Origin of the sequence: Pectobacterium punjabense, assembly GCF_012427845.1 — a bacterium.
Classification (GTDB): Bacteria; Pseudomonadota; Gammaproteobacteria; order Enterobacterales; family Enterobacteriaceae; genus Pectobacterium; species Pectobacterium punjabense.
Map to the genome: position 1 here is coordinate 2,419,800 of NZ_CP038498.1, position 57,671 is coordinate 2,477,470.

50 protein-coding genes (2 of these 50 cut by a window edge) are annotated in these 57,671 nt (G+C 50.1%); 25 read left to right on the forward strand and 25 right to left on the reverse strand.

Annotated features, from left to right (window positions below):
* A protein-coding gene (locus E2566_RS10915; RefSeq protein ID WP_107169524.1) for an OsmC family protein crosses the window boundary here: on the reverse strand, window positions 1-126 show its start. It extends 303 nt beyond the left edge of the window; 126 of the gene's 429 nt are visible here — the first part of the coding sequence; it begins with the start codon at window positions 124-126; the stop codon falls past the left edge of the window.
* Between the two features lie 330 nt (window positions 127-456).
* Between E2566_RS10915 and E2566_RS10920 the strand changes: the two genes are divergently transcribed.
* From E2566_RS10920 to E2566_RS10960, 9 genes are all read left to right on the forward strand, one after another.
* Complete coding sequence (locus E2566_RS10920) at window positions 457-1,146, forward strand: expansin EXLX1 family cellulose-binding protein (protein WP_107169525.1); 690 nt, start codon at window positions 457-459, stop codon at window positions 1,144-1,146.
* 287 nt (window positions 1,147-1,433) lie between these two features.
* Window positions 1,434-2,819, forward strand: a complete 1,386-nt coding sequence (locus E2566_RS10925) for an SrfA family protein (RefSeq protein WP_107169526.1) — start codon at window positions 1,434-1,436, stop codon at window positions 2,817-2,819.
* A gap of 2 nt (window positions 2,820-2,821) precedes the next feature.
* Window positions 2,822-5,809: a virulence factor SrfB gene (locus tag E2566_RS10930; protein WP_107169527.1), complete on the forward strand. Its 2,988-nt coding sequence runs from the start codon at window positions 2,822-2,824 to the stop codon at window positions 5,807-5,809.
* Complete coding sequence (locus tag E2566_RS10935) at window positions 5,806-8,268, forward strand: putative virulence factor (RefSeq protein WP_107169528.1); 2,463 nt, start codon at window positions 5,806-5,808, stop codon at window positions 8,266-8,268. Before E2566_RS10930 ends, E2566_RS10935 begins: the two co-directional genes overlap by 4 nt.
* A 257-nt stretch (window positions 8,269-8,525) precedes the next feature.
* Entirely contained in the window at window positions 8,526-9,005 is a 480-nt protein-coding gene (locus tag E2566_RS10940) for a nuclear transport factor 2 family protein (RefSeq protein ID WP_107169529.1), read from the forward strand.
* Window positions 9,002-9,718, forward strand: a complete 717-nt coding sequence (locus E2566_RS10945) for an SDR family NAD(P)-dependent oxidoreductase (RefSeq protein ID WP_107169530.1) — start codon at window positions 9,002-9,004, stop codon at window positions 9,716-9,718. Before E2566_RS10940 ends, E2566_RS10945 begins: the two co-directional genes overlap by 4 nt.
* Before the next feature lie 4 nt (window positions 9,719-9,722).
* Complete coding sequence (locus E2566_RS10950) at window positions 9,723-10,997, forward strand: NAD(P)/FAD-dependent oxidoreductase (protein WP_107169531.1); 1,275 nt, start codon at window positions 9,723-9,725, stop codon at window positions 10,995-10,997.
* Window positions 10,990-11,715, forward strand: a complete 726-nt coding sequence (locus tag E2566_RS10955; protein ID WP_107169532.1) for a DUF1365 domain-containing protein — start codon at window positions 10,990-10,992, stop codon at window positions 11,713-11,715. The genes E2566_RS10950 and E2566_RS10955 overlap by 8 nt, the downstream gene beginning before the upstream one ends.
* Window positions 11,712-12,941, forward strand: coding sequence for an SAM-dependent methyltransferase (locus E2566_RS10960; protein ID WP_107169533.1), 1,230 nt, complete (start codon window positions 11,712-11,714; stop codon window positions 12,939-12,941). Before E2566_RS10955 ends, E2566_RS10960 begins: the two co-directional genes overlap by 4 nt.
* Window positions 12,942-13,019: 78 nt before the next feature.
* On the opposite strand, the gene E2566_RS10965 is transcribed toward E2566_RS10960, so the two are convergent.
* Window positions 13,020-14,339: an ABC transporter substrate-binding protein gene (locus E2566_RS10965; RefSeq protein ID WP_107169683.1), complete on the reverse strand. Its 1,320-nt coding sequence runs from the start codon at window positions 14,337-14,339 to the stop codon at window positions 13,020-13,022.
* Between the two features lie 108 nt (window positions 14,340-14,447).
* Entirely contained in the window at window positions 14,448-15,743 is a 1,296-nt protein-coding gene (locus E2566_RS10970) for a Gfo/Idh/MocA family oxidoreductase (protein WP_107169534.1), read from the reverse strand.
* Between the two features lie 486 nt (window positions 15,744-16,229).
* On the opposite strand from E2566_RS10970, the gene ogt reads away from it, so the two are divergent.
* The 3 genes from ogt to uspE all read left to right on the forward strand — a co-directional run bounded on the left by ogt (window position 16,230) and on the right by uspE (window position 18,917).
* A complete protein-coding gene (gene ogt / locus E2566_RS10975) occupies window positions 16,230-16,763 on the forward strand; it encodes a methylated-DNA--[protein]-cysteine S-methyltransferase (RefSeq protein ID WP_107169535.1) in 534 nt (177 codons plus the stop codon).
* Between the two features lie 267 nt (window positions 16,764-17,030).
* The gene (fnr, locus tag E2566_RS10980; protein WP_005968491.1) at window positions 17,031-17,777 is read left to right on the forward strand and encodes a fumarate/nitrate reduction transcriptional regulator Fnr; all 747 of its coding nucleotides are present in this window, start codon (window positions 17,031-17,033) and stop codon (window positions 17,775-17,777) included.
* A gap of 189 nt (window positions 17,778-17,966) precedes the next feature.
* A complete protein-coding gene (gene uspE, locus E2566_RS10985) occupies window positions 17,967-18,917 on the forward strand; it encodes a universal stress protein UspE (protein WP_107169536.1) in 951 nt (316 codons plus the stop codon).
* A 134-nt stretch (window positions 18,918-19,051) separates the two neighbouring features.
* On the opposite strand, the gene pntB is transcribed toward uspE, so the two are convergent.
* On the reverse strand, window positions 19,052-20,440 hold the full coding sequence (gene pntB / locus E2566_RS10990) for a Re/Si-specific NAD(P)(+) transhydrogenase subunit beta (RefSeq protein ID WP_103860658.1): 1,389 nt from the start codon (window positions 20,438-20,440) through the stop codon (window positions 19,052-19,054).
* Between the two features lie 10 nt (window positions 20,441-20,450).
* Window positions 20,451-21,980 (reverse strand): Re/Si-specific NAD(P)(+) transhydrogenase subunit alpha, encoded by a 1,530-nt coding sequence (pntA, locus tag E2566_RS10995; RefSeq protein ID WP_107169537.1) that lies wholly within the window; start codon window positions 21,978-21,980, stop codon window positions 20,451-20,453.
* A 581-nt stretch (window positions 21,981-22,561) separates the two neighbouring features.
* Here pntA and ydgH point away from each other — a divergent pair.
* Window positions 22,562-23,515, forward strand: a complete 954-nt coding sequence (gene ydgH, locus E2566_RS11000) for a DUF1471 family protein YdgH (protein ID WP_107169538.1) — start codon at window positions 22,562-22,564, stop codon at window positions 23,513-23,515.
* An 80-nt stretch (window positions 23,516-23,595) separates the two neighbouring features.
* On the opposite strand, the gene kdsA is transcribed toward ydgH, so the two are convergent.
* From kdsA to hemA, 6 genes are all read right to left on the reverse strand, one after another.
* On the reverse strand, window positions 23,596-24,450 hold the full coding sequence (kdsA, locus tag E2566_RS11005) for a 3-deoxy-8-phosphooctulonate synthase (RefSeq protein WP_107169539.1): 855 nt from the start codon (window positions 24,448-24,450) through the stop codon (window positions 23,596-23,598).
* Between the two features lie 75 nt (window positions 24,451-24,525).
* Entirely contained in the window at window positions 24,526-25,335 is an 810-nt protein-coding gene (gene sirB1 / locus E2566_RS11010) for an invasion regulator SirB1 (RefSeq protein ID WP_005968481.1), read from the reverse strand.
* 2 nt (window positions 25,336-25,337) lie between these two features.
* Window positions 25,338-25,739, reverse strand: a complete 402-nt coding sequence (locus E2566_RS11015) for a SirB2 family protein (protein WP_107169540.1) — start codon at window positions 25,737-25,739, stop codon at window positions 25,338-25,340.
* A gap of 5 nt (window positions 25,740-25,744) precedes the next feature.
* Window positions 25,745-26,590 carry a peptide chain release factor N(5)-glutamine methyltransferase gene (prmC, locus tag E2566_RS11020; protein WP_107169541.1) on the reverse strand — a complete coding sequence of 282 codons (846 nt, stop codon included), beginning with the start codon at window positions 26,588-26,590 and terminating at the stop codon, window positions 25,745-25,747.
* Window positions 26,590-27,672, reverse strand: coding sequence for a peptide chain release factor 1 (gene prfA / locus E2566_RS11025; protein WP_107169542.1), 1,083 nt, complete (start codon window positions 27,670-27,672; stop codon window positions 26,590-26,592). The genes prmC and prfA overlap by 1 nt, the downstream gene beginning before the upstream one ends.
* Window positions 27,673-27,705: 33 nt before the next feature.
* Window positions 27,706-28,962, reverse strand: coding sequence for a glutamyl-tRNA reductase (gene hemA, locus E2566_RS11030; protein ID WP_107169543.1), 1,257 nt, complete (start codon window positions 28,960-28,962; stop codon window positions 27,706-27,708).
* Between the two features lie 232 nt (window positions 28,963-29,194).
* Between hemA and lolB the strand changes: the two genes are divergently transcribed.
* From lolB to prs, 3 genes are all read left to right on the forward strand, one after another.
* On the forward strand, window positions 29,195-29,818 hold the full coding sequence (lolB, locus tag E2566_RS11035) for a lipoprotein insertase outer membrane protein LolB (RefSeq protein WP_107169544.1): 624 nt from the start codon (window positions 29,195-29,197) through the stop codon (window positions 29,816-29,818).
* A gap of 3 nt (window positions 29,819-29,821) precedes the next feature.
* The gene (gene ispE / locus E2566_RS11040; RefSeq protein ID WP_107169545.1) at window positions 29,822-30,694 is read left to right on the forward strand and encodes a 4-(cytidine 5'-diphospho)-2-C-methyl-D-erythritol kinase; all 873 of its coding nucleotides are present in this window, start codon (window positions 29,822-29,824) and stop codon (window positions 30,692-30,694) included.
* 137 nt (window positions 30,695-30,831) lie between these two features.
* Complete coding sequence (gene prs, locus E2566_RS11045) at window positions 30,832-31,779, forward strand: ribose-phosphate diphosphokinase (protein WP_005968468.1); 948 nt, start codon at window positions 30,832-30,834, stop codon at window positions 31,777-31,779.
* A gap of 170 nt (window positions 31,780-31,949) precedes the next feature.
* On the opposite strand, the gene ychH is transcribed toward prs, so the two are convergent.
* Complete coding sequence (gene ychH / locus E2566_RS11050) at window positions 31,950-32,219, reverse strand: stress-induced protein YchH (protein WP_107169546.1); 270 nt, start codon at window positions 32,217-32,219, stop codon at window positions 31,950-31,952.
* A gap of 313 nt (window positions 32,220-32,532) precedes the next feature.
* On the opposite strand from ychH, the gene pth reads away from it, so the two are divergent.
* Together pth and ychF are read left to right on the forward strand one after the other, a co-directional pair.
* Window positions 32,533-33,120: an aminoacyl-tRNA hydrolase gene (pth, locus tag E2566_RS11055; RefSeq protein WP_107169547.1), complete on the forward strand. Its 588-nt coding sequence runs from the start codon at window positions 32,533-32,535 to the stop codon at window positions 33,118-33,120.
* Window positions 33,121-33,249: 129 nt separating this feature from the next.
* Window positions 33,250-34,341, forward strand: a complete 1,092-nt coding sequence (gene ychF / locus E2566_RS11060; RefSeq protein WP_005968457.1) for a redox-regulated ATPase YchF — start codon at window positions 33,250-33,252, stop codon at window positions 34,339-34,341.
* A 121-nt stretch (window positions 34,342-34,462) separates the two neighbouring features.
* On the opposite strand, the gene E2566_RS11065 is transcribed toward ychF, so the two are convergent.
* From E2566_RS11065 to E2566_RS11080, 4 genes are all read right to left on the reverse strand, one after another.
* On the reverse strand, window positions 34,463-34,963 hold the full coding sequence (locus E2566_RS11065) for a surface-adhesin E family protein (RefSeq protein ID WP_107169548.1): 501 nt from the start codon (window positions 34,961-34,963) through the stop codon (window positions 34,463-34,465).
* Window positions 34,960-35,568, reverse strand: coding sequence for a hypothetical protein (locus tag E2566_RS11070; RefSeq protein ID WP_107169549.1), 609 nt, complete (start codon window positions 35,566-35,568; stop codon window positions 34,960-34,962). The genes E2566_RS11065 and E2566_RS11070 overlap by 4 nt, the downstream gene beginning before the upstream one ends.
* Window positions 35,569-35,946: 378 nt before the next feature.
* The gene (locus E2566_RS11075) at window positions 35,947-37,011 is read right to left on the reverse strand and encodes an MBL fold metallo-hydrolase (protein WP_107169550.1); all 1,065 of its coding nucleotides are present in this window, start codon (window positions 37,009-37,011) and stop codon (window positions 35,947-35,949) included.
* A gap of 239 nt (window positions 37,012-37,250) precedes the next feature.
* A complete protein-coding gene (locus tag E2566_RS11080) occupies window positions 37,251-37,844 on the reverse strand; it encodes a hypothetical protein (protein WP_107169551.1) in 594 nt (197 codons plus the stop codon).
* A gap of 410 nt (window positions 37,845-38,254) precedes the next feature.
* Here E2566_RS11080 and aztA point away from each other — a divergent pair, with 410 nt between their 5' ends.
* Genes aztA through aztD form a run of 4 tightly spaced genes read left to right on the forward strand, consistent with a single transcriptional unit; the run spans window position 38,255 to window position 42,114 of the window.
* The gene (aztA, locus tag E2566_RS11085; protein WP_107169684.1) at window positions 38,255-38,980 is read left to right on the forward strand and encodes a zinc ABC transporter ATP-binding protein AztA; all 726 of its coding nucleotides are present in this window, start codon (window positions 38,255-38,257) and stop codon (window positions 38,978-38,980) included.
* Window positions 38,980-39,870: a zinc ABC transporter permease AztB gene (aztB, locus tag E2566_RS11090; RefSeq protein WP_107169552.1), complete on the forward strand. Its 891-nt coding sequence runs from the start codon at window positions 38,980-38,982 to the stop codon at window positions 39,868-39,870. Before aztA ends, aztB begins: the two co-directional genes overlap by 1 nt.
* Window positions 39,871-39,876: 6 nt before the next feature.
* Complete coding sequence (aztC, locus tag E2566_RS11095) at window positions 39,877-40,812, forward strand: zinc ABC transporter substrate-binding protein AztC (protein WP_107169553.1); 936 nt, start codon at window positions 39,877-39,879, stop codon at window positions 40,810-40,812.
* A 39-nt stretch (window positions 40,813-40,851) separates the two neighbouring features.
* Complete coding sequence (gene aztD / locus E2566_RS11100; protein ID WP_107169554.1) at window positions 40,852-42,114, forward strand: zinc metallochaperone AztD; 1,263 nt, start codon at window positions 40,852-40,854, stop codon at window positions 42,112-42,114.
* Between the two features lie 132 nt (window positions 42,115-42,246).
* Here aztD and E2566_RS11105 read toward each other — a convergent pair whose 3' ends face one another.
* Both E2566_RS11105 and zigA read right to left on the reverse strand, forming a co-directional pair.
* Window positions 42,247-44,103, reverse strand: coding sequence for a rhamnogalacturonan acetylesterase (locus E2566_RS11105; protein ID WP_240618635.1), 1,857 nt, complete (start codon window positions 44,101-44,103; stop codon window positions 42,247-42,249).
* A 629-nt stretch (window positions 44,104-44,732) separates the two neighbouring features.
* On the reverse strand, window positions 44,733-45,956 hold the full coding sequence (zigA, locus tag E2566_RS11110; RefSeq protein ID WP_107169556.1) for a zinc metallochaperone GTPase ZigA: 1,224 nt from the start codon (window positions 45,954-45,956) through the stop codon (window positions 44,733-44,735).
* 155 nt (window positions 45,957-46,111) lie between these two features.
* Here zigA and zinT point away from each other — a divergent pair, with 155 nt between their 5' ends.
* Together zinT and E2566_RS11120 are read left to right on the forward strand one after the other, a co-directional pair.
* Window positions 46,112-46,822: a metal-binding protein ZinT gene (zinT, locus tag E2566_RS11115; RefSeq protein ID WP_107169557.1), complete on the forward strand. Its 711-nt coding sequence runs from the start codon at window positions 46,112-46,114 to the stop codon at window positions 46,820-46,822.
* Between the two features lie 221 nt (window positions 46,823-47,043).
* Window positions 47,044-47,661, forward strand: coding sequence for a hypothetical protein (locus E2566_RS11120; protein ID WP_107169558.1), 618 nt, complete (start codon window positions 47,044-47,046; stop codon window positions 47,659-47,661).
* 101 nt (window positions 47,662-47,762) lie between these two features.
* Here E2566_RS11120 and E2566_RS11125 read toward each other — a convergent pair whose 3' ends face one another.
* The 4 genes from E2566_RS11125 to ascF all read right to left on the reverse strand — a co-directional run bounded on the left by E2566_RS11125 (window position 47,763) and on the right by ascF (window position 52,165).
* Window positions 47,763-48,149, reverse strand: a complete 387-nt coding sequence (locus E2566_RS11125; RefSeq protein ID WP_014915486.1) for a VOC family protein — start codon at window positions 48,147-48,149, stop codon at window positions 47,763-47,765.
* Window positions 48,150-48,198: 49 nt separating this feature from the next.
* The gene (gene hisN, locus E2566_RS11130; RefSeq protein ID WP_107169559.1) at window positions 48,199-48,999 is read right to left on the reverse strand and encodes a histidinol-phosphatase; all 801 of its coding nucleotides are present in this window, start codon (window positions 48,997-48,999) and stop codon (window positions 48,199-48,201) included.
* A gap of 234 nt (window positions 49,000-49,233) precedes the next feature.
* On the reverse strand, window positions 49,234-50,664 hold the full coding sequence (locus tag E2566_RS11135) for a 6-phospho-beta-glucosidase (RefSeq protein WP_107169560.1): 1,431 nt from the start codon (window positions 50,662-50,664) through the stop codon (window positions 49,234-49,236).
* A 40-nt stretch (window positions 50,665-50,704) separates the two neighbouring features.
* Window positions 50,705-52,165 (reverse strand): PTS cellobiose/arbutin/salicin transporter subunit IIBC, encoded by a 1,461-nt coding sequence (gene ascF, locus E2566_RS11140; protein WP_107169561.1) that lies wholly within the window; start codon window positions 52,163-52,165, stop codon window positions 50,705-50,707.
* A 485-nt stretch (window positions 52,166-52,650) separates the two neighbouring features.
* Here ascF and E2566_RS11145 point away from each other — a divergent pair, with 485 nt between their 5' ends.
* Complete coding sequence (locus E2566_RS11145) at window positions 52,651-53,676, forward strand: LacI family DNA-binding transcriptional regulator (protein ID WP_107169562.1); 1,026 nt, start codon at window positions 52,651-52,653, stop codon at window positions 53,674-53,676.
* A 46-nt stretch (window positions 53,677-53,722) separates the two neighbouring features.
* Here the strand turns inward: E2566_RS11145 and E2566_RS11150 are convergent, their stop codons facing one another.
* The 3 genes from E2566_RS11150 to E2566_RS11160 all read right to left on the reverse strand — a co-directional run.
* Window positions 53,723-55,675 carry an autotransporter domain-containing protein gene (locus E2566_RS11150; protein ID WP_107169563.1) on the reverse strand — a complete coding sequence of 651 codons (1,953 nt, stop codon included), beginning with the start codon at window positions 55,673-55,675 and terminating at the stop codon, window positions 53,723-53,725.
* An 803-nt stretch (window positions 55,676-56,478) separates the two neighbouring features.
* The gene (locus E2566_RS11155) at window positions 56,479-56,985 is read right to left on the reverse strand and encodes a ClbS/DfsB family four-helix bundle protein (protein ID WP_107169565.1); all 507 of its coding nucleotides are present in this window, start codon (window positions 56,983-56,985) and stop codon (window positions 56,479-56,481) included.
* An 81-nt stretch (window positions 56,986-57,066) separates the two neighbouring features.
* A protein-coding gene (locus E2566_RS11160) for an LLM class flavin-dependent oxidoreductase (RefSeq protein ID WP_107169566.1) crosses the window boundary here: on the reverse strand, window positions 57,067-57,671 show its 3' portion. Its footprint extends 376 nt past the window's final position; the window shows 605 of its 981 coding nt (coding positions 377-981); the start codon falls outside the window, past its right edge; its stop codon occupies window positions 57,067-57,069.

Genomic DNA, 57,671 nt, shown 5'->3' on the forward strand with positions numbered 1-57,671 from the left:
ACCCTCAAAGCGGGTATTGAAACCATAAGGTTGCTGCCGCAATGCCCCGCTTTCTGTTGAAACCGAGCCCTTTCCCTGCTTGATATCACCTTCCCAATGCGCTTGCCCTTTCTTATGAATAGTCATGCAATCTCCTCGTTATAGATTAGCCATTGGCAGCTATCCGAGTTGGAACGTAGCCATGTAATCATCACGCCCTTTAAACCGTAGAACATATTTGGCATAACCCCAAATCAATTATTCTATGCACATAATTATTTCACTATATATAAATAAACTCAGAGATATATTCACTGCTTTATTATTTTAAGATAAAACCGATTTACCTATTTATACAAACTCTGGATTATCGATGTGTCAGAACAATGGGTTTTAAGAAAATGGAATTCTGTTTTGGCGCATTTATTTTTACGACTCACCTATGTTATTACTCTTGAATCATATTGGATGTGAAACATGAATAAAATAACCTCATTAGCGTTGTCCGCATTATGCGTTATCCCCCTGATTAATACCGCTCACGCCCAGTGGGAACTGGACGATATCTGTTACGGTTACGCTACCGCAACGGGCTCTGGGTATCAGGGTGGCGCACTCTTATTGGACCCTATTCCACAAAATATGGAGATCACCGCGCTAAACCGGAGCCAACTGGATTATCGCGGTATTAAAGCATCGCTGGCTGGAGCATACCTGAAAGTGAATGGTCCAAAAGGCAGCACGGTGGTTTATGTCACGGATCTTTATCCAGAAGGTGGAGATTGCGCATTAGATTTATCGTTTAATGCATTCGAGAAAATAGGCGACCTGCGAGATGGGAAAATTAATATCGACTGGACGCTGATCGAAGCGCCAGTCAATGGCAACGTTATTTATCGTATAAAGGAAGGTTCAAACCCTTACTGGGCAGCGGTGCAATTTAGGAATGTGAAATATCCGGTTATTGAAATGAAATATATGCGCAATAACCAATGGATTGCTGCACAAAAAACCGATTACAACCACTTTATTGTGGAGCACGTCGGAATGAACGACATTCCGATTGAATTTACCGATGTAAAAGGCAACGTCCTCAGTGATACGCTGCCGCCGATGTCACAAAGCACGTCATCTGCGTATCTGATCACAGGCAACATCCAACTGTAATCACTCAAAACCTTGAGGGAAGCTGACACTACGCAGCATCCCTCATTTCTGCCAGATTGCGATTGAAGCAGTAGACACTTTTTTAAGAATTTTCATTGTATTATCTGGATATTGTCCGTTCTTCGTGAGTACGCATCTCGCTTCCCACTTTTTCTATTGCCCAAATATTTGTTAGTTTTATCACTTCTTTAAGCGTTTGATTCGCCATCATTCGCACTACAGTATACCCTGTCGCAGATTACATTCTATTTTCTGCTTTAGGCATCATTACAAAAGGTCTCTTTTGCGTGGCAAAATTATTTTTACGTAGTGGAAGTTTGGATGATTTTCTGGCGCTGGGTGAGAACGGGCAGCCAGTTTACGCATCAGCACTTCAATTGCGGGAAACGTTACGTCTCAGAAAACAGCAGCAAATTGCCGATTGTCTGGCGATTCCCCAACCCAACGAGCATGGCGACCGTATTGACTGGTATGCGCCAATTGACGGTAAAGTCACCTCCTGGATTGCTGCCAGTGAAGAAGAACGGGAAAAAGCGCTGTCATTACTGGAAACCTATCAAACCGCGGTTGCCGACATCAGCCTGCGTGCGCAAAATGCAGAAAAAGCGGGGCAGAAACTTTTCGGTGTCCTGCTGGCAAAAGCGATACAGTTCCCTGGAGCAAACCACGTCTATCTGGTTGATGGTAAACCTGTTTTAACGTTCTGGGGTTTCGTCAACCTTGATAAGAAGTCCCGTCTTGATGCATTGGATTGCCTGCGCCCTGTCATCAGAGAAGCTGAACCGCTTGTGGTCGCCTCCACGCCCGTAGCAAGCGTACCAACGCTTCCATTGGTTGACCCTGAACCCGAGCCAGAACCACAGCCTATTGCTCAGCCCGAGCCCGTTGAGCCGACACCAGCGCCTACCGCTGCGGCAACATTACCTGCTCGCCCGCCATTCTTCCGCCTGTGGTGGCTGTTACCTGCCGCCGCGCTATTCGCTATTTTGGCATTACAAATACGTGGCTGCGTGTCAGGACAAGACAACAAACCGACATCCGAACAGGCTGCAACGGTCAAGCAGGAAAAACGCGCACTGCCTGCCTCGACGCCGGCTGAACCCACACCGCCACCCGCTCCGCCTGTCGTAGAAAAAGAGATCGTAAAAGCCGTTGAGCCACCCGTTTCAGCACCGCCGATTGTAGAGGCAGTCAAACCAGAAGCCCCTGCGGTTGTTGAACCCAAAGAGCCTGTTACACCACCGGTTGAACCGGTTATTGAACAAGTACCGGCACTTCCTGCGGGCCGGGATGACTTAGTCATGCCGGCAGATGCGGTGAAAATCGGATCTATCAAATTCCTGAACGGCAACTGGCGCGTCATTGTTGATGGAAAAGCCCCAATTACCGGAAGGCCACCGAGCCTGCGCTACCAAATCCAAAATGGCAAAGGGACTGCGCGTATCACTCATGGTGACGGTGTCACGTGTCGTGCCAATGTTGAGGCGGGATTAATGGGCTCTGGCAATCTGATCATCAATAGTCGTTCTGGTGCACGCTGTTCCGATAATTCTCGTTTCCAAATGCCGGAACTGGTTTGTAAACAAGGTGCATCTGGCACCGCTGCGGAGTGTATTGGTCGTTATGACGCAGACACCGTTTTCCCGATGACGATAAAGCGCGAGAGTAAATAATCATGCTGGCGACGATTACCGATTATAAACAACGCATTACGTTGATTCAGGACAGCGGGATTCAGTTTTTGGATTTTGCGTTAAAGCCGCAGTTTTTAGCTGAACAGCCTAACTGTTATGTGCGTAAAAGTGCCAACGGCCCCTTACTGCACCTGCTTTACGATGAACACTCGGACAAATACCTGCTGCCTTCAGCAACCGGTATGCCACCGGAAGTCGTGAAACCTGAGTTGAGTATCTCGCTTGAGCAATCGCTTAAGCTGTTGGAAAAAGTCTGGCTGCCACTGCCCTTCTTCCGTTTCAATCCGCCGCGTACTTTTATGGGCGGTCCAGACAACTGGGCGCGGATGCAGATTCTCACTTTAGATACGCCCGATCAGGACGGCAACACGCACCGCATTTGTTTAGCGTTCGATACCAAAACCTATCCCGAAGGCCACGAGTACGAGTCTCTGGCACCGAATGCCAATGACATCAAAACGGGGGGGAATTTCGCGCTGGCTTATCACAGCGATGAATTGGGTGAATTCCTCGATGAAACCTGGGTCGACGGGTGGCTGCGTGAAGTCTTTACTCAGCAGGTTAAAGTGCAGGAAAACCGCGATAGCCATGATGTGAAAGTGGCGCTCAGAGGATTTGAATATCAGGCACATTATTTGAATGTGTTGGATATGTTGGGCAACCAGCTTGAAGTGCCGGAAATTCGCATCAATACCGGCACATTGCAGGAACCCGCGGTCAACGTTGACCTGATTTTGGACGTTGGCAACTCGCACACCTGCGGCATTCTGGTTGAAGATCATGCAGACGAAAGCAACGGCCTGAAGCAGACCTATGAGCTGCAACTGCGCGATCTGAGTGAGCCACATTATCTGTATAACGAACTGTTTGAGAGCCGCGTTGAATTTTCACAGGCAAAATTCGGCAAGGAAAACTTCTCTGTAGAAAGCGGCCGTGATGATGCCTTCATCTGGCCGTCGATCACTCGCGTCGGGCGTGAGGCTAGCCACATGGCGCTGCTGCGTCAGGGAACGGAAGGATCGAGCGGGATTTCCAGCCCGCGCCGTTACTTGTGGGACGAAGAAAGCTATGCACCAGGCTGGCGCTTCAGCCAAACGGACGCCCACTCGCAGACCGAACCATTAGCGACGGCCATGCCGTTGACCATCATGCTAAATGATGAAGGTCAACCTCTCTACAATCAGCCGCTGGATGAGCGTTTACCGGTATTTTCACCGCACTACAGCCGCAGCTCGATCATGACATTCATGCTCTCCGAACTGCTGGCACAGGCGCTCATGCAGATGAATAGCGCCGCTCAACGGTTGAAGATGATTCACAGCAGCGCGCCGCGCCAGTTGCGTAATATCATTCTGACGTTGCCTTCCGCAATGCCGAAGCCTGAACGTGAAATTTTCCGTCGCCGCATGCATGAGGCTATTGCGCTGGTCTGGAAAGCGATGGACTGGCATCCGATGGATGACGATTTCACCACGCCAGCCGACAAGCAACAGAGTCGGGTTCCGGTGCCGGAGGTGCAAATCGAATGGGACGAAGCGACGTGCGGACAGATGGTTTACCTGTATAACGAAGCGCAGGTGAATTTTGGTGGCCGAGCGGAAGATTTCTTCGCCAGCATGGCGCGACCGGATAAAGAACTTGACGAAGGCGAACCCGTAGGGAAAACGCTGCGCATTGCCTCAATCGACATCGGCGGCGGCACCACCGACCTCGCCATTACGCAGTATCTGCTCGATGACGGTGTGGGCAACAACGTTAAAATCATTCCACGCCTGCTGTTCCGCGAAGGCTTTAAGGTCGCCGGTGACGATATCCTGCTGGACGTGATTCAGCTTTACATCCTTCCCGCGCTACAGAGCGCGCTGAAAACCGCAGGATTGGCCAGCCCGGATGCGTTGATGGCAAAACTGTTCGGCAATGAAGGCCGTATGGACGCGCAGCTTACGCTACGCCAGCAGGTGACGTTGCAGGTCTTTATCCCGATCGGTCGCGCGATTCTGGAAGCCTATGAGCGCTTTGATCCACTGGACACCAGCGCCGAGATCGAATCCACCTTCGGCGAATTGTTGGAACAGGCACCGACAGGTAAAGTGCTGGAATACATCAATACAGAAGTGCAGCGCGAGCTGCCGGTTAGCGATGTCGTATTCGATATTTTGCAGGTGCCGCTCATCCTCAAACTGAACAAGCTGCACGGCGAATTCCTGTCCAACAAAATGAATATCACGCAGAATCTGCGCCTGATGTCTGAGGTTGTGTCGCTGTATTCGTGCGACGTGCTGCTGCTCACCGGCCGTCCTTCGCGTTTCCCTGGGATTCAGGCACTGTTCCGCCACCTGCAACCGCTGCCGATTAACCGGATGCTGTCACTGGATGGATATCACACCAACGACTGGTATCCGTTTAACAAACGTGGGCGTATCGATAACCCAAAATCCACTGCGGCCGTCGGTGCGATGTTGTGCCTGCTGGCGCTCGATCTGCGTCTACCGGGCTTTTACTTTAAGGTCGGTGATTTTCAGCCATACTCGACGGTGCGCTACCTCGGCATGATGGACAGCAATAACGCCCTGACGCTGGATAACGTGTATTACAGCGATATCGATCTGGATGCCCCGGATTTCGTACTTGATCCGAAACATAGCTTCCAGGTACGCGGTTCACTCTGCCTCGGATTCCGCCAGTTAGACAACGAGCGCTGGCCCGCGTCCTCGCTTTATATGCTATCAATCGTCGATCAGGATTTAGCCCGTAAGGTTGTTGGCGACAGTAAACTGCGCGTCCGGTTGGCCGTGACAAAAAGCGACGATCAGGACAGCCCCGAGCGCTTTGAGATTGCCGATGCTGTGTTGGAAGATGGCACCCGCGTGCCGCCCCATCATTTACGACTCAAATTGAACACATTATCCGCTAACGGTTCAGGAGCGACCCATTATTGGATCGATAGTGGGAGTGTATTTAAAAAATGAAACGATTAACGCCTAAACAGCTTTCCACCCGACTTCACGGCCAGCTACAGGCCGTTACACAAGGTGTTGAACAAGCCATCGACTGGGTTGAAAACACGCGCCAGAACGCCCCACGCCTGGATATTGAAGCAGACCGACTGATCGTCAAATTGCGCCGTAATCATAATAAAGCGCAGCATCTGTCCGATGTTGCACAGAAAGAGATTGCCATCGGCTTTTTTGGCCTATCTCAGGCGGGAAAAAACTATCTGATCGCGTCACTGGCCGGGGGAGAAAACGGTAAGCTGGAAACCTCGTTTGAAGGGCAACAGCTGGATTATATCGATCATATTAACCCGTCTGACCGTGCCGCTGCGCTCGTCACGCGTTTTAGCCGACAGTCTGGCGTGAAGAACAAATCGTTTCCCGTTCAGTTGCAACTCCTCAGCGAGTTGGATATCGGCAAGATCATGGCCAACGCATTTTTGAACGATCTCAACCAAGAGACAACGTTCGAGGAACTCGATGAACGCCATATCGCCGAGCACATCAAAACGCTGTTGATGCACCGTCAGCCAGAACCCGTCGAAGGGATGAGCCGCGATGAAGTGGTCGAACTCTGGGACTATCTCGCACGTCACGATGTCAAACGGCAGAAACAGTTGGAGGCACACTTCTGGCCAGTTGCGATTGAATTAGCGCCCTATCTCACCGTTGATGACCGCGCCCAACTTTTCTCTGTGTTATGGGGAGAATTGAATTCGCTGACCGCTGCGTATCGCCATTTCAGTCACACACTGCAACACCTGTCCGGTACAAGCAAGCTGTTAGCCCCGTTACGAACGCTAGTAGATGATGATTTGAATCCAGCGGACAGTCTGATCGACGGTTCCGCGCTGGAGTGTTTGCACAGCGCCGACGATCCCGGCGTGTTGGTGCGCCCGGTTCAGAATGGGCGCGCAGGGAAAACAACCGAGCTCTCGCTGGCTGAATTAACGATGCTGACCGCAGAGTTGCTTGTCCCGCTGCACTTGCCTCCCAAAGAAGCGCTGTTCGAGCAGGTCGATGTGTTGGATTTTCCCGGCTTTGGTGAAATCCGCGAAACGCGGGACGAGCCACCAGCAAAACGCCAACATATACCGTATCCGCTGGCTCATACATTATTGCGTGCAAAACGCGCCTATCTGCTAGAGCGCTATACCGATAATCAGGAAATGAACGTACTGATGGTATGCAGCGCCGCTGGCGATCGTGGTGATGTTAAAGTGGTCGGTAAGGCCTTGGATCACTGGGTGAAACAAACGCAGGGCGAAAACGCGCAGGTTCGTAGCCACCGTAAACCGGGGCTAATTTGGGCGGTCACTCGCCACGATCGGCGTATTACCCACGGGCAAAACTACGATGCAGCAGTACAGCGTTATGTGGGTAACCCAGGCGATGCCTGGGGAACGATGCTAGCGATGGATAAGCGCGGCGTGGCGCGTATGGCCACGTGGTTGGGTGCTGAAGTCCACCGGGAAGTGAAACTCGGTCGCATCGGTGAACAGCTTAACGAACTCCAGCGTGAACTCAGCGATAACCTGCTGGGGAACTGGTATTTGCCCGTCGATGTTGACGATCCGGCGGAAAAACAGCGCATCGCAGAAACCTTGCTTAAATCGCTCCAGACCCGAACCGGCGTACACGGCGAGTTACTGGAACGTCTTCTGCCTTCGCGTGATGAACTGCGCCGTTTGTATCTGCAACAGCAAGGCGCAAGCTATGGCAATTTTCTCACCGATGCTGAAGACCCTTCAGCCCCCTTGGCCAATAGCGATCCGTTTGGTGTCGGGATCGAAATCGATCTCTTTGCCGATGAACCGATCGCGCTCGACCAACCCGCTGCACCCGTCATTACCGTCGATCATGGCTATGAGGCGGACTATGCGCATGGCGTTTATCGTTACTGGATTAACTACCTACGCGGCCTGCCGGAAAATGCTCCACTCCTCGATCTGCTGAATGTGCCGAAATCAACGATCGAAATGCTGGTTGAAGAATTGATTACCGGTAGTATCCGTTTGCGGATCGAAGAAGCGTTGGTCGATATGCTGGTCGATGGTGAGTCGTTGGGCATCAACCGCGAGAATAAAGCTGACCGCCAGGTTTCGCGCGTGCTCACTATTCTCGGGGACTTTGTTGCCTGGCTTGGCTTCCAGCAGCTTGATGAATCTCTGCGCCCTGCCAGCCGGATTAATCGCGGCCATAAAATTTTCGCCAAGCCGCAAAAACAGGCAGTCAGCTTTGGTGCTTCGCAGCGCCTAACTAAGCTATCGCTAACGCCCACCAACAATACGGCGTTTTATATCTATGACTGGCTAGTTGGCCTGAATGAGATGATTATCCAGAATGCTGGTTATTCCGCTGCGCGAGAAGTCAGTGCTGAACAGCGCGAACAGTTAGGCACGATTCTGGCGTTAATTAAACCCGCAGAGAAATAATTTCCAGACTATCACGATTGATATAGGAAACATGGCGTGACGTTGTCACTATTATTCATGTCATGTTTCCTTTTTCTGCCACATTTTCCCCTCCTAATGTACTTATCGCGCCCTTGTCATTCCTAAAAATCTTATTTGACGAATGGTGGATTCAATCTATACCTAAGCTGATGACTTTCAATTAATAAGCGTTGACGTTCCTCTATCTGTTAGCCATTTCCACGACGTGGATGTGGGTGACCTTAACAGGAGTGGTTATGACGATAGAAAAAGCGCGCGAGGAAGACGGTATCTCGCTAGAAAACGGCGACTATGAGCCCATTCTGCTGAAAATAAAGGCATTTTATCGAGAACTGACAACCGAGGGATTAACGGAACTCGGTGATATTTATCATCAGGATATTCACTTTATCGATCCTATTTCCAACCATCATGGGCTGAGTGCCTTACAGCGTTACTTTTCCAATTCACTCAACAATCTGAGCTATTGTCAGTTCAATATCAGCGATATCCATACCTTTCGCGGTGGCGCAACGATGTTCTGGACGATGCACTATGCCTATCCGTCGCTAAAGCATAATGCGCCGCTGACGCTCGCGGGTTGTAGCCACCTACTCTTTGCTGACGACAAAGTTATCTACCACCGCGATTACTACGACATGGGTGCGATGCTTTATCAGCATGTTCCCCTGCTGGGCTCGTCAATCCGTTACCTAAAATCGAGACTTCAGGCATGAAACGCGTGTTGATTACCGGAGCCAGTTCTGGAATCGGTCAACAACTGGCGCTGGATTATGCCAGAGACGGCTGGGACGTCCTCGCCTGCGGGCGCGATGAGCAGCGGCTTCACGCATTAACTGCCGCCTTCCCAGCCCTCCGCACCACAGCATTTGATATGACGAACATAGCCGATACGCGGCAGGCATTAGACGGCGTCACAGCCGATTTGGTGATTCTCTGCGCGGGAACCTGTGAATATCTGGATAACGGCGTCGTTGATGCGGAAAAAATCAGCCGGGTACTAACAACCAACGTGATAGGACCCGTGAATTGTCTGTCGGTGCTCTTACCGCAGCTTGCTAGCCACAGTCATCTGGCGTTTGTCGGCTCAACCGCCAGCCTCGTTCCCCTGCCGCGAGCAGAAGCCTATGGGGCTTCAAAGGCTGCACTGGCGTATTTCGCACGTAGCCTGTCGCTGGATTTGCAAGCTCACAATATCACCGTGTCGCTGATCCTACCCGGTTTTGTGGATACCCCGCTAACCGCGCGTAATGATTTCCCCATGCCGATGTTGATCTCTGCGTCACACGCCTCTGATGCTATTCGGCGCGGGCTGGAAAAGAAGAAACGCGAAATCGCCTTCCCTTTGGGCTTTGCGCTATTACTCAAATTGATTTCTGTGCTCCCACAGTCATGGCAACGTCTGCTGGCCAGCCGGTTAGTAAGGTAAAGGTATGAAGATTGCCATTATTGGTAGCGGTATTTCTGGTTTAACCTGCGCACTCAGGTTATCCGAACGCTTTCAGGTATCGATATTTGAAGCGAACAATTATCTGGGGGGACACACGGCAACAGTCGATGTGGTTCAGGATGGCATCCCTTATGCCATCGATACAGGTTTTATTGTTTATAACGAGCGAACCTATCCAAACTTCATTGCCCTGCTGGATGAACTGGGCTTAATCGGCCAACCCACGGAAATGAGTTTCTCGGTCAGTAACCCAGTTTCTGGCCTGGAATATAACGGACATACGCTAAATACGCTGTTTGCCCAGCGTGCTAACCTGTTCCGCCCTGCGTTCTATCGCTTTGTTGCGGAAATCGTGCGCTTCAATCGTGTGTGCAAGCGATATCTTGCCAGTGGAGAACACCAAAGGTGTGGGTTGACGCTAAGCCACTTGTTACAGCAGGAAAAATTTTCGCCGTTCTTTGCACAACACTATCTTTTGCCAATGGGAGCAGCAATTTGGTCATCGTCGCTTGAGGATATGCGGCATTTTCCTCTATCGCTTTTCCTCACCTTCTTCAACCACCATGGGTTGTTGGATTTGGTCAATCGTCCGCAGTGGATGGTCGTGCCTGGCGGTTCACGGGAGTATGTGCGACGCATTGCCGAGCGTATCCGCGATCGAGCAACGATCCATCTCCATACGCCAGTCAGTCAGGTTATACGTGATGACTCAGGGATTACGCTGCATACTGCCGAACAGGCGTATCGGTTTGATCAGGTCATTTTCGCCTGCCATTCCGATCAGGCGCTGGCGCTGCTGGAAACAAGTACGTCCGATGAACGACGCATTCTCGGAGGCATACGCTACCAACCTAATCATGTGATTCTGCATACCGATACCCAACTCTTACCCCATAACCACCGAGCATGGGCAAGTTGGAATTATCGTCTGCCGGTCGATCAAGCGCTTAGCCATTCGCGTGCGTCCGTCACGTATAATATGAATATCCTGCAAGGTTTTCGTTCATCCACCACCTTCTGTGTCTCACTGAACCCTCAGCAGGATATTGACCCGGATAAAACATTGCACCACGCGGTTTATCATCACCCGGTGTTTACTCAACAGACAACGGAGTACCAACAGCAGCGTGAACGTATTAATGGACACCACCGTAGCTGGTTTTGTGGTGCCTATTGGTACAACGGGTTTCATGAAGATGGTGTAAAAAGCGCGCTGGATGTCATTAGCCAATTCGACCAAGGCATGCCGTATGAATAGCGCCCTGTATGTGGGTAAAGTTCGTCATCGGCGCTTCACGCCCGTCACGCATCGTTTTGACTATGCGCTATTCATGACGCTCATTGATTTAGATGAAATTCCCGCCTTGCCGCACGCGGGTATCGCTTTAGAACGCTTTGCCCCAGCGTCATTCTATCGCGGTGATTACCTCAGTGGCGGCGATATCAAAACCAAAGCACAGGATCGGATTGCGGAATTAACCGGGGAACGTCTCACAGGGAAGGTTTTCCTCCTGTGCCAACTACGCTATCTCGGCTGCTATTTCAATCCGGTTAATTTCTATTATTTATACGATGAGCACAATGAACTGCGCTGGTTACTGGCAGAGGTACGTAATACGCCCTGGAATGAACGCCATACTTATGCCGTCGTCCCCGATGGTTCTAAGCCCGTATCCAAGGCGTTTCATGTATCGCCGTTTAACCCGATGGAGATGGTCTACCACTGGCGACTCACGCCGCCCGTTGCTCGGCTGAGAATTCACATCGAGAATCACAGACAGGGGCGCGAGTTTGATGCAACGCTGCTGCTACACCGTCAGCCGCTCACTCGCGCCGCCCTACGCAGCCAGCTTTGGTCCCTGCCGTTAATGACGATAAAGATCGCCTGCACCATATATTGGCAAGCTTTGAAACTGTGGATTAAACGTTCCCCCGTTTATCCTCATCCGCAGTCTGGAAAGAAGGACAACCCATGAGTTCAACGGAAACACAGCTGGTACGTCGCCCGAACAATAGCGCTCGCTATCTCCGAGCCCGAAAAGTGGTCTTTGCCCTGCTTGGGCGAATAGACGGCGGATATTTGCGCCTCCGCGAACCGGAAGGTCATGAAATACTCTTCGGAGACCAGCATGCAGCATTGCAAGGTGACATCACGATACATCATCCTCGCGTCTATCGCCGAATCTTGCTGGGTGGAAGCATCGCCGCTGGAGAGAGCTACATTGATGGTGACTGGAGTTCAACAAACCTCACGCTCGTTCTTCAGCTCTTGGCGCAGAATCAGGCGTTAGTTGATACGCTTGAAGCACGTTTTGGCTGGCTGACGGCGCCATTCCATCGGTTTATACACTGGTGTCGTCGTAATCGTCCGCAGCAGGCACAGAAAAACATCGCCGCCCATTACGATCTGGGCAATCATTTTTATCGCAGCTTTCTCGATAGCGAAATGCTCTATTCCAGCGCCTGGTATCAGCACCCCGACATGACGCTAGAAGACGCACAGCGCGCCAAACTGTGCCGTCTCTGTGAACAATTAGCGCTGTGTGAAACGGACCATTTACTGGAAATTGGCACCGGCTGGGGCGGGTTAGCCGAACTGGCCGCACGTGAGTACGGTTGTTACGTCACCACGACCACGCTGTCACAGCAGCAATATGACTACGCAGTTGAACGTATCCAGCAAGCAGGGTTGAGCCATAAAGTCACGGTGCTGCTACAGGATTATCGCACCCTGAGCGGCCAATATGACAAATTGGTCTCGGTCGAAATGATCGAGGCAGTCGGGAAAGCCTATTTACCCATCTTCTTCAAATGCTGTCAGCAATTATTGAAGCCACAAGGCCGCATGGTGCTTCAGGCCATCACCATCGCCGACCAACGCTACCATCATTACTCCCGCCATGTGGACTTTATTCAACGCTATGTTTTCCCCGGCGGTTTTCTTCCCTCGGTCACCGCGATGACCGCAACTATGACGCGGCATACCGACTTTATCACCCGTGACCTGTTCGATATCGGTCAGGACTATGCCCGCACCCTGAGCGAATGGCGTCAGCGTTTTTATCAGCAGTGGCATACGTTGAATGCGCAGGGCTTTGATGAATCTTTCCAACGCCTGTGGATATTTTACCTTTGCTATTGTGAAGCGGGCTTTCGCGCCCGAACCATTAGCACGGTACAGCTCACGGCGGAGAGGCCATGAGTAAAATGAGTAACGCGAGAAAGAAAAATCACGATGCCGTATCATGAAGGATACGGCATCGCACACTAACAGCGGTGGTTATCGGATAGCGCGCTTTAAAATGCGATTAGCGCTATTCAGGAAATCATCGGCAACTTTATTCACCTCACCATTGCCGTAGTCCAGTTTTTGCAGGCTCGTGGTCCACAGCTGTACTAGCTCCTGATTTTCCATAAACGGTGAAACGGGCACCTTCGATGCAGGTTGCTCAGCGGCTGCTCGATAAGCATTTGCTAACAGATTACCGGCGTTGATCACACCAATATCCTCCAGCAGTTTTTGTGCTTTCGGATTAGCCGGCATCCCGTTTTGCAGCCCAACCGCCTTCACGCCTTCTGGGTTACTCAGCATAAAACTCATCAACATCGCCGCTTCCTTCGGATGTTTACTGTTTTTACTGATCGCAAACAGCGAAGACGGTTTACTTGTCAGCCCGGAATCTTTCGCATCCGGCATCGTGATAAATGGCCCGGTTTCTAAGACCGTCTCTTTCGGCATGTTGCTGGAATAGGTATAGATGGCAGAATCCCACAGATACATACCCGCCAATTCACCGTTAATCCACGGACGGATTTCATAAACGTTAGTCCGCCCGAACGAGGAGAAATAGCGCTGATCGGGTATCACATGAGAATCAACCAGCTTTTTATAAAAGCCGAAGAGCTCTCTTACCTGATCGCGGCTATAGGCAATGCTTTGCTTCTTCTCATCGATGAGATCAATGCCGTATTTCTGTGCCATGTAGCTACGGCCGAGCGTCAGAATATCCAGCACATCGCTTGCCCCTTGGGCAACGCCAAGTGGGTAAAAATTGTCACCCAGTTTTTGTTTAAACACCGGGCCTGCGGCAAACAGTTCATCCCAGGTTTTCGGGTAAGCAACACCCGCATTATCCCAGGTGGTTTTGTTGTAAATCATGCTACGGGACGTCATCGAAATCGGGAGACCTTGCAGCTTCCCTTTTACGTCGGACGTTTTCAGGTAGTTAGGTGGAAAATCCCCCAACCCTAAAACGTCTTTTTGCTTATTCAAATCATAAAAACCGTCGCCGTTGCGGGAAAACTGCGGTAACCAGTTCCAGTCAATACGCATAACATCGGGTTCTTGCCCCCCAGCCATCTGCGTAGATAGTCGGGAAAGATAGCCATCCCAGCCAGCATATTCCGCTTTGACGGTAATCGTCGGGTTGGCTTTTTGAAACGCATTAATAGCAGCCAGTGTGGCTTCGTGCCGTTGATTTCCTCCCCACCAGGAGATACGGATCTCCGTGGCGTCAGCAGAGTGAGAGAAAGCAGCCCCGACGGGAAGAGCAGCACAGAGTAAGAGCAGGTGAGGTAATGTGTTCCGTGTTTTCGCCATAATAAAACCCTTATAATAGTATTTGGAGGTTTCCACCCTTCTCCTTATTACAGGCAGACGGGTACTACGGATGCGGACGCGCTTGCTGCGAAATAGCAGGTACGTTGATTAATTCCCTCTTTTCAGGTTAACGGCCAGCTCGCTTATTTTCACTGGCAGTTCGGTGCGTAGCGACCGATTAGCGGCAATACCCGTTAAAATAGACATCGCCCCATCACGATAATCTGCGGCACGATGTAATGGATCGGGTTCCGGTGTACCAAACAGATCGTTTAACATGACTTGATCGCCGCCGCCGTGCCCACCCGATTTAAATTCAACCGGTACGGCATAAGGCGCGTCAAACATCGGATAGATCTTTATTTCACATTCATCCAGCGCACCTTCATCTTCTTTTTGTCCGCCTCCGTTTACATAAGATTTTTCTACCAGTTTCATTTCTAACCGGCCCTTGCTGCCATTAAACACCACATTCAACCCTTCCCACGGTAAATAGGCATTTAATGAGTACGTCATAATGGCTTTGTTCTTATAACGCACCATGACACCCAGCACATCTTCAATATTAATACCGTCATCGAACACGCTTTTATCGCGGTAATAACCATCTTCATGTTCGGCATCTAAATATAAAGCCGTCAATTGTTCGCTTTGATTCATATGCAGTGCAAACGGGTCATTCTCTGCTGCAACACTATTATGTGAACGTGCATAGAATGCGGTGACACCACGCGCTTCGGCATTCGCTTTACCATAAAAGCGCAAATCACCTTGTGCGTAAACGGTTTCCGGTTCGCTATCCAGCCAGAAATTCACCAGGTCGAAATGGTGAGTGGATTTATGCACCAGCAGCCCGCCGCTATTGCGTTTGTCACGGTGCCAGCGACGGAAATAATCTGCCCCATGTTCGGTATTCAACAGCCATTCAAAATGGACAGAATAGACTTCACCAATAACGCCTGCGGCAATTAATTCACGGACTTTACTGTGGTGAGGGGCGTAGCGGTAATTAAAGGTCACTCGCAATTTACGGCCGGTGCGGTTAATCGCGTCGATAATCGCCTGACATTTTTCTTCGTCAATCGTCATCGGTTTTTCACTGATAACATCACACCCTAGTTCCATTGCCCGGATAATATAGTGATGATGCGTCCGGTCTATCGATGCAACAATAACAACATCTGGTGTGGTTTCTGCGATCATCTGCTCAAATTGATCGGCATGATACGTCGCCACATTATTGTGGCCAAATTTATGGACAATCTGGTTGGCGTAATCCATTCGCGTCTGGTTTGTATCGCAAAATGCAACAAAGTGCCCCTGTTCCTGATGATCTCTGGCGATCGATTCCAGATAAAGGCCCGCTCGGCCACCCGTTCCCACTACAGCATATTTCTTTTTCATTCTGCGCATGTCCCCCAATAACGTAGATCACATAGCTATTCGTACATAAAACGCCTTTGCCATAAAAAATAGAACATACCCACATCGTTCACCTTCATATTATTGCCATGTGATAGCGTTATCTGGCAGTAGGATAAAGATTGACATGCTCCATCTCTCATAAATACAAATTGAATATTTACTATATTACCGTTTGATTTTATTGGTAATGTTAGATTCGATTTATCCCACATACCTCACACTTGATTCTCTTAACTGCTCATACGCCAGCAGGATTCCCTCCACAATAGCGTCCCGTTCTTCCATTTTTTGCCAGATTGAGAATGCACCGAAGCGGCACGGGTTACGATCGTGATGGCCTTCTCCTTTTTCGCCTCACTGCGTGACACATCTCTCATTTTATTTTCAATCCATCTGATGATGCAGGATAATCGGCGTGCAACTAATGAGAGATGCAAGAAAGCGACAAGCACGTAAGGAATCACTATGCAGATTTTTTTCCAGGACACCATGGCTACGCCACTTGGGGAGTTATTGATTATTGCTGATGAAAATAATCATTTGCGTGCCGTTGAGTGGCGCGAATATGAAGACGATTTATTTCGCTCACTCAATCGCAGTTATCGGAATGATCCCTTTTCGTTACAGCCACGTCATAATCCCGGTGGTTTGACCGACAGCCTGCAACGCTATTTTGATGGCGAATTAACGATTATTGATACGCTGCCCGTCGCTTCTGTAGGAACCGAATTTCAGCAGCAGGTTTGGCGGGAATTACGCAACATCCCCTGCGGAGAAATTACCACATACGGCGAGCTTGCGACGCTATTAGGGCGCACGGGTGCAGCTCGCGCGGTCGGCATGGCAAACGGCTCAAACCCTGTCAGCATCGTCGTTCCGTGTCATCGTGTTATCGGTGCCGGTGGGGCGATGACCGGCTATGCTGGGGGGGTTCACCGTAAACAGTGGCTGCTAAAGCACGAAGGTTATTTGGCTCGCCAAAATAGTTTACCGTTATAATTATAACGCGTCCGACACGTAAAAAATCCACGCCGAATTGCTTATTCGTAAGTGATTCGGGTTAACCAATGCGTTAACCATTCTGTAACGCGATAGGCGAAAATATTATTGCCACGTAAAGTTTATATATCAGAATATTTTTCAGCAAAATCGAAAAATTATAGTTAGTTCACTATTTATTGGTCTATTCCTGTGATTGCCGCTCTTATCACGGCCGATAAAAGCTGTTAAAATTGACCAATATCAATTATTGCCTGAGCAAAGCCTATGATCCCGGAAAAGCGAATTATCCGACGCATCCAGTCTGGCGGTTGTGCAATCCACTGTCAGGATTGCAGTATCAGTCAGCTATGCATCCCTTTCACCCTGAATGAACACGAGCTCGATCAGCTCGACAACATCATTGAAAGGAAGAAGCCTATCCAGAAGGGGCAAGCGCTATTCAAAGCAGGTGATGAACTCAGATCGCTGTACGCGATTCGTTCCGGTACGATAAAAAGTTATACCATCACAGAGCAAGGCGATGAGCAAATTACCGGCTTTCATCTGGCGGGCGATTTAGTCGGTTTTGACGCGATTGGCACCGCGCAACACCCGAGTTTCGCTCAGGCGCTGGAAACCTCAATGGTCTGCGAAATTCCGTTCGAAACGCTGGACGATCTCTCTGGGAAAATGCCGAACCTCCGTCAACAGATGATGCGCTTGATGAGTGGCGAAATCCGTGGCGACCAGGACATGATTCTGCTGCTGTCGAAGAAGAACGCTGAAGAGCGTCTGGCAGCGTTTGTTTACAACCTTTCCCGCCGTTTTGCCCAACGTGGCTTCTCACCGCGTGAATTCCGTCTGACCATGACGCGCGGTGACATTGGTAACTACCTAGGGCTGACCGTTGAAACCATCAGCCGTCTGCTGGGACGTTTCCAGAAAAGTGGTACGCTGGCAGTAAAAGGGAAATACATTACGATCGAGAATATCGATGCGCTTTCCGAATTAGCCGGGTCTTCACGTAAATAATACTTCCAGCCTAACTCGTTGACGCTACCACTTTTTTTTGCTGTGGCAGCGTCATCGTTTTCCCCTTCCCTGCATCATCCGTGATATTTCCTATTTTGTTATTCTGCGGCTTATCTCTGTTGTTCAAAACGATCCCATTGCGGTACTCTTAATTTACGGGCTGTGGAGTAACAGCTGTTTGGAGGAGCTATGGCAAAGTATCAGAATTTACTGGTAGCTATTGACCCAAATCAGGATGACCAACCAGCGCTGCGTCGGGCGGTTTATCTGGTTCAGCGACTTGGCGGCCATATTAAGGCATTTCTGCCGATTTATGATTTCTCTTATGAAATGACTACCCTGCTTTCCCCTGATGAAAGGGGGGAGATGCGTCAAGGTGTTATTCAGCAACGGACCGAGTGGATTAAGGAACAGTGTAAACACTACCTTGAGGCTGGCGTTTCGATAGAGATCAAAGTGGTCTGGCACAATAAGCCGTTTGAAGCCATCATTCGGGAAGTAATTTCTGGGCAACATGACCTGTTGTTGAAAATGGCCCATCAGCACGATCGGCTGGAAGCCGTTATCTTTACGCCAACAGACTGGCAATTACTGAGAAAATGTCCTTGCCCCGTGTGGATGGTAAAAGATCAGCCATGGCCGACCGAAGGCCGAGCATTGGTTGCCGTCAATCTGGCCAGTGAAGATCCTTATCACGATCCACTCAATATCAAACTGGTATCAGAAACGCTGGAGCTAGCGCAGCAGGTTGACCAAACCGAAGTTCACTTGGTTGGCGCTTACCCGGTTACCCCCATCAATATCGCCATTGAATTGCCTGATTTCGATCCCAGCGTCTACAACGATGCGATTCGAGGGCAGCACTTGATTGCCATGAAATCGCTACGCCAGAAGTTCAGCTTGGATGAACGCGTAACACACGTAGAAAAAGGGCTGCCAGAAGAGGTGATTCCCGACTTGGCGGAACATTTGCAGGCTGGCGTCGTGGTTCTGGGATCGTTGGGCAGAACCGGCCTTTCCGCTGCCTTTATCGGCAACACCGTCGAACATGTGATTGATCACCTGAAGTGCGACCTGCTAGCGATCAAACCCGATGATTTCGTTTCGCCGATTACGCAGGAAGATAGCGAAAACGATTGATCGTTCATTGCATCGCTTTCAGCATCAAATAATGCCAGCCTTCGTGCTGGCATTATTTTTCGCAGTATCATAGATATAATAGATGTGAAAAAGGGGCGATGTTCGCCCCTTTCGTTTTCTACGTTCTACCACGCTTACAGCGCTTTCAGAATCGCCTCAACGCTGTCTTTGGCATCGCCAAACAACATCTGCGTGTTCTCTTTAAAGAATAGTGGGTTCTGTACGCCAGCGTAACCGGTATTCATGGAACGCTTAAACACGATAACATTCTGCGCTTTCCACACTTCCAGTACTGGCATGCCAGCAATTGGGCTATGCGGATCTTCTTGCGCCGCCGGGTTAACGGTGTCATTCGCGCCAATGACCAGCACAGTGTCAGTGTCGGTGAAATCGTCATTAATTTCATCCATTTCCAGCACGATGTCGTAAGGCACTTTCGCTTCAGCTAACAGTACGTTCATATGTCCAGGTAAACGCCCGGCAACCGGGTGAATACCAAAGCGAACATTGATACCACGAGCACGCAGTTTTGCAGTGATGTCATGCACAGGGTATTGCGCCTGTGCAACGGCCATGCCGTATCCCGGCGTGATAATGACCGAGGTTGAGTTCTTGAGCAAATCAGCTACATCTTCCGCTGAAGCCTCACGATATTCTCCGACCTCTTCGCTCTCACTGGAGGATACCCCATCGGTACCAAAACCACCGGCAATCACGCTGATAAAGGAGCGGTTCATCGCCTTACACATAATGTAAGACAGAATTGCACCGGAAGAACCCACCAGAGCACCGGTCACGATCAACAGGTCATTGCTCAGCATGAAGCCTGCTGCTGCGGCCGCCCAACCGGAGTAGGAGTTCAGCATGGAAACGACGACCGGCATGTCTGCACCGCCAATCGATGCAACCAAGTGCCAACCAAACACCAGCGCAATCGCCGTCATCAGAATCAGCGCCAGTACCTGCAACGCTACGCTGCCGGTGTTGACGAAAACCAATAACAGCAGGAAGGACACAACCAGCGCCGCCAGATTCATTTTATGGCGATGAGGCAACATCAACGGTTTGGAAGAGATATTGCCGCGCAGTTTACCAAACGCGATAACTGAGCCTGTGAAGGTCACCGCACCGATGAAGATACCCAGGAAGACTTCCGTCAAATGGATATTGACCATCACTGGATCGGTGATTTCACCGTGGTCGAGGAAGCTGTTAAAGCCGACCAGTACCGCAGCCAATCCCACAAAGCTGTGAAGAATAGCGACCAGTTCTGGCATTTCGGTCATTTCAACCTTACGCGCCAGATAAATACCGATTGATCCACCGATCGCCATTGCCACGATGATCCAGCCAACGTTGCCAGAATCAGGCCCCAGAATCGTCGCGATCAGCGCAAGCGCCATCCCGCTGATCCCGAAGATGTTCCCTTGTTGCGACGTTTCGTGCTTGGACAACCCGGCCAAACTGAAAATAAAGAGAATTGCGGCAACAATGTATGCAGCAGTTACTAATCCACCAGACATGTGTTACCCCTTAGTTTTTACGGAACATTTTCAGCATGCGCTGAGTCACGGTGAAACCACCGAAAATATTGATGCTGGCAATCAATACGGCAATGAATGAGAAAAATGACACCCATCCGCCGTGACCGATTTGCAACAATGCTCCGACAACGATAATGCCTGATATCGCGTTAGTCACTGACATCAGTGGCGTGTGCAACGCGTGGCTGACATTCCAGACCACGTAATAGCCCACAACGCAGGACAACGCAAAAACAGTAAAGTGAGACAGGAACTCTTTAGGTGCGACATCAGCCAGCCAGCCAAACAGCAGAATGGCAATCACGAGGAACGCGTATTTCTTCCACGGTGATGTTGGCTTGGCTTCTGCTTTCACCGGTGCAGCGGCCGGTTTTGCCTGTTGTGGCTGCGCTGAAACCTGAATTGGCGGCGCTGGCCAGGTAATTTCACCTTCTTTAATAACGGTCACACCGCGAATCACGGTGTCGTCAAAATCGACATCGATTTCGCCGTCTTTCTCTTTGCAGAGCAACTTAAGCAGGTTTACCAGATTCGTGCCGTAAAGCTGTGAGGATTGTGTTGGTAGACGGCTAGGTAAATCGGTGTAACCGATAATTTTGACGCCGTTCTCCGTCACGGTCACGCGGTCGGCAACGGTCAATTCGCAGTTCCCACCCGTTTGCGCTGCCAAATCGACGATCACGCTGCCGGGCTTCATGCTCAGCACCATCTCTTTGGTAATCAGGCGCGGAGCCGGTTTCCCTGGGATCAAGGCGGTAGTGACGATAATGTCGACGTCTTTTGCCTGGGCCGCAAACAGTTCCATTTCCGCTTTGATAAAGGCTTCAGACATGACTTTGGCATAGCCGTCACCGCTGCCCGCCTCTTCTTCAAAGTCGAGTTCGAGGAACTCGGCTCCCATACTTTTAACCTGCTCCTTCACTTCAGGGCGAGTGTCAAAAGCACGAACGATAGCACCTAAACTACCTGCTGCGCCGATCGCAGCCAAACCGGCTACCCCTGCGCCAATAATCATGACTTTAGCGGGCGGAACCTTACCCGCAGCGGTAATCTGTCCGGTAAAGAAACGGCCAAATTCGTGGGCAGCTTCAACGATAGCGCGATAGCCTGCAATGTTGGCCATCGAACTCAGTGCATCCAGTGACTGTGCGCGCGAAATACGTGGCACAGAATCCATTGCCATCACCGTCACTTGACGGGCAGCCAGTTTTTCCAGCAGTACCGGGTTTTGCGCCGGCCAAATGAAACTGACAACCGTACTGCCCGCACGGGTCAGCTCGATTTCATCATCCTGCGGCGCATTCACCTTCAGGACAATATCGGATTGCCAGACTTCTGAGCTGTCAACAATCGACGCGCCGGCTTCTTCGTATGCCGCATCGTCAAAACTTGCCAGTTTTCCTGCCTCACGTTCTATCGAGACCGTAAAACCCAGTTTCAGCAGCTGTTCAACCGTTTTCGGCGTAGCTGCTACACGGGCTTCATTGGCCAACCGCTCTCTTGGTACACCAATACGCATGCTGATACCCTTTTCGCTTATTTTTAACGAAGGTTATTATTCTCACCCTACTCTGTTATACGAATTCGCCGAGACCCACTGCACCCTGTATCCCCGCATTCACGCGGTAGGAAGAGGGTTTACTCATCTTCTACCACACGCTTTTTCGGGGCGTCTCACTGTAGGCGAACTCATTTATAACGTACTGAAAATGTGATCGATGATCCATAAATAAAATGAATTTCACAGAAAAGCCGAGTTATCACAGGTTCTGCCAGCCTTTCTTGGTCGAAAATCATGCTCTTCTCTGCCTTTTGTAGCATTATTATGGAAGTATTTTTCTGTGCTGTTTCACAAAAACGATGTGTTACAAGGTTGTTAATGTGATAAATCACATAAATATCCCTTATGATGGCAAAACAATCATTAACCGTTATTATTAGCACTTTTCTTGTTCTTAGCTGAAGCATTACGGCTTTTCGGCGCCACTGAAAATGCTAAAGCACAAGAATTTATTCCGTGCGATAATCAACCCCATTCCGTTACAGGTTGATTGCTATACCTTAAATAATTCGAGTTGCAGGAAGGCGAAAGGGTTTTTTATGAAGCTGAAGACTACTGTTATTGCGTCCACATTATTGTTATCACTCTCGGCATTTTCAGCGCAGGCGGCACAGGAACTGACACCTGAGCAGGCAGAATCCCTGCAACCCTTTGAGCGTATTACGTTTAAAGGACGATTTAACGCAATCAATGAAGCGGTAGCCGCAGCATCAAAACGCGCCGACAAAGCGGGCGCAGCGTCGTTTTATGTGCAATCTATGACGGATGCGAATACAAGCGACTCTTGGAATGTTACTGTTGACCTGTATCGCAAAGATGCGCCAAAAGCGAAACAAGATGTGCAATATCGCACCATCTACGGCGTGAAAGAACTGCCGAAAGATGCGGCCTATTTGCTGGAACCTTATGACACAGTCACTGTGAGCGGTTTATTCAGCACTCAGCCTGACCTAATCGATGCGATTGCGAAAGCAGCAAAAGAGAAAAATGCTGACTCGTTTTACATCGTACGCCAGATTGATGTGAACTCGAATAGCGCTAATCAAAGGGCTACCGCATTTATCTATAAAGCCGATGCGCCAAAACGCCAGCTTCAGAAACCTGATGCGATCCCTGCCGATTCTGATGCGGGTCGCGCTGCACTGGCTGCTGGTGGTGCAGAAGCCGCGAAAGTAGAAATCCCAGGCGTTGCTTACTCTGATAGCCCTAGCCGCAGCGTGGGCAACTTCTTTGAAACGCAATCGTCAAAAGGTGGACGTTACACGGTAACGTTGCCTGATGGTACGCAAATTCAGGAACTTAACAATGCCACGGCAGCACAGATGGTGCCTTTCGACTCCATCCAGTTCCGCGGCAACTACACCAATATTACACAAATATCCGAAGCGGTTGCTAAACGCGCGGGCGAGAAAGGTGCCAAGTACTACCACATTACCAGACAGTGGGAAGGTAAAGGCAACAACATGACCATCAGTGCCGATCTCTATAAATAACGGACGCAGTGTAGCTGCTAAGCCTTATAAAAAAACCCGCGATATCGCGGGTTTTTGCTATCAGTAATCAATACGACAGATTATTTGCTGGTATCCAGCTCTGGGAAATTTTTCACCAGATCGTCAATCGCTTTGATCTGTTGCAGGAACGGTTCCAGTTTATCTAACGGCAGTGCGGATGGACCATCACATTTCGCATTAGCAGGATCGGGGTGAGCTTCAATAAACAGTCCCGCCAAACCTACCGCCATCCCAGCACGCGCCAGTTCAGTCACCTGCCCACGGCGGCCACCGGATGCCGCACCAAACGGATCACGACACTGTAGCGCATGCGTAACGTCAAAAATTACCGGCGCACCGTTAGAAACCTGCTTCATAACATTGAAGCCCAGCATATCAACAACCAGATTGTCGTAACCGAAGTTGCTGCCGCGGTCGCACAGAATCACCTGATCGTTACCACCCTCGATGAACTTATCGACGATGTTCCCCATCTGACCTGGGCTGACGAACTGTGGTTTCTTCACGTTGATTACCGCGCCAGTTTTCGCCATCGCTTCGACCAGATCGGTTTGGCGTGCTAAAAATGCAGGAAGCTGGATCACATCAACCACATCAGCAACGGGCTGCGCCTGATGCGCTTCATGCACGTCAGTGATAATTTTTACACCGAAGGTCTGTTTCAGCTCCTGGAAGATTTTCATCCCTTCTTCTAGGCCAGGACCACGATAAGAGTGAATCGAGGAGCGATTAGCCTTATCGAATGACGCCTTGAACACGTAAGGAATACCCAACTTCTGCGTGACCGTGACGTAATGCTCACAAATGCGCATCGCCAGATCGCGTGATTCAAGAACATTCATGCCGCCAAAAAGCACAAAAGGCAGATCGTTGGCAACGGGGATATCCCCTATCTTGACCACTTTATTCGTCATACTTTTACCTTCATGTCGGGAAATAAATTAACGCTGCATTACTGCAAAACGGTTTCTTAATGTAAGACTATTTTTTTAATGCAAGACAATCTGTTTCTGCTCTATCGAATGAATCTGTACTTTTATCATTTCACTCACGGGATCTTCAGGGCACTGTTCAACAAAATAGTTGAGGTCTGACAGTGCAATATGGTCACAATCCAACTGAGCATAAATCAGACCGCGATCGCGGATCTCATACGGATCATCCGGGTCAAATTGCAACACCGCTTCGCTGGCTCGCAACGCCAATTCCATCTGTTTTTCTTCCATCAACGCGACTTTCAGCGTATCGAGCATTTTACGCACGATCATGACATTCTCCGCTTCATCCAGATCTTCATCCAGCAAACGGGTTGACGGTCCGATGTTACCTTTCAGCCAAACTTCCAGCACGTGCTCACTTAACGTATCGCCATTAAGTGGATTGATCAGCCACATCTCTTCATCGAGCCAGTCGGCACGTAGAATCAACTGCGTCGGGAAAATCACCGGCATCAGCGGTAGGCCAAGTTCGTTTGCGATATGCAGGAAAATGATACCAAGTGACACGGGCATGCCCTGACGAGATTCCAGCACCTGATCCAACCATAGCGCATCAGACAGGCGATAAACGCCGCCAGCTCCGCCAAATCCCCACGTGTGATAAAACAGCTCAATCAGTTTTTCAAGCTGAAGATCTTGCTCAAGGTCGTCAGGAATAACAGCCCGGGCGCTCTCAACCAGCTGTTGCAGATTTTGCCGCACATCCTGAGCGGGAAAGTCGCGGCGAATAGCCTGTGAAACCAACACGACACCATCACTTAGCAGTGACTGGTTGAATTCAAAATCAGCAATAGCACTCATAATTATTCCATCAGCAACGGTGACTGGGTCAGTGCCAGCAGCACGACCACACCAAAGCATATTAAAGCAGATACAAACGCCAGCCCGCGAACATTCTGGCTACGGGGGCGTTTCCCCAAGGCGATAGCGCCAAGAAGGATATAAATGATAACGCCAAACAGTTTTTCCGTCAGCCAGCTTTGCTCCGGCGTAAACGGATAAGTGTGACTCTGAATGATTAAACCAATACCGCTGATCAATAACAAGGTATCGTTAATATGCGGTAGAATTTTAACCCAACGCTGTTGCAGCAGAGGCGATTGCCGACACAGCCAGAAAAAACGGATGACAAACAGGGAAATACTGATGCCAATCGTTGCCAGATGCAGATATATCGTGGCTGGGTAAAGAGTTATCACGTCCATTGCTCCTAATAATTGATGGTATCCAACCAGCGCCCTAACGACACACGATCGTTGCCACCATAATCCTGACACGTTGCTATTTGTGTAAATCCTCGCGCCTGCAATAGCTGGCGCACCGCGTCGCCCTGCTGCCAGCCATGTTCCAACAGCAGCCAGCCACCGACCTCTAAATAGTGTGGGGCAGATTCAATAATGATGCGTAAATCCGCCAACCCGTTGTCGGCAGCAATCAGGGCGCTGGCAGGTTCAAAACGAACATCCCCCTGCGACAAATGCACATCGTCGGCATCGATATACGGTGGATTACTGACGATAAGCGCAAAGCGCATGCGATCGAGCGGTGAATACCAACTTCCGGGCAAGAAACGAGCGTTATCGAGCCTTAATTGCTGGGCATTTTTCGTCGCTAACGCCACAGCCTCCGGTTGAAGATCGACACCCGTCACCCGGCAATCGCGCCGTTCGCTGGCAATCGCTAACGCGATCGCGCCGGTTCCAGTGCCTAAATCCAGCACATCACACGACGTTTGTGGCAGACGCAACAGCGCTTGCTCGACCAGACATTCGGTATCAGGACGAGGAATCAGCGTGGCGGGCGACACGGCCAGCGGCAGTGACCAGAACTCGCGCACACCGATTAAATAAGCGATAGGTTCGCCCTGTTCACGACGCGCCAGCAGCTCGGACAACTGCTGCTGTTCAGCAGCGCTTAGCTCAGTTTCACCAAACGCCAGCAAGAATGTACGAGACTTGCCAGTTACAAAGCCCAGCAGAATTTCCGCATCTCGCTTTGAGCTTTCTCCCGTTGCGAGCTGCGTCATCGCAGAAACGAACCAATCCTGATACGTCATTATTCCTGCTCGGACAACGCAGCAAGCTGATCGGCTTGATATTCCTGCACTACCGGCTGGATCAGCGTATCCAATTTTCCTTCCATAACCTCATCCAGACGGTAAAGCGTCAGGTTAATGCGGTGATCGGTCACCCTTCCCTGCGGGAAGTTGTAAGTGCGGATACGGTCGGAACGGTCGCCGCTACCGAGCAGGTTACGGCGCGTTGACGCTTCTTCCAACTGCCGTTTTTGCACTTCAGCCGCACGGATGCGCGCGCCCAACACAGACAGCGCTTTAGCTTTGTTCTTGTGCTGTGAACGTTCGTCCTGACATTCCACAACAATACCGGTTGGCAAGTGGGTAATACGGATAGCGGAATCGGTGGTATTCACGTGCTGACCGCCCGCGCCAGAAGAGCGGAAAGTATCGATGCGTAAATCAGCAGGGTTGATGTCTGGCATCTCCGCTTCCGGCACTTCCGCCATGACGGCGACGGTACACGCTGATGTATGGATACGTCCCTGAGATTCCGTAGCAGGAACGCGCTGCACGCGATGGCCGCCAGATTCAAACTTAAGTTGGCCGTACACGCTGTCACCAGAGATTTTGGCAATGACTTCTTTATAGCCGCCATGTTCGCCCTCGCTGGCACTCACAACCTCGACGCGCCAGCGGCGTGATTCGGCATAACGGCTGTACATACGGAACAGATCGCCAGCAAAGATCGCCGCTTCGTCACCACCGGTTCCCGCGCGCACTTCAAGGAAACAGCCGCGCTCATCGTCAGGATCTTTCGGCAACAATAGGACTTGAAGCTGCTGCTCCAGGGCTTCAATCGTCGCTTTACCCTCTTTCAGTTCTTCCTGGGCCATATCACGCATTTCGGGATCGTCCAACATCATTTCGGCGGTCTGCTGATCCTCTTGCGCCTGCTGCCATTGCTGGAAACAGCGGGTAATGTCCGTAAGCTGAGCATATTCTCGCGACAATGCGCGAAAGCGATCCATATCAGCGATGACGCTGGGCTCACCGAGTAACGCCTGGACTTCTTCATGGCGTTCTTGTAACGCTTCCAGTTTAGCAACAATAGAAGGCTTCATACGGGCGGTTAAATCCTGTAATAGAGATGAATGCTAGTCCAGCCCAAGGCTGTCACGTAAAATTTGTAATCGGTTTTGATCGCCGTCACGAGCGGCTTGCTGAAGGGATTTGGTCGGCGCGTGAATCAGACGGTTGGTCAAACGGTGTGTCAATTCTTGAATCACCGCTTCAACGTCATTGCCTTGTTGGATGGCAGCCAACGCCTTGGCCGTCATTTCCGTACGCAGCTCATCGGCCTGAGCGCGATAATCGCGGATCGTTTCCACCGCTGACTGCGCACGCAGCCACGCCATAAAATCGGAGCTTTCTTGCTGCACGATGGATTCAGCCTGCACCGCCGCCGCTTTGCGCTGAGCGAGGTTATGCTGAATGATCGCGTGCAGATCGTCCACGCTGTAGAGATAAACGTTCGGCAGTTTGCCGACTTCCGGTTCAATATCACGTGGAACCGCAATATCCACCATCAGCATTGGCTGATTCCGTCTCGCTTTCAGCGTCCGTTCCATCATTCCTTTTCCGATAATCGGCAACGTACTTGCCGTTGAGCTGATCACGATATCGGCATGAACGAGTTGTTCATCCAGTTCTGCCAGCGTGATGACCTCAGCCCCCACTTCCGTTGCCAACGCCTGTGCGCGTTCACGAGTGCGGTTCGCAATCACCATCTTTTGTACGTTGTGCTCGCGAAGATAACGAGCAACCAGCTCAATGGTTTCTCCTGCTCCCACCAACAGCACCGTGACATCCGCCAGTGACTCAAAAATCTGCCGCGCTAGCGTACATGCAGCAAACGCTACCGATACCGCGCTGGCACCAATATCCGTTTCTGTACGCACGCGCTTGGCGACGGTAAAGGATTTCTGGAACAACCGCTCCAGTTCGCTGGACAGAGAATGACCACGCTGTGATTCGGCAAACGCCTTCTTCACCTGCCCTAAAATCTGCGGTTCGCCTAGCACCAAAGAATCCAGACCGCTGGCAACGCGCATCAGATGGCTAACTGCCGCGTTACCCTGATGCCAGTACAGGCTGTCGTTAACCTCTTCCGGACGCAATTGATGATATTCACACAGCCAGCGAATCAATTGCTCACGCTGGTTTTCCTGTTCGTCAACGCTAAGATAGAGTTCCGTGCGATTGCAGGTAGACAGCACAACGCCGCCCTGCACCAGCGGTTGCTGTAACAGACTGTCGAGGGCCACGCCGAGTTTATCTTGTGAGAACACAACGCGTTCACGCAAAGAAACCGGTGCGGTTTTGTGATTAATACCAAGCGCAAGCAGGGTCATTAGGCTGTTTCTGAGTAATACCGGTCTTAGTATGGATTTCGTTTGAGTCGCATTCTACTTGATGCAGGGGTGCAAGAAAAGCGACAGCACGTGATACACCTCGTCTGAGGTAGTCACTTTTTGACAAAAAACAATAAACGTCATTAATCAATAACAATCATTGACGCTGAGCGGTAAGCCCGTTAGCGTGACGTATTTCACGAACTGCATTCATTTACAGGATACGACCGACATGCCAACCAAAACCGTCCGATGCCTGCGTTTACTGCCTTTAGCCAGCGTATTGCTCGCCGCCTGTAGTATTAATCAACCGACTCAAACGGGGACAAGTCCTACATCGCCAGAGTGGCAACAGCATCAGCAAAAAGTACAGCAACTCAGCCAATATCAAACCCGCGGCGCTTTTGCCTATATCTCCGATAGCAAAAGAGTATCAGCTAATTTTTTCTGGCAGGACACTCCGCCACAGCGTTATCGACTGCTGCTGACCAATCCACTCGGCAGCACTGAATTAGAACTACGAGCCCAACCTGACGGCGTGCAAATCACCGACAATCAAGGCAAACGTTATGTGGGTAAAGATGCCGAATACATGATTCAGCAACTGACCGGCATGGCAATACCATTGAATAATCTACGCCAATGGATACTGGGTATACCGGGTGATGCCACCGAATTCACACTGGATGAACGCTATCTGCTGAAAACCATCACCTATCGGCAGGGTAATCAAAATTGGAATGTCAGCTATCAAAGCTACAACACTGAGCTAACGCCGCCACTCCCAACCAGTCTGGAACTCGTCCAGGGGGAACAGCGTATTAAGCTGAAAATGAATAACTGGATGGTTAAATAAGCGATGCAACCAACGGTTACCGAGACATGGCCTGCCCCTGCAAAACTGAATCTGTTTCTTTACATTACTGGCCAGAGACAGGACGGGTATCACCTGCTGCAAACGCTATTTCAGTTTCTGGATTATGGCGATACGCTGACGATTCAGTCACGTGATGACGATGAGATTAATCTGCTTACACCGGTAGAGGGTGTCGATAACGAGCAAAATCTGATCGTTCGCGCCGCACGCTTACTACAGCAATACTGCGAACACCATAATATTCTCGCCATCCAGCGCGGCGCAGACATCCGTATCGATAAGTGCCTGCCAATGGGCGGTGGGCTAGGCGGTGGTTCATCCAATGCCGCCACTGTTTTAGTCGCCCTTAACCATCTGTGGCAAAGCGGGTTGAGTGTTGATTCATTGGCTGAATTGGGGTTACAGCTGGGTGCAGATGTTCCTGTGTTTGTTCGTGGACATGCCGCCTTTGCCGAAGGTATCGGCGAACAGTTAACACCCGCGAATCCACCAGAAAAATGGTATCTGGTAGCGCACCCTGGCGTGAGCATTGCCACGCCGTTAATTTTCGGCGATCCGGAGTTGACGCGAAATTCGCCAGTTCGTGATTTAGAAACTTTATTAAACCAGACCTTCGTCAATGATTGTGAAGCTATCGCAAGAAAACGTTTTCGTGAGGTTGAACAGCTACTTTCATGGCTGCTAGAATATGCCCCGGCGCGCCTGACTGGAACGGGGGCTTGTGTGTTTGCAGAGTTTGACACCGAGTTCGCAGCCCGTCAGGTGCTTGACCAGGCCCCGGAATGGTTAAACGGTTTTGTCGCACGAGGCGTTAACGTCTCTCCGCTACAACGTAAACTTTCTGGGCAACGTTAGGTTTTGATACACACCGGTTGCCGTGCGGCCTGTCTGTATCAAACTTAATTCATACACCCGTATGCATATTGTGCCTGTTGCTCTTCCCTGCCTGGCAGGTACAATATTTCTCTGGACGCAAGCCTGAGGTTCTTCTCGTGCCTGATATGAAGCTTTTTGCTGGTAACGCCATCCCGGAACTAGCACAACGTATTGCCAACCGTTTGTACACTAGCCTTGGCGACGCCGCTGTCGGTCGTTTTAGCGATGGCGAAGTCAGCGTGCAAATCAATGAAAATGTACGCGGTGGTGATATTTTCATCATCCAGTCCACCTGCGCACCCACCAATGACAACCTAATGGAACTGGTTGTGATGGTCGATGCTCTGCGTCGCGCTTCCGCGGGACGTATTACCGCCGTTATTCCCTACTTCGGCTATGCCCGTCAGGATCGTCGCGTGCGTTCCGCACGTGTGCCAATCACCGCGAAAGTTGTTGCTGACTTCCTATCCAGCGTCGGTGTTGACCGTGTTCTGACCGTTGATCTGCACGCTGAGCAGATTCAAGGGTTCTTCGATGTGCCAGTAGATAACGTATTCGGTAGCCCGATCCTGCTGGAAGATATGCTGCAACAGAATCTGGAAAACCCAATCGTGGTTTCTCCTGATATCGGTGGCGTTGTACGTGCCCGTGCAATCGCTAAACTGCTGAACGATACCGACATGGCGATTATCGACAAGCGCCGTCCACGAGCCAACGTTTCTCAGGTGATGCACATCATCGGGGATGTCGCGGGTCGTGACTGTGTGCTGGTTGACGATATGATCGACACTGGCGGCACGCTGTGCAAAGCGGCGGAAGCGCTGAAAGAACGTGGGGCTAAACGTGTATTCGCTTATGCCACACACCCAATTTTCTCAGGCAATGCTTACGAGAACATCAAAAACTCTGTCATTGATGAAGTGATTGTCTGCGATACCATTCCGCTGGCGGAAAACATTCGTGCACTGCCGAATGTTCGGACATTGACGCTGTCTGGTATGTTGGCCGAAGCGATTCGTCGTATCAGCAACGAAGAATCCATTTCTGCGATGTTTGAACATTAATCACTGCTGACCGGGTAACCGATCGCGGAAGATAATGATGAAGCCACCTGTAATAAGGTGGCTTTCTTATTTGTACGCGTAATGCCTTGATTGACGCACAAACGAAAAAAGCCACTATAGCGAGGCTACAGCGGCTTTTCTGTTCAATGTTCATTCAACTTCATTAACGCTTATGGGTGATGCTGGCGGCGGCAACGCTTATCAAAGTGTTTAACCCACCAATAACGGTCTGCGACTTCTTCGCGCCCGCCAACACGCGCCCCCACTAACCAAAATATTGCGCCAGAAAAGATACCTACCAGATCAATATAAGTCATATATTCAGGGACATTCAGTTTCGGGAACTGACTGGCGATAGTGAAGGCAAAACCGCCAACCATCAGAACCATACCTAGCCCCATCAACACATTACCCAATGCTGTCACGTTTTTACGTTTCATCTGCCACCTCCAGATTAATTCTGTGGATGAATCGGAGTGCCATTCCCGTTTACTTTCTTATTATTGATGTAATTATAGACAATAATGCTTTCGGATGATTGCGGGAGGGATCACAGATAAAAGGAATGATTAATATTTTTTTACTTTTAAATAAGTAAACAGACAAAAAACACAATAATCAACAAACTAAACAAATAACATTATATTAACCTCCCAATACCGAGATTTGGTTATCCCCTACTCGGTGTGTAAACTAGCGTTCTCATAATCACGCTACCCTGTGTAAGCTTAAGCACGTAATCTGGAATATACCGTGAGCAGCATTAAATTAATTGTCGGCCTGGCGAATCCCGGCGCTGAATACGCCGCCACCCGCCATAATGCGGGCGCTTGGTTTGTCGATCGTCTGGCAGAGTCTTATCGTCAGTCGCTAAAAGAAGAAAGCAAATTTTTCGGTTACACCGCCCGTCTCAATCTGGCTGGGCAAGATGTACGCCTGCTGGTTCCCACTACCTTCATGAACCTAAGTGGAAAAGCTGTCGCGGCAATGGCCACTTTCTACCGCATTCAGCCTGATGAGATCCTGGTTGCACATGATGAACTGGATTTATTACCGGGGATTGCCAAACTTAAACTAGGCGGTGGGCACGGCGGTCATAATGGACTGAAGGACATCATCAGTAAATTGGGTAATAACCCGAATTTCCATCGTTTACGCATTGGTATAGGCCATCCGGGTGATAAAAGCAAAGTGACCGGTTTTGTGCTAGGTAAACCACCGATGAGTGAACAAGCGCTGATCGATGGAGCCATTGACGAAGCGGTGCGCTGCACAGAAATCCTGATGAAAGAAGACATGATAAAAGCGATGAACCGCTTGCATGCCTTCAAAGCGGCATAATCTGCTCATAATGCGGATGGCAGATCGAGATAAATCGCCATTCCGTGTATAATTGGCCGAAATATTTCCATTCTGACAGGCAAAAGAAAGTAATTGCCTGATTAATAAGTTATTTAAGGTGATATAAACATGGGATTCAAATGCGGTATCGTTGGGCTGCCTAACGTCGGTAAATCCACTCTGTTCAATGCGTTGACCAAAGCCGGCATCGAAGCGGCCAACTTCCCGTTTTGTACCATCGAGCCGAACACCGGCGTAGTGCCAATGCCCGATCCACGTCTGGACAAACTGGCTGAGATCGTTAAGCCACAACGCATTCTTCCTACCACCATGGAATTTGTGGATATCGCGGGTTTGGTAAAAGGTGCATCCAAAGGTGAAGGTTTGGGCAACCAGTTCCTGACCAACATCCGTGAAACAGAAGCTATCGGCCACGTTGTACGCTGCTTCGAGAACGACAACATCATCCACGTTAACAATAAAGTTGATCCGGCTGATGATATCGAAGTCATCAACACTGAACTGGCATTGTCTGACCTCGACACCTGCGAACGCGCTATTCATCGCGTGCAGAAAAGAGCCAAAGGCGGCGATAAAGATGCTAAAGCGGAACTGGCTGCACTGGAAAAATGCTTACCGCAGTTGGAAAACGCAGGCATGCTGCGCTCGCTGGATTTAAGTGACGACGATAAAGCAGCCATCCGCTACCTGAGTTTCCTGACGCTGAAACCAACGATGTACATCGCCAACGTTAACGAAGATGGTTTCGAGAATAACCCTTACCTCGATAAAGTGCGTGAAATCGCTGCTGCTGAAGGTTCTGTCGTCGTAGCCGTCTGTGCCGCCGTTGAATCAGATATTGCAGAGCTGGATGATGCCGACCGTGAAGAATTTATGGCCGAGTTAGGTTTGGAAGAGCCTGGTCTGAACCGTGTTATCCGTGCGGGCTATGAGCTGCTGAACCTGCAAACTTACTTCACCGCTGGCGTGAAAGAAGTTCGTGCATGGACCATTCCTGTCGGTGCTACTGCCCCACAGGCCGCAGGAAAAATTCACACTGACTTCGAAAAAGGCTTCATCCGCGCACAGACTATCGCCTATGACGACTTCATCACCTACAAAGGTGAACAAGGCGCGAAAGAAGCAGGGAAAATGCGTTCAGAAGGCAAAGAGTACATTGTGAAAGATGGCGACGTGATGAACTTCCTGTTCAACGTCTAATTTGATTTTGTTGTCTCATGCGATCTCAATGCATCGCATGAAGACTGACAAACCCCATAAAATCCACGCAATTGCGTGGATTTTTCTTAACAAACAAATAAACAATTTATAGCCGTGTTTTTTATCCTAGCACTGGTGTGCGTGTTTCTTTTGGTAGTTCCGGTTTCAATCGTTCTGGCGCAATTTGGCAAACCATCCCTGCGATAAGCCCCATCATTGACTCCTTATGAAATGGAGCCCATTGCCCTATTTCGTCCACGATTGTTATTACATCACCAAGTGCATAAGGCTGCGAAAAATAGACACGTTCGAATACCGCCCTTTCAAGAGAGTCACAATTGATGACGGTAATAGCACGGGAGCTCGTGATATAAACATCGGGGTTTTTACCGATCTTTTTACTTTCGGTATAGTTATTGATCATATATAGCCGACGAAGACGGTTATTACCCTGATAAGTTGAGACATTACGCAAATCCGCAAAGGTCAGAACTTGCTCGTCGCCCATAATTTTAATCACGCCTGCTGGAGGGGGATTTACATTTTCTTTCTTCAGTTGGCTGTGGCTGGTACAGCCAGCCAGCAATGCTAATACTGCACATAGCCCAAAAGACTTAATCATTTTTCGCTCCCTATCAGGTCAGGGCGCAGAGGCAGTAAAATCTCATCAGTCACACTACCTTGTACCGAGCATAGTAATTGCGCTTTATCCCCGCTGTCGCTTAACAAGGCAAGTTTTTCCACACTTCCTTTCGCTGGCGCAATACCGCTTGCAGCTCCAGGGTTATGTTTCCACATCTGGTCTCCGGGGCGTTTTATCATAGGATTAGCGAAATATTCATCTCCCGCTTTTTGCCAATTTGCTTTGGATAAAGCAGCAGCAACCTCTGTGGCTGAACCATCAATAATCAAGCCCCAGAAGTAATATTTTCCCATTTCATCTAAATCATTCTGACGCATGAAATAGCCAGAAATCACTAAGTTGTCAGATTTTACTGGCTGGGAAAACCAGATAACGTCTCCTCCATTTTTGGGAGGGACAAACCAGGCATGGTGTTTATTATCAGTCTTCAGTAGGGCAGATCCGCTGAACATCTTCTGCTGGACATAAAGTTCGCTGAAGAAACGATTATCACAATGCAATAAACTTTCCTGGAGAGACTCGGCTTGTACTGGCCCCATCACGCTGAATGTCAGAAAGGCGAGAGGAAAAACTACACGTTTCATAAAGTATCCTTACTATTTAAATAAAATCATAACGTTATCGTATCGCATGAAGTAAAAAGCCTATATTTGCACGATTATGTCGGTCATGTGTATCCGCTTCCTGCTATCAGCACCAGTGTGCTCAGCAATACTTTCCTTGTAACGACGTCTTTATACACATTTCTCATTAACGTGGATTCTGGAATCATCTGGCAATCAAAACAATGCGCTATGGATGGCGTGGTTATTGATGACGTTCAGGATAATGTGATCCAGCCGCGACATCTCCCCTGAACTCCGGGCATTCATTGATTGCCTGAGTGGAAAAATGTTTGGTTGATGGCGACAACCCCGACAATTGATAACGACAGTATGTACTTAACTCTCGCTCTTGCCCCGTTACCACCACTGACTAAAAATCTGCTGCGGGTTATCAACCTGAACGCACTCACCAATACGGGGCGTCATTAATCGCCAGCTCTGGTTTTCGCTCGCCTGTGAAATACGTTCTAGCGGATCGTTCCAGCGGTGGTGCGCCAGCTTAAATTTACTGTTGTGGCTCGGTAATACCGCCTTGGTTTGTAAATCGCTGGCTGCCTGCGCACACTCCTCCGGCTTCATATGCACATGAGGCCAATCCCGATCGTATTGCCCGCATTCCAGTATCGCAATATCGAACCCACCCAAACGTTTGGCAATCTCTTTGTAATGCGGACCGTAACCGCTGTCTCCTCCAAGATATAGGCGATGCCGTGCTGTGATCAGCGCAAATGACCCCCACAGCGTTTGGTTATGCTTAAGAAGTCGACCGGAAAAATGCTGCGTAGGAAGCACATGAATGTCTACCCCGCTCTCTTTCAGGCAACTGAACCAGTCACCTTCGGTAATACTTTCCTGGGGAAAACCCCATTTTACAAAATAGGAACCTACGCCAGTTAACGTGACGATACGCCGGATTTTTCCGCGTAGCGCGTTCAACGTTGGGTAATCCAGATGATCCCAATGATCGTGAGTAACCAACAGATAGTCGATTTCGGGAACATCTTCTGGTGAGTACACATTGCTACCTTTAAAGGCGATATTGGTGTGCGGCACGGGCGAGGCATTGTCGCTAAATACCGGGTCCAGCAGAAAGGTTTTCCCTTCCAATTGAATAAAGTAGCTAGAGTGTCCCATCCAGATGATGACGTTATCCGCTTTGCTTAACTGATGCAGATCGGTTTTTTCCGATGGCAGACGGGTATCTGGCAACGCGCCAGCGTCTTTCTCGAAAAGAAAGCGGTACAGCAGCGCGAATCGGTTCTGGCTATCGACCGTCGGGCGAGCCACTGGGTTATGAAATGCGCCATCGTGAAAGAGTGGGTTTTCCGGTTGAGGTTTTACCTCTGGTGAAACATATTGCGGCTGCTTTAACCACCCATAGATGGCGACTACGATTACAACCAAAACGAGTAACAAAAGCATAGGGTTTATCCGGTGTCGTTTTGTAATGAATACAATGAGTATTTTTTCGTAATGATAATATCAGGCATCAACTCTCTGGCTCTGGCAGTTATGCACGAACGCAGAGAGTATGGCAAGGGAGAATCGGGGGGTTTTTGGTGCAAAAAAAGCGAAGACATTCGCCTTCGCTCAGGGCTTTGATGAGAAATAACCGCGATATCTCATCGATGGCGCCTCTCTTATACTGCGCCACCTGAATGCTATTTTTTAAGCGCCAGCAGCGTTTTTCCCATCCCGATAACGAATTCGTTCTGTTGTCCGATGACTTTATTTAACCCGACCTCATCCTGAATGTTTTCGACGGTATTGATCGCCTGAACTTCCAGTACGCGTCCTTTAATCAGCGTCGAGCACAGCGAATGCAGAACCTTGTTATTCAGAATCGTTTGTAAGCAGCGAAAAGGCGTCGCATCGTCAATTTTTCCCGCGCGCTGATCGGGTTTGATACGCTGACGCAGCATCTCTTTTTCCGTACTGGCAATCACCGCATCCAAATCGCTGGGTTTAGAGGCAATCGGGATAGTGCCATCTTTATCTGGTGGCAACATAAACAATGAAACCAGCGCCTTATTGCCTGTCGTAGGGTCAACATATTCGGTCTGAACCATGTGGTTTGGCGCATCGACGACTTTGTCTCGCTGAACCATACTTAACAACCGCGTAGGTAACGCATCGGTAAGATCTTGAGTGGTATAGCCGACGAACAAATCTGGGTCCTTTGTCTCGGCAACCCCGAACAGCGGCAGTACCAGCAATAGCCCTGCAATCCCTTTCTTTATCACACTGATTTTCATTGTATTCCCCTACTCTTTATTGTGTGCATTACTCTATCTCACCACTCGCAATTCTTATCACGCTAACGTCGATAGTTTTATGGCTTTTTTACCACGTTTAAACGCGACAGCGACATCTCTGCCAATGAAATAACACCGCTAAGGCAACATCGAGTCATTGATAATACGGTTGCTCATATTCAGCCAGTGAAATCTGGCGACTCAAACCGTGCCGACATTTACTGTTATAAAACATTTCGATGTCATCAAAAACATCATCAGGGAATTTTCCCTGCGCTTAGTGCGTTTTTATTGGGTTAATTTTCATACCGTGTTCAGTTTTTGCAGCAAAAGGCGTCTTAGATATTTACATTCATTAATGTAACGTTATAACATTTCAATTGTTAAAACTGGAATGGAACATGAGTGAGATGACGGATTTTGCAGTACAGATCGAAGAACTGACCCTCGGTTACGATGGAAATCCAGCATTGAGCGCTGTCAGCGGTTCGGTACACACAGGCTCCCTGACAGCAGTAGTCGGGCCAAACGGTTCAGGTAAATCAACGTTGCTGAAAGGGATTGCCGGAATACTCCAGCCGCTATCAGGCGCCTGCCGAATCGCATCGGGTGCCCGTATTGCTTATCTGCCACAGCTATCGGAACTGGATCGTAGCTTTCCTGCTAACGTGCGCGATCTGGTCTCACTGGGACTCTGGCAGGATCGAGGTTTATTACGCTGGCATCGCCGTGACGATCGGATGCGTATATCTCAGGCGCTTGCCACCGTCGGGCTAGCTAATTTTGACAATAAGCCACTCAGTGCTCTGTCTGGCGGGCAATTTCAGCGAGCTCTGTTTGCACGGGTGATTGTTCAGAATGCCAATATCATTTTGCTCGATGAACCCTTTAATGCCATTGATACCGCGACCACACAAGAGATGCTGACGCTGATTAAAAGCTGGCACGCCCAACAACGTACCGTCATCGTAGTGATCCACGACCCTGAACTGGTGCTTCGCCATTTTCCTGAGACATTAATGGTCAACGGTACAGTAGTCGCCTGGGGAGAAACCCAGTGGGTGATGGAACATAGCCTGCACTCGCCCGTCTTCTGCCAGCATAATACCGTACGGTATGCAGTAGGAGGTCGATAATGCTCTGGCTTTACGATCTGCTTATTAACCCGTTTGTTGAATTTGGCTTCATGCGCCGAGCGCTAGTGGGTGCGTTATTACTGTCGCTCAGCGCATGTCCGGTGGGCGTATTTCTGACCCTACGTCGTATGAGTCTGGTAGGGGATGCCATGTCCCATGCCGTGCTGCCCGGTGCCGCTATTGGTTTTCTGCTCTACGGATTGGAAATCATTCCGATGACGATAGGCGGCATGGTCGCCGGATTAGTGGTAGCACTGGGTGCCGGCATCGTATCGCGGTTAACGGTACAAAAGGAAGATGCCTCAATGGCAGCGTTTTACCTTATCTCGCTGGCGCTCGGGGTACTTATCGTCTCACTACGCGGCTCGAGCGTCGACTTGATGCATGTTCTATTCGGTTCCGTTTTAGCGCTGAATGCAGAGGCGCTGATCCTGATCGCCTCGGTGTCCGCTGTTTCTTTACTAATACTGTCGCTGCTGTGGCGTGCCTTAATTGCTGAATGTTTGGACCCGCTGTTCCTACGCGCGGTGTCCCGGCTCGGCTCGGCGGTTCATTTTCTGTTCCTCACGCTGGTGGTGATAAACCTTGTGGCAGGCTACCAGGCGTTGGGCACGCTGCTGTCGGTGGGGTTGATGATCCTCCCCGCCGTCACCGCTCGCTTCTGGACTCGGCGCGTCATCACACTTTGTCTGGTTTCAGTGTTGATCGGCATGGTGGCCTGCATTTCCGGCCTGTTGTTCTCCTACCATTATTCGCTACCATCAGGCCCAGCCATTATTCTCGCCAACGGCGTTTTCTATCTGCTCTCAACCAGCGTGGCGATGATGAAAAACGCCCGACGCCGTCCTCATGCATCCTTAGTTAACACGCGCCCTTCCCGCACGGAGTAAATCATCATGAGAATTACCACGACGCTTGGCGTCGCCGCCCTGCTTTTCCTGTCGTTCTCGTTACAGGCCAGCGCCAGACTTAACGTTATCGCCAGCTTTTCCATTCTTGGCGATATGGCGAAAAATATCGGTCAGGATCGCATTGAATTACGTACCCTCGTTGGCCCCAATAGCGATGCGCATGTCTATGAGCCATCCCCGGCGGATGCGATTGCAATGGCCAAAGCTGACGTGATTTTAATCAATGGATTACAGTTCGAGGGCTTTATCAACCGGCTAATTCAGGCCAGTGAGAGTAAGGCTCCGGTCATTGAAGCGACAAACGGCGCAGAGATCATTCGCGACCCCGCTGGTGGTCATTACCATTTCTACAATGGCAAAGCCGTGTTCCACGCTGCGCCTTTCGATCCTCATGCCTGGCAATCATTGTCCAATGCGCATATCTACGTAAAGAACATCACCGCCGCGTTTTGCGCAGCGGATAAAAACGGCTGTGAGACTTATCAGGCGAACGCCAAAACCTATGAGGAAAAACTGACCAAACTTGGCGTAAACATTAATAACGCGCTAGCCCGTATCCCGGAATCGCGCCGTACCGTCGTGGTCGGTCACAATGCTTTTCGTTATTTCGAACATGAGCACAGTATTCACTTCTTATCCCCTCAGGGAATTTCTACCGAGTCTGAAGCCTCTGCCGCAGATGTCGCCGGCATTCTGCGCGAGATAAAGAAAAACCATGCCGCAGCGGTTTTCGCTGAGAATATTTCAAACCCACGGATGGTGGAACAAATTGCATCCGAAGCCGGTTTATCCGTCTCAGGTGTGCTCTATTCCGACGCGCTTTCCGCGCCTTCCGGCCCTGCACCGAGCTATATCGACATGATGCAGCATAACGTCAACACCATCGTGTCAGCGCTGGCCGACGACAAGCATGTCCCCTGATTTCATCCTAATCCAGACTATTTTATAATGGAGAACCACATGAAAAAGCGTTTATTATCACTATCCATTTCAGCGTTTTTGCTAAGCTCAGTTGGCTCAGCAATGGCGGCAGAAGAGGATGTTACCGCCTGGCGTCTTTTCGTCGCCGATCACGATAAACCCGTGGTGAATGTGATTGATGCCCTTGATGGTGACAAACTGACTTCCTTCGCCCTGAAAGGACCCGCGGCGCTCTATCGCAGTGAAAGCGGTGCTACAGTGTATGCCGTTCAGGGCAGCGCAGGCACCGTATCGATGATCGGCTCGGGGATTTCGTTTCACGATCACGGCGATCACGCAGATATTGACATCGATGAACCCAAACTACTGAAAACTCAGCTAACCGGCGGCAAACCGGGCCATTTCGTTGAGCGTCAGGGTAAGGTTGCTCAATGGTTTGACGGTGAACGTTATACGATGGTCTATAGCGAAGCCGCGGCGTTAGATGGCATCAATGACGCGAAACGCGTGTTCGTCAGCGCACCACATCATGGTGTTGCCGTGCCATATGACAACCATGCCGTTGTCTCTGTTCCGAACCCAGAAGACGCGTCCAAACGCCCGATCGGTGCTCGAGTGATTAGCCTAGACAGTAAAATTGTCGGCGACAATGTGGCCTGCCCAGGTCTGCATGGCTCTGCCGGTTCCGGTGACACTTACGCCCTGTCCTGCGAAACGGGTCTGTTGCTGATCACTCAGAAAGGCGAGACGCCTGAAATACGCCATCTGCCTTACTCCAGCACATTACCGAAAGGCAGCGTCTCCACACTTATCGGTGGCAAAGGTATGCAGTATTTCATCGGTAACTATGGTCCAGATCGCATTGTGCTTATCGACCCAACCGAAGCCCAAAGTTTCCGCCTGGTGCAACTACCGACCCGCCGCGTACATTTTGCCGTCGACCCGGTACGTCCGAAGTTCGCCTACGTCTTTACGGAAGATGGCAAGTTAAATCAGGTTGATGTGCTGAAAGGGGAAATTACCAAATCAGTGCGCGTCACGGAGCCCTACTCTATGGACGGTCACTGGAATGATCCGCGTCCACGCATCGCAGTTGCGGCAGATAACATCTACATTACCGACCCTCTGAAGAGCAAAGTTCACGTGCTGAACGCCGCGGATTTGAAAGAAACCAGTGCGATTACGGTACAGGGACATCCTTTCAATATTGTTGCCGTTGGCGGTTCAGGAAAAGTGCATGAACACGGTCACTCCCACGACCATGAGCATGAGCATGGCCATTCCCATGACCATCAGCATTAAGATCTAAACGGAACCCCAGCTTAGCTGGGGGGCTAGACACCATGAAGAAAGCCCGCGAAACATGCGGGCTTTCGACGCTGTCCACCGGTCTGAAAAGTTGCCGCATGGCTACGACCTTTTCATCACGTTTTCTTACCGGGAGACTTTACCTGTCACCTTCACGCCATACAACGCGAGGGATTTACCCGCTGTACCTGCCGTGTTCCACGGATAGATACGGATATACAGGGATTTGCCTGATGGTACCTGAACGGCAAGGTTATCATACTCCACATATGTCATCACATCCTTCGCTGAAGACAAGGGTTTACTCCCATTGAGGCGCGTCCACTTGATGTTATCGGTCGAGTACTCCATATCGGCTTGCACTGTCGAACCGCCGCTTGTCGCGTAATGCATTGATATTTTGTTAGCGTTCAACGAACCTGTCGGTGTTGCCATGAATTGCAGATATTTTGTATTGTCACGCGATGTCCAGGTATCTACTACATAGCGAACTACGCTCGTATCTTGACCATCGACTGCCATCACTTTGGTCGTTGTCGTCCTTAGATTGCTTACTGTGGCATCCGTTGCCGTCAGTGTTCCATCAGTGGTAGGTGCCAGGGATGAACCCGTGCTAAACCAAGACGCGTAAGAATCAAGACCTGCTCCCGCCAGCACTCCCTTGCCCGATACGGCTAGAGAACCGATAGTAGACGAACCGAGAGTAAACGAGATGACCTTGTTGTAATCTACGGCATCGGATGGCGTGAAACGGACGTATACTGTTTTTGTAAAAGAACCATTCGTGTATGGAATGTTGAGTGACGAATTCCACGCCGTTTGATCGAACGACAGTTCAAAATTCGTAGAAGGAGACTGAACCGTCACCGTGCCCAGATCCGGGGTCAGATCGAAGGCGGAAACCGTCATCGCCTTAATCGTCGCAACCCCAGTGTAGCGTGTACCCCATGCAAGAGGGTTCGGGCTGGCGATCAGCGAAGTAACAGACACCATGTAATTCTTCAAGATGCCCAACCTGGACATTCCCTCGACGGCGCGCTTGGCAATCAAATTGGCGAACAGAATTTGTGGGTGTGTACTATCCGCCGCAATGTATAAATTTGCCTTGGCTGCCGCATCACCGTAAGCCTCTACGATAGTTTTGGTTTCCGTCGTGAGGTCGACGATCGGCACATGGTATTTGGTGGCAACCTCTTTCATCGCTGCTGGGTAATTGCCACGTTCATAGATCTCGCCGTTCTTGACACCCACATTGTGGCGGCCTTCTGGTTTGATCGTCGTGCCTTCAAAGTATTTGCGTACAATCGGCGTCATCAGAATGGGGTATGCGCCTTTCGCTTTAATCGCAGTGATATATCTTTTCAAAAATTGATAGTACGAATGCTCAGATTTATCTACTGTCGGATCAATCGCATCCGGCGAACCTGCACACGTCTCCCCCTCGGTTGTTCCATCGCTACAATATGCATAAGTACCGTATGCGGCATAGCTAGCGTCCGTTTTTTGGTCATTATGCCCAAATTGTATAATGACATAATCGCCAGCCTGAATTTGAGGCAAGATCTCTGGCCAACGCGTGGCTTCATAAAAGAAACTGCGCGAACTACGCCCGCCAAGCGCCCAGTTTTTAACGGTGACGTTTGAATTGAAGAATTGGGGCATCGCTTCACCCCATCCCATTTGCGGTCTACGGGCATCTGTATAGTGTGTCATCGTTGAGTCACCAAGCATGTGGATCGTGACGGCTTTTTGATTGCTCGGTTTACTGGCGCTCATGCTAGATTGCGAATTGGAATAACTCACTATCGAGGAATCCCCATTACCGCCCGCTGCGTAGGCATTAACGAAAACACTCAGAGCTAGCGCTCCAAATAAAGCAGGATACTTCATGTAATATTCTCTCCTTTTTTTAATTGTATTGTCATCAATGACCACACTGGCTACCGCTATTAACATTTTGCCAAAATAATTATGCTGATTCATGGTGGTCATTCATCAGTGTATTCATGCAGTCAGAGTACGCCGTAATATTTCACGATATAGTTTATTATTATGTGGCGAGCATCACTAAAAATAGATATTTCCTATTTTTCATGTTGTTGTAGACGTGTTTCAGTAGACTGCTATCCAATATTTCGTGTTTTACGGTATTCACCGTGCTACCGCTTGCGTGTGTAATGACTATTTTTGGTAGAAATGGAATATGACTTGGCAGTTGACCGACCATCACCTTTTTCATTTCCGCATTCCAATGAATGAGGTTGGCAATTCCATGTCAATCACTATTCATGAAGGCTATTTTTATTTTAAATAATCGTTTTTCGGCCTTAATAATAAAATGATTGTTATTATTAAGCGAAAATTTAATAATCGACTTCATAACTAAGAAAATAAAATGAATATCTCCTTCCGAATTCAAGCTGGAATACGCCTTGAGCGTTGTGGAAAAGGGTTACTCTGGCTCAGCCACTGCGTGCTAAACGGGCTCGCATATTTCTGCACCACAATAATGCCGTTTTTCATCGATCAACTTATCGTCCTCGAAACGTACGGGGACGATAAATCCTCTCGCGGCCTGAAAAAATCAGGCCTTTTTTACCTTTCCCGCACGTTTATGACGCAAACCAAGGCTCTATCGGATCAGGATAAGATATCCACGCCGCCAGACCTTCGGCCATTTCTTTGTCCGTCAACAGTGCGGCATCCAGACGAGTTCTCAACGCGTGCTCATCCATATCGATACCGATAAACACCAGTTCCTGCCGCGCATCGCCCACGCCATCCACCCAAATGGAACGAATATAATCAAGCGACTCACTATCTGTCGGCCACCTTTCTTTCGGCGCACTGACCCACCATGAACCAGCCAGCCCTTGACGCGCCACGCCTCCAGCCTGAGACCATGATCCAGCATATTCCGGGCGGCTCGCCAACCAGAAATAGCCTTTGGATCTGACAACCCCAGCGAGCGAACTCTCCATGACTTGCGCAAAGCGAGCAGGGTGAAAAGGCCGACGCGCGCGGAACACAAAACTGGCGATACCATATTCCTCAGTTTCAGGCGTATGTTCACCGCGTAGCTCTTTCAGCCATCCAGGAGCTTGTGCTGCTTTGTCGAAATCAAATAATCCCGTATTGAGTACCTCGTTCAACGGCACGGCCCCAAACTCGGCGTGAAGTATTCTCGCGCTCGGATTCAGTGAACGAATAATCGCAACCAGCTTCTGTTGTTGAGCCACATCAATAAGATCGATTTTGTTAAGGATGATCACATCGCAGAATTCGATCTGGTCGATCAACAGATCCACAACACTACGCTCATCCCCCTCTCCTAACGACTCTCCGCGTGAATGGATACTGTCCACCGAAGCATAATCGTTTAAGAAATTATACCCATCGACAACAGTCACCATGGTATCCAGACGAGCCACTTCAGAAAGGCTTTCGCCATCATCACCCGCAAAGGTGAATGTCTCCGCGACAGGAAGCGGCTCCGCGATGCCGGTTGATTCAATAACCAACTGATCAAAACGCCCCTCTTTCGCCAGCCGATTGACTTCGAGCAGGAGATCTTCACGCAGCGTGCAACAGATACAACCGTTGCTCATCTCCACCAGTTTTTCGTCCGTCCGTGACAGCTCAGCGCCGCCCTCCCTCACCAGGGCAGCATCAATATTCACTTCTGACATGTCATTAACGATCACCGCGACGCGTCGGCCATCACGATTATTCAGAATATGGTTAAGCAACGTGGTCTTCCCCGCGCCGAGAAAGCCGGATAGAACGGTTACGGGTAATCTTGCCTCTGATTTCTGTCTAGCTACAACGTCAGCCATATTTCACACTCTCTGATGATTCAAATTCAAGGTCGTTTACGTGTTTACGGTTCCACTTTGGAATGATTTATCACCACAAATGTTTCGTTTTTGAACACCCATAGCGATAATCTTTCCATGCATTTAATGATATGTTATAACATAACAACTCAACCATGAAAATCATTGAGGATTTTGCTTTGTCTAATAATATTAAGAAACTTGCACTGGCTCTGGGAGCCTTCTTCGTAACCTGTCAGGTTGCCGCGCACGGCGATCATTCGCATAGCCATTCTCATGGTCATACTCACGCTCATTCACATGGCGAACCTATGACCGAAATCGAAAAGAAAGCATCCAATGGCGTTTTCAATGACAGCGATGTGAAAGACAGAGCGCTTACCGACTGGGAAGGAATGTGGCAATCGGTCAACCCGATTATGCTATCGGGTGAGATGGACCCTGTTTTTAAAAAGAAGGATGAGCAGGATAAAAGCAAAACATTTGAACAAGTTAAAGATTATTACCGCAAAGGTTACGCCACTGATGTGTCAGAAATAAAAGTCGACAATGGCGTCATGACGTTCCACAAAGAGGGTGAAGTGGCCTCATGCCATTACGACTATTCTGGGTATAAGATACTGACCTATGTATCGGGTAAAAAAGGCGTTCGCTATCTGTTTGAATGTAAAGATGCTCAGTCAAAAGCACCTAAATACGTTCAGTTCAGCGATCACACCATTGCGCCGCGCAAATCCGCCCATTTCCATATTTTTATGGGAAATACGTCGCAAGCAGAGATCCTCAAAGAAATGGACAACTGGCCAACTTACTACCCATATCAGCTCACCAGCGATCAGGTTGTTGATGAGCTGCTGCATCATTAATAGCCGTTGAATTCCCGAACCGGAAGGCATCGCCCATTTTCAGGCTATGCCTTACCGATCTGCCTCCAGAATGAAGCGATTTTCCTGCCCTCCTTTTCTTTCTCCAACCAGACAGCAAGTTCCTAAATTAGAATGTTAAGATAGATGCAGCAAGCGTTTGCCGTATTCGGAAATGTATGCGGTTTGTTGTAAAAGCTAAGCCATTACTTAAGGAGCGAAAAATGGCACGTGGTTCAGCAAGTAAAAGTCATCACACCGTCTCGCCGCTGCTTTCGTCACACGAAATCACGCGTCTTCTTTTACACCCCGTATCGCAGTGTATTTCGGATGAATATCCCTGGGTAAGCAATGATGAAACGTTGATCGATAAACATTTTAAAGGCGTTTGTGCACAGGTTATGCGTCTGACCAATACCCAATCGAGAATCGAATGGAATCATTACGGTTCTGGTTATGCCTCTTTTGTCGACGCCTGGTTTTATAAGAACACGCCGGATTTTGACGTCAAACGTCCGCTTCGCTGTGGTGAAGAACACACCGGGTTAACCGTCTTACTGAGCCGCCTGTCGCCTTACTTCGTTTTTATGGAGAGTGAGAAAAATTGGCACGCGCGCGGAGGGTCTCAGGCGCTTCCAGAACTGGAAATGCTCGATAGGCTGGAGACGCCTGCCGTTATTGCATTGAGCCAGCAGGTTCAATCAGAACTGGAAAAGTGCGGGCTTATTCGCGCTTATAAGGTGCAGTTAACCGCACGACTACCTACTGGAACTCGCGTACCGACGGTACTCACGGATCGCGGTTTTACACAGTTCGATGCCTTGTTCCATTGGGAAGATTGAGTCATTAACGTAGCCAAAGCACGCACCAGCGTAAATTAACATCGCGCTATGTTGTCGATCGAATGAATGCTGTGCGTGCCGCATACAAAATGATTTCCGTATCAGTCTGACGTTATCTCAATCAGATTACCATCAGGGTCGCTGACGATCGCTTCGTAAAATCCGTCCCCCGTCATTCGCGGTTGGGCAACCAGAATGCCGCGTTCCGCCGCTTTGCTGGCTAATGCTTCGACATCCGCTTTGCTCCCGACCGAAATGGCGACGTGCGCCCAGCCGCAGCCTTCTTTATTGGTTAACGCTTCTGCCAGCACCGGCAGCGTCATCAGCTCAATAGATGCGCCTTCACTCAGTTGAACAAAATGTGATTCAAAACCGGGGCGATTCCGGCTCACATACTTTTCCCCCACCTGAGCGGAGAAGAATTCTTGCCAAAATGCCGCCTGCGCGGCCAGATCGGCTGTCCATAACGCCACGTGTGCTACTTTCATCATGATTCCTTATTAGCCGTTGTCTTTTGCTGGTTTTACAAACAAGCGGTTATGACCGCGTTCTATTCAGAATGGCTAACACCTGTTGGTGTAGCTCGGGGTTACCAGTCGCGACTACCGTGCCGCCCGCTTCCGCTCGTTGTCCGTTGAGATCGGTAATGATGCCGCCCGCCTGCTCAATAATCGGGATCAGCGCAATAATGTCGTAGGGCTGCAATGCAAATTCCACGCAGATATCAATCTGGCCTGCTGCCAGCATCGCCATCGCGTAACACTCACCGCCGTAGCGCGTCATGAGCGTGCTTTCTGCCAGATCTGCGAAACAAACCGCAGGGTGCATAGCCAGCGCTTCCGGCGCGGTAGTGTGAAGAATCGCCTGTTCGAGCGACACGCCTTTACGCGTGCTTAAGCGTGTTTCGCCCTGCCGATCGCTGCGCCAGGCCAGTGATCCATCGGCCCAAAAGCGCTCCCCGGTAAACGGCTGGCTCATCATCCCCATCACGGCACGCTCATGATGCAGCAGACCGATGAGCGTTCCCCACACGGGTAGCCCACATAGGAAAGGTCGGGTTCCATCGACGGGATCTAAAACCCAACGCACCGGACCTTCTCCGCTCAGGCCAAATTCTTCTCCCATAATCGCGTGCTCGGGGTAATGCCGCGTGATGTGCTCACGGATGACTCGCTCAGCCTCTCGGTCGGCTTCCGTGACCGGATCAAAGCGAAAGCCCTCTTTTGGCTTCGTATCGATTTGGTTTGCGGTAAGGGAACGAAAACGCGGTAACGTTTCCTGACTCGCCAGCGTGGCGAGTTCATGAAAAAAGGCAATATCGGGAAGCGACTGACTCATGGTTTTTTACCCTCCTATCGCGTTGGCCTGACAGCGTTGTTGAGTACTGACGATGATAAACCACATTGCTCACTATAGCTCGATTATGCGTTATGTTCATAATTAATACGCTCGATTATGCGCAAAAAAGTAAACCACCACCATTCACATTCTTCGCATTTTTTGGAAAAAAATAGCCCCCAGACGTCTCCGTCAGGGGGCTATAGCAGGAATCACCGAGCGGCCTTATTGCCTTTAGCTCAGGTCAGCACCGTTGCTGGCAATCACCTTCTTATACCAGTAGAACGATTTCTTTTTCTTTCTGGCTAATGTGCCTTCGCCTCGGTCATCGCGATCGACATAGATGAAGCCATAGCGTTTGCTCATCTCACCGGTGGACGCGGCAACCAGATCGATACAGCCCCACGAGGTGTAACCAATAACCGGGATACCATCGCCGATAGCGTCCGCCATCGCGCTGATGTGCTCACGCAAATAGCTGATCCGATAGTCATCATCAATCTCGCCCTGCGCGTTAATCTCGTCCTTCGCCCCCAGCCCGTTCTCCACCAAAAACAGCGGTTTCTGATAGCGGTCATACATCATGTTCATGGTGATGCGCAGACCCAGCGGATCGATTCCCCAGCCCCATTCACTTGCCTTGATGTGCGGGTTCTTCAACGACTTCACAATGTTCGCCGCGCTACTGTTGTGCTCGTTCATATCCGCCGAGGCGCAGCGGGAGGCGTAATAGCTGAAGGACACAAAATCTACCGTGTTCTTGAGAATATCATCATCGCCCGGCTCAGAGGCAATCGTGATGCCTTTCTCTTTAAACAACCGACCGGTATACGCCGGATAAGAGCCCCGCGCCTGCACGTCAATAAAGAACAGGTTCTCACGATCTTTATTCAGCGCCGCCCAGACATCTTCCGGTTTGCACGACCACGGATAGAAATTTCCGCCGGCCAGCATACAGCCGACCTGATTGTTCGGGTTAACCTCATGCGCAATTTTCGTCGCCAGTGCGCTCGCCACCAGTTCATGGTGCGCAGCCTGATATTTCACCTGCTCCTGATTTTCCCCTTCGGCAAAGACCAGACCCGCGCCGGAAAACGGGCTATGCAGCAAGATATTGATTTCATTGAACGTCAGCCAATATTTCACTAACCCATCAAAGGCTTCAAAACAGGTTCGAGCGTAACGCGTGAAGAACTCCACCATTTTCCGGTTACGCCATGAACCGTATTCCGTGACCAGATGCATCGGCACATCAAAATGGCACAGCGTCACCAGTGGTTCCATGTTGTACTTCTTGCACTCGGCAAACATGTCGCGATAAAAGGCGATGCCGTCTGCGTTGGGCGTCAGTTCATCCCCGTTCGGATAGAGACGGCTCCAGGCGATAGAGGTACGGAACACCGTAAACCCCATTTCCGCCATCAGCGCGATATCTTCCTTATAGCGATGGTAGAAATCGATCGCCCGGTGGCTGGGATAAAACTCATCCCCACGCAGCGCAAAACGCGGCTCTTGCCCCAGCTTCACCGGTAGACGATTCACGCCGTGGGGAATCATGTCTACCGTCGTCAGCCCTTTGCCGCCTTCAAGGTACGCGCCTTCTGCCTGATTGGCCGCAATCGCGCCCCCCCATAAGAACCCGTTGGGAAATGTTGATGCAGACATACGCTATTCTCCTTCGTACTTCAGCTAATTAGTGCTTAATTTAATTCGTGTTCGTTGCATGCTGCGGCGCGGAAGCCTCATCGTTCTGTACGCGTTTCTCTTCTAGTTTTTCTTCTACCGGAATGTCTTCAAAGCCCAATAGCAAGGTAACGAAGAAGGAAATCACGACGGACAGAATCATGACGCCAAACACCCAGGCAATGCTCATGGGATTGGTCGGATCGAAGAACTGTACGCTAGTGAATAGCCCTGGCGACGCCATTGAATGGCTTGCCAACCCACCGATGCCGGCAACGGCACCACAGATAAAACCGGTGATTAAACAGGCGATCAGCGGACGTTTCAGGCGTAACGCGACGCCGTACAGCGCGGGCTCAGAGATCCCAGCAACAATGGCCGAGGCCGCCGCCGCCAGCGCCGTCTGGCGCAGTTCCGGGTTTTTGGTGCGCCAAGCAACCGCCAGTGAAGAACCGCCAAGCGACAGGTTCGCACCGATTTCAGACGGCATGACCATGCCTTCTTTGCCGGTTTCGGCGATGGTTTGAATGATAGTCGGGGTAAACACGCGGTGCATACCGGTCATTACCAGCAGCGGCCAAATAGCACCCATGATGGCAACGGACAGCCAGCCCAGATAGTCATGCACCGTGTACACCACCGCAGAAATACCGCTACCGATCCAGATCCCAATCGGGCCGATAAGCATGATGGCAATTGGAGAGGCAATCAGCACGATTAACATCGGTTTGAGGAAGTTTTTGGTCACCGCTGGCGTAATGCGGTCTACCCATTTTTCAATGTAAGACAGAATCCAGGTCATACACAGCGCCGGAATCACGGTATAGGTATACTTCACCGCCGTGACCGACAGCCCCATAAATACCACCTGCTGGCCCTGTGCTGCTTTTGCCATCAGATCGATAAACGTCGGATGCACTAACACCCCGGCGATGGCAATTGCCAGCGACATATTGGTTTTGAATTTTACCGCCGCAGACGCCGCCACCATGATCGGCAGGAAGAAGAATGCGCCGTCGCCAATCACGTTCAGAATCGTGATCGTTGACGCCCCTTTCTCAAACAGTCCTGTCATATCGAGGATCATAGCGAGCAACTTCACCATCGAGCCACCGATAATCGCCGGGATAAGCGGCGACATCGTGCCAATCAGCGCATCCAAAATCCCTGCCCCGATGCGTCGCAGCGTAATTTTATTGTTCACCGGTACCGCTTTTTCCGCCGCCGCACTTTCCGGCAGCAGCTTCACCACCTCGGCATAGGCCTGAGAGACAGTGTTGCCGATGATGACCTGACACTGGTTATCATTTTTCACCACACCCAGCACGCCGCTTATCGCCTTCAATTCGGCCACATTCGCCGCATCATTATCTTTCAGCACAAAGCGCAGACGCGTCATACAGTGGGTTACCGCAGCGATGTTAGCAGCACCACCGATGGCATCGACAATCGAACGGGATACAGCCGCATAATTCTTTGACATGGATAGACAATCTCTCGTAATCGCGCACGTTACACCGATTTCAACAAACTGCTCATCGCAAGTTCATTGTTTAGCTAACGAACATTTATTATTTAATTTCATACGGTTATGAAATTATTCATGCCGGTATCCCTGCTCCATGCCACGTGATGAAACGCCGATGGGTAACCGGTTCCACATGATAGTGTTTATATATCAATGTAATTTCAATAATTTTGTTATGAATATTTTTCTTATGTGATCGCGATCGTCATGAATGGCGTGTTACTCCCCTCGATCGCTTCGGTTCTGCACTCATCACCCTGCTACCGGTCCATATCCTAAATAATTCGAGTTTCAGGCAGGCGGCAAGCGAAGGCATCCCGATGAGCTTACTCAGGTAAGTGATTCGGGTGACTAAGCGCAGCCAACGCACATGCAACTTGAAGTATGACGGATATAAAGTGTGTAAAATGATGGGAGTACTCAACGTCTCAGGATGTCCCATGTCAACAATGCAGGAAGTGGCGAAGAAAGCAGGCGTATCAAAAGCGACGGTGTCGCGCGTGCTTTCAGGCAAAGGCTATACCAGTGAAGAAACCAAAACGCTGGTCTATCAGGCTATTGAGGAGACGGGGTATCAGCCAAATTTACTGGCGCGTAATCTGGCGACCAGCAAGTCAGCCTGTATCGGTTTGGTGGTGACGAACACGCTCTATCACGGTAGCTATTTTAACGAACTGCTGTCGCAGGCCGCTAAGAAACTGGAAGACAACGGGCGTCAGCTCATTCTGGTCGACGGTAAACACAGCGCGGATGAAGAACGCGCCGCGATTCAATTCCTGCTCGGTTTACGCTGCGATGCGATTATCATTTACCCTCGTTTTCTCAACGTGGATGAGATGGATGACATCATCGATCAACACAAGCAACCAATCATGGTGGTCAACCGTAAACTGCGTAGACACCAAAGTCACTGCATCTGCTGCGATCACAAAGGTTCCAGCTATAACGCCACACAGCATTTGATCGCACGCGGTCATAAAGACATCGCGTTTATCACCGGCTCGCTGGATTCACCAACCGCTATCGAACGTCTTTCCGGCTATAAAGACGCGCTGACAGCAGCTAACATTGCGGTGCGGGATGAACTGATTGTGAGAGGAAAATGGACGCCGCGCTGTGGTTCGCTCGCCATAAGCACCCTGCGCAATAACCAGATATCGTTCAGCGCGGTTCTCGCCAGTAATGACGATATGGCGATCGGCGCGATAAAAGCGCTGGATGAAGCCGGTGTTGCCGTACCGAACGATGTTTCTGTGGTCGGGTTCGACGATATTCCCACTGCTCCGTTTTTGAAGCCATCACTCTCCAGCGTAAAAGATCCGGTGAGCGATATGATCAACGAAGTGATTAACCGCCTGATCGCGATGCTGGACGGCGGATACTTATCGAAAGATAACCTGTTCTTGTCTGAGCTGCGGGTCAGAGACTCGGTTCAAAACGGGCCGTACAGTAACCTGCCCGTTTGAATCCGCTACGGGGTCATTTCAGACCCCGTTTTTCACGGCAACAAACTTAGAACTGCCACTGCACGCCCACGCTGTAGCGCGTTTGATCGCCATCCCGATGACCGAAACGGCTGCCAATTTCGGAGTACAGATTCAGATTCTCTGCGGCAAGCCACTGCAAACCGACCGTCGCCTTGCCGAAATTTTTATCCTGCTCTCTCACGGCAATACGGCGGTTTGCACCATCAACATGATCTTTTATGGTAAAACTGGAATCGAGTCCATCGGCCAGTTCACGCACCCAGGCCACCGTCGCGTAAGGTTGTAACGACATTGTGTTGCTGAATTCCACGTTGCCACGCACGCGCCAGCCCACACTGGCCTCCAGTGAATCGACATCCTGTTTTTCATACCGAACGCCAGTTCGCAGATTGCCTTTGTCATCAAACGCATTGATGCGATAACGCGCGTAATCCAGCCCTGCAATCGGACCGGTGCGCAGGCCACCCAGCGGGAAGTCATAACCGCCTGTCACGCGGGCACCGATAAACTGCGCTTCGGTATTGCCATCCAGCGTGTTGTTCAACAGAACTGGACCGCCCGCAGATTGCAGATGCACCGAACGGCGTGATTCAATCGCCGCTCGCCCCGCCGTCACTTCGCTGCCCAACCAGGCGGGCCCGCCGTGATTCAGCAAACCATAGACTCCCGCTTGCCAGGTATCGCTTTCAAGGTGTCCATTGCGCTCCAGTTTATCCTTACTACGCAGCAGGCTTAGGCTGCCACCAATCGTGACACCGTCACTTAATTGATAGTCCATTAGCGCATAGGCCATCGCCTGCCGAGAACGCTGCTGCGGTGCGCGGTCAAAGCCCTTTGACGGAATAACATCGCCCTCAATTCCGATCGCCGTATCCAGCGTGCCCGCGCGACGAGTGGTATTTTGCAATAGCAACCAACGCTGATTATGCAAGTCACTCAATGACTGGCGCTGACGCTTCAGGCTCTCTTCCATTGCCTGTTGCATCGCGGCAGCGGAATACGCTGAATGCAGCAAATCAGTATTGGAGATTTCCAGCAGCAGTCGTGTCACCACCCGCGAAACGTCACGCAGGCGCTGGTCGATACGTTCCTGCCCAAGCACGCTGGTCAGAAAGGCTTCGTTATCAACGGTAGGATCATGCCATGTCGCGCCCCCCGGCACCGCGGGGTTCGTGGTTTGTTCATAACCATCCCGATCGCCAATATCCCAGTTGGTGGCCTCCATATAGAGCACGGGAATATCAAACGCTGCATTGAAGCTATCGCCGTCGCTACAACATCCCGTTCCAGCCGGATAACTGGCATTCAACCCCGGATTGGTGAACAGATCGATGCCAAGTTCATTCGCAATACGCAGCGTTTGTTCACGCAGGCTTGCCAGAGCGGGATTTGCCACGCTGTTATCGCCAGCGTGAGCATAAAGTTTATCGCCAGTGATCATACTGTCCATGTTAATCATGGCCTTCAGATCGCCCGCAGTTCCTTGCGCCATCAGATCGTTAACCATCGCGCGCGAACCGCGTAGCCCCTCTTCTTCTGCACCGAAGGCAGCAAAGACCAGCGTTTTTTCCGTCTGGATGCCGCTAAAATTACGCGCCACTTCCGTCAGAATGGCAGCACCGGATGCGTTGTCATCCAACCCTTGTAGCGTTGGCCGCCCAAAGAAGGTATCGAAGTGCGCACCGGTAATGATGTATTCGCTGCTCAACCCAACATTAGAGGCCAGCACGTTTTGTGACGAACGCGTCGCGCCGCCTGCCGTCCAGGAAAAATCCTGCCTGACCGTGCTATAGCCTGGTGCCATACGCTGCGTCATCCAATCCGCCGCACCCGCAAAATTGGCTGTGTCGCGATAGCGACCGGGATAATCATTAATGAGCGAATCCACCGTCTCGCGTGCATAGTCGCCGTAATCATAAGCCCAGACCGGTACACATAAACATGCCATCCCTACCGCAACGGCTACTTGTTTCAACATAAACACCACTCCCTTTCTCGTTATAGACTTTTTCACTATCGAACGCTGTCGTTATCAATAGCAGTGCCAGAGGAACCTAATTCAGGTCATGTCTTTGTTAAAGAAAGGAAAATAGCAGCAATATTCATTCCAAAACCAGGGGGCAGAAGAAAATATGATGAAATGTGTCAAAAAGCAGCAAACTGAAAGGAAATCATCAGAATTATGTAACCCTGATTAATCATAGGGTTAGCCATGAATTGACACCAATAACAGGCAGGGTCGAACGAGAATAAAAAAGTAGTGGAAACACGGCAGGATTGATGGAAATACTTTTACGAGGATATAGCAAGGGCAAAAAGGCAAAACACGCACCGAAAACGATCGTTTACAGCACGCGATTGCCCGTTTTTATCGGAAATTTAAACGTAAACATTAAGCTGGTTATTTGCCGTCGGGCGATTAACCCCATCGGCTATAGGTGGCGTAAAGACGGGACCGCTATTCTCGTACGCTACCCGAGTTCGGGTAGAAGCATCCTGATTAGGATAACCAGACAGCTGCGACGAACGGGAAATGCCTTGGACATAATCAAGTTTGTCAGGCGTAGCGTAATATGACACTGGAGAAACTAGGTTGAGACCAATCATTTTTCTTTCCCCCTATCTATCTCATCTGTCAGTAAAACTTATCTTGCTTATTACTGAGTATAGAACAGTCAAACAGGGGGAATATGTAAGGTTTTGTCTGAAAAAACGCCGCCGATGCAGTACTCATAAAGGGAAAGGTCAGGCCAAAAATCATTCTGATTGACTATCAAACCGTTATTTATTTTTCTCCCACGCGCGCAACCGACCAGCCGCATTTTTATAAGGCGAAGCGGTATTAAACTGAATCATCCTCCCACGCGTCCACTTGCCGTACCAACATTCACCATAGAGTTGTGCATCGCTATAGCGTTCAACCAGCGCGATGAGCGCCAACTGATTCGCGACAAGCAGCGCGACCAGCTCCGCCCAGTCGGTGATATGGGCGTAGTCCCGATAGAATTTTTGCGCCAGCAGGCCAAGTTGATTCCATTTATAACCAGACGCAGGAAAATCGATAGGTTTACCTTGTTCTTCATCCTCATGCCATTTCAGCACCAGATTTCCCCACCCCAGCAAATATGCTACCAGATTGGCGGGGCTCATCTGCGTTCCCTGTGCATGTCCCACCATCTCCGGTGAGAAGGCTCGTTCAGCAGATACTGCATCGATTTTCTTCATTAATAGCGCAAATTGGCTGTTAATTGCCTTGATCAAGGCTTCTTTGCTTTCCGGCTCTGCCATCGCATCACCTCGGTTTTTTGCCCCTGAGAGACCTAGACTACCGCCTGCGATACAGCGCAGTGTTGTTGTTGCTCATGTTTCTCAGCGTTGCGCTAACAGTCGGATCGACGCCTCACGTTCGCGCGGGGACGTCACGGGCGTGTGGATAATGAATTCATCGACCCCAAAGCGCTGGTGATAATGCTTCAGGCGCTGATGTACGTGTTCCGGCGTGCCGTAAAGCACATGCCGCGGCTCTTGCTCAATACGAAAATCCGTCGCCCCCGACTGCCGAACGAAATTGTCTGCCAGTTCCTGACTGCCTACCGTCAGCGGCGGTTTGTTTTCAATATAGACTTTATAATTATGCTGTGTGCTAGCCAGCGCTTCCGCATCTTCATAACGTTCAGCGGCAATCACCGACAGCGACAGCAGCGTCTGGGCGCTGGCTGGTTTCAATTCCCGGTAGCTCAAGAGTGATTCTGTTAACAGTGTTTCGCTGGCATTAATGAACCCCGCGAATACAAAATTCCAGCCTAGCGATGCGGCTAGCTGCGCACTCTCCTGGCTGGCACCCAACAGAAAGCGCTGCGGCTCATGCTCCGGCAGCGGCGTCGCATTCAGGCGTTCGGCGCTATCATCATGGCTGCCGAGAAAATGGTTTAACTGATGTAATTTCTCCGTGAAGGAGACGCGTTCAATCTCGC

What these genes read in the sequence shown, in the direction of transcription:
- E2566_RS10920 (WP_107169525.1), top strand. Translation starts at nt 457, where the DNA reads ATGAATAAAATAACCTCATTAGCGTTGTCCGCATTATGCGTTATCCCC.
- E2566_RS10930 (WP_107169527.1), top strand. Translation starts at nt 2,822, where the DNA reads ATGCTGGCGACGATTACCGATTATAAACAACGCATTACGTTGATTCAG.
- E2566_RS10935 (WP_107169528.1), top strand. Translation starts at nt 5,806, where the DNA reads ATGAAACGATTAACGCCTAAACAGCTTTCCACCCGACTTCACGGCCAG.
- E2566_RS10940 (WP_107169529.1), top strand. Translation starts at nt 8,526, where the DNA reads ATGACGATAGAAAAAGCGCGCGAGGAAGACGGTATCTCGCTAGAAAAC.
- E2566_RS10945 (WP_107169530.1), top strand. Translation starts at nt 9,002, where the DNA reads ATGAAACGCGTGTTGATTACCGGAGCCAGTTCTGGAATCGGTCAACAA.
- E2566_RS10950 (WP_107169531.1), top strand. Translation starts at nt 9,723, where the DNA reads ATGAAGATTGCCATTATTGGTAGCGGTATTTCTGGTTTAACCTGCGCA.
- E2566_RS10955 (WP_107169532.1), top strand. Translation starts at nt 10,990, where the DNA reads ATGAATAGCGCCCTGTATGTGGGTAAAGTTCGTCATCGGCGCTTCACG.
- E2566_RS10960 (WP_107169533.1), top strand. Translation starts at nt 11,712, where the DNA reads ATGAGTTCAACGGAAACACAGCTGGTACGTCGCCCGAACAATAGCGCT.
- E2566_RS10965 (WP_107169683.1), bottom strand. Translation starts at nt 14,339, where the DNA reads ATGGCGAAAACACGGAACACATTACCTCACCTGCTCTTACTCTGTGCT.
- E2566_RS10970 (WP_107169534.1), bottom strand. Translation starts at nt 15,743, where the DNA reads ATGAAAAAGAAATATGCTGTAGTGGGAACGGGTGGCCGAGCGGGCCTT.
- ogt (WP_107169535.1), top strand. Translation starts at nt 16,230, where the DNA reads ATGCAGATTTTTTTCCAGGACACCATGGCTACGCCACTTGGGGAGTTA.
- fnr (WP_005968491.1), top strand. Translation starts at nt 17,031, where the DNA reads ATGATCCCGGAAAAGCGAATTATCCGACGCATCCAGTCTGGCGGTTGT.
- uspE (WP_107169536.1), top strand. Translation starts at nt 17,967, where the DNA reads ATGGCAAAGTATCAGAATTTACTGGTAGCTATTGACCCAAATCAGGAT.
- pntB (WP_103860658.1), bottom strand. Translation starts at nt 20,440, where the DNA reads ATGTCTGGTGGATTAGTAACTGCTGCATACATTGTTGCCGCAATTCTC.
- pntA (WP_107169537.1), bottom strand. Translation starts at nt 21,980, where the DNA reads ATGCGTATTGGTGTACCAAGAGAGCGGTTGGCCAATGAAGCCCGTGTA.
- ydgH (WP_107169538.1), top strand. Translation starts at nt 22,562, where the DNA reads ATGAAGCTGAAGACTACTGTTATTGCGTCCACATTATTGTTATCACTC.
- kdsA (WP_107169539.1), bottom strand. Translation starts at nt 24,450, where the DNA reads ATGACGAATAAAGTGGTCAAGATAGGGGATATCCCCGTTGCCAACGAT.
- sirB1 (WP_005968481.1), bottom strand. Translation starts at nt 25,335, where the DNA reads ATGAGTGCTATTGCTGATTTTGAATTCAACCAGTCACTGCTAAGTGAT.
- E2566_RS11015 (WP_107169540.1), bottom strand. Translation starts at nt 25,739, where the DNA reads ATGGACGTGATAACTCTTTACCCAGCCACGATATATCTGCATCTGGCA.
- prmC (WP_107169541.1), bottom strand. Translation starts at nt 26,590, where the DNA reads ATGACGTATCAGGATTGGTTCGTTTCTGCGATGACGCAGCTCGCAACG.
- prfA (WP_107169542.1), bottom strand. Translation starts at nt 27,672, where the DNA reads ATGAAGCCTTCTATTGTTGCTAAACTGGAAGCGTTACAAGAACGCCAT.
- hemA (WP_107169543.1), bottom strand. Translation starts at nt 28,962, where the DNA reads ATGACCCTGCTTGCGCTTGGTATTAATCACAAAACCGCACCGGTTTCT.
- lolB (WP_107169544.1), top strand. Translation starts at nt 29,195, where the DNA reads ATGCCAACCAAAACCGTCCGATGCCTGCGTTTACTGCCTTTAGCCAGC.
- ispE (WP_107169545.1), top strand. Translation starts at nt 29,822, where the DNA reads ATGCAACCAACGGTTACCGAGACATGGCCTGCCCCTGCAAAACTGAAT.
- ychH (WP_107169546.1), bottom strand. Translation starts at nt 32,219, where the DNA reads ATGAAACGTAAAAACGTGACAGCATTGGGTAATGTGTTGATGGGGCTA.
- ychF (WP_005968457.1), top strand. Translation starts at nt 33,250, where the DNA reads ATGGGATTCAAATGCGGTATCGTTGGGCTGCCTAACGTCGGTAAATCC.
- E2566_RS11065 (WP_107169548.1), bottom strand. Translation starts at nt 34,963, where the DNA reads ATGATTAAGTCTTTTGGGCTATGTGCAGTATTAGCATTGCTGGCTGGC.
- E2566_RS11070 (WP_107169549.1), bottom strand. Translation starts at nt 35,568, where the DNA reads ATGAAACGTGTAGTTTTTCCTCTCGCCTTTCTGACATTCAGCGTGATG.
- E2566_RS11075 (WP_107169550.1), bottom strand. Translation starts at nt 37,011, where the DNA reads ATGCTTTTGTTACTCGTTTTGGTTGTAATCGTAGTCGCCATCTATGGG.
- E2566_RS11080 (WP_107169551.1), bottom strand. Translation starts at nt 37,844, where the DNA reads ATGAAAATCAGTGTGATAAAGAAAGGGATTGCAGGGCTATTGCTGGTA.
- aztA (WP_107169684.1), top strand. Translation starts at nt 38,255, where the DNA reads ATGACGGATTTTGCAGTACAGATCGAAGAACTGACCCTCGGTTACGAT.
- aztB (WP_107169552.1), top strand. Translation starts at nt 38,980, where the DNA reads ATGCTCTGGCTTTACGATCTGCTTATTAACCCGTTTGTTGAATTTGGC.
- aztC (WP_107169553.1), top strand. Translation starts at nt 39,877, where the DNA reads ATGAGAATTACCACGACGCTTGGCGTCGCCGCCCTGCTTTTCCTGTCG.
- aztD (WP_107169554.1), top strand. Translation starts at nt 40,852, where the DNA reads ATGAAAAAGCGTTTATTATCACTATCCATTTCAGCGTTTTTGCTAAGC.
- E2566_RS11105 (WP_240618635.1), bottom strand. Translation starts at nt 44,103, where the DNA reads ATGAATCAGCATAATTATTTTGGCAAAATGTTAATAGCGGTAGCCAGT.
- zigA (WP_107169556.1), bottom strand. Translation starts at nt 45,956, where the DNA reads ATGGCTGACGTTGTAGCTAGACAGAAATCAGAGGCAAGATTACCCGTA.
- zinT (WP_107169557.1), top strand. Translation starts at nt 46,112, where the DNA reads ATGAAAATCATTGAGGATTTTGCTTTGTCTAATAATATTAAGAAACTT.
- E2566_RS11120 (WP_107169558.1), top strand. Translation starts at nt 47,044, where the DNA reads ATGGCACGTGGTTCAGCAAGTAAAAGTCATCACACCGTCTCGCCGCTG.
- E2566_RS11125 (WP_014915486.1), bottom strand. Translation starts at nt 48,149, where the DNA reads ATGAAAGTAGCACACGTGGCGTTATGGACAGCCGATCTGGCCGCGCAG.
- hisN (WP_107169559.1), bottom strand. Translation starts at nt 48,999, where the DNA reads ATGAGTCAGTCGCTTCCCGATATTGCCTTTTTTCATGAACTCGCCACG.
- E2566_RS11135 (WP_107169560.1), bottom strand. Translation starts at nt 50,664, where the DNA reads ATGTCTGCATCAACATTTCCCAACGGGTTCTTATGGGGGGGCGCGATT.
- ascF (WP_107169561.1), bottom strand. Translation starts at nt 52,165, where the DNA reads ATGTCAAAGAATTATGCGGCTGTATCCCGTTCGATTGTCGATGCCATC.
- E2566_RS11145 (WP_107169562.1), top strand. Translation starts at nt 52,651, where the DNA reads ATGTCAACAATGCAGGAAGTGGCGAAGAAAGCAGGCGTATCAAAAGCG.
- E2566_RS11150 (WP_107169563.1), bottom strand. Translation starts at nt 55,675, where the DNA reads ATGTTGAAACAAGTAGCCGTTGCGGTAGGGATGGCATGTTTATGTGTA.
- E2566_RS11155 (WP_107169565.1), bottom strand. Translation starts at nt 56,985, where the DNA reads ATGGCAGAGCCGGAAAGCAAAGAAGCCTTGATCAAGGCAATTAACAGC.